Here is a 55876-nt window from a genome sequence, read left to right as displayed (position 1 = left end):
TTGCTTGGTGACAATAGCATTGTGGTCCCACCTGATCCCATCCCGAACTCAGAAGTGAAACGCAATCGCGCCGATGGTAGTGTGGGGTCTCCCCATGTGAGAGTAGGTCATCGCCAAGCGCCTAATTAAACAATGAAGCCAGCTGAATAAGCTGGCTTTTTTGTTTTTGAAATTTCAAATAGCCTGCTTTTTGTAACATAGCTATCCCATATTCAAAACATCTAAATGTTATTAGATGATTACAATCAATCACTGTCTTAATTTTTTAGGTAGTGCTCTCCAAAATACTCGTATTTATGTTAAGTCTTTTTGCTTAGTCGTAGGTTTACCGTTAGCATACAGGGCGTCTATTTCTTTATTTAAGATCATAAGCTACCAATGCTTCGCAAACTCTCACTCGCCGTATTAATTCCTGTGTGTATGCTGACACTTTATTTAGTGTTAGTGACGGCTGAGTATTTTTATGAGAGTGAACTGGTGCGTAAGGAGTTAGCTGATCGTCAAGTGAGTCAGATAAAACAGCAGCTTTTGCGTATGCAGGCTGTCGTTCAGTCAGCACAGGCACTGCAAGATATTGAGCGGATTGAGCAGGAAGTGTCTCTAGCAACCTTAGATATGAATGTGATGGTTTATATCTTGCTTGATGCGAACAGTCGGATCCGTTTTGCTAATCATACTGTTTGGCGCGATAGCAATGCGATAGAAGTGATTGATGGATATGATGTGCTTAGACATCATGTCGTAGTGCAATCAGGTCAGGCAAGTATTTCGGTCAATCCAGAAAGGTTATCAATTCAAGCTTATTATCCAGTTGACGCCCAGTATCCTGGGGCCACAGAGCTGCTTTATCTTGAATCTGATCTAGCCCCTTTGGTCGCGAGAGCATCAAGCGAGTTACAACAGCGATTTATGCGTGTGTGGGGGCTTGGGGCGTTGCTGCTTATTGGCTTTACATGCGTGTTATATTATCTGCTAATACGTCCACTGAAGCTGTTATGCAAATCGGCACAACATGTCGGCACATCGGCATTTTCTACTCAAGTACCTTGGAGTGCGTCCGAGATTTTATCCCTGCAAACAAACCTACAATTGGTTCATGATCGGTTAGCGCGAGCGGTTAAACAGCTTAATGATAGTGAACAGCGTTGGTTATTTGCCGTTGAAGGGTCGCGCAATGGTATTTGGGATTGGGATCTTCGTACTGGCGAAGTGTTTCTCTCCGACCGCTGGAAAGAAATGATAGGTTATCAACCCGATGAACTGGAAGGGGTATTCCAGACATGGGAAACACGTTTGCATCCCGAGGATAGACGGGCTGTATTGCATTGCTTACAGGAATATGTGAGCGGAAAAACAAAAGAGTTTGAGAGTGTTCATCGCTTACAGCACCGCGAAGGGCATTATGTCTGGGTATTTGACCGTGGCATGTTAGTCGACTGGGACCATCTTGGTAGACCGACTCGGATGATAGGCATTCATGTCGATGTATCAGAGAGTGAGAGAAACCATGCTGCGATTGCGGAGTTAGTGAAGCAATCGGCAGGTGGTCATCGGATGCTTCCTGAAGTATTTATGGCGCAATTGTCACATTACCTGACTCAACGTAATAGTTCTGGCCAGTGGGGAGCATTATTATTCGTTAATGTCGATACCTTAGGCGTTAGCGAGGCATTATCATCCCACGAACTTGAGCGTTTACTGTCGCAGTTAAGTGCAAGGCTCTCGAGTTATTTTACAGAGAACATTGTCGTTGCTCATATTGAACTTGGTCATTTTGCTCTTTTAATTAAGGAGTTGGCCGTTGATGCTGAGATTGCAGGGCGTCGTGCATTAGCTTTGGCAACCGAGTTAAGACAAATTACGATTCGCCCTTTCCATTATGGAGAGTCTCATTTTAGTTTGAGTGCCAACGTGGGTATTTGTTTATTAGATCCCGTCGATACTCTCACTCCAGAACTCGTGGTTCAGCGTGCGCAACTCGCAATGAAGTGTGCTCTGTCACTGGAGCATGAGGGATGCGCGTTTTATCATCCAGACTTAGCGTCTGCTGTTGATCCTGAATCGTCATTAATCAGTGCATTACAACATGCGATTACTGACAATCAACTCTCTTTGATGTTCCAGCCTGTTGTTGATAGGCAAGGCAAAATTGTTTCTGCAGAGGTTTTATCTCGCTGGTATTTAACCAATGGTGAAATTGTGCCTGTAGCGCAGTTTATTCGCTTAGCTGAGCATAATGGATTAATCGCCGCGCTTGATTTAAATGTTGCCGATCGAGTTTGTCTGTTAGTCAAACAGTTTAAGCAACAGGGCATCATTCTGCCGCGTATGACTTTGAATATAAGTACCTTATCTTTTTGCCAAGCTGATTTTGTAGATCAATTTATTACTTTAGTTCGTTCCTATGAGCTTGATGATAAGCAACTGGGGGTTGAACTTGCTGAGGGTATATTGCTTACCGCTAACGCTTTTGTTGAGCCACGTATCCGACAGTTAACAGAGGCTGGTATTGCGATTACATTAGATAACTTTGGTGCTGGTCAGTGCGCCTTAAGTTGCCTACACCACTACCCGCTTACAGAAGTTAAGTTAGATTTGCATTGTGCTGCAAGCTTGCTGGTTGATGCCAGTTGGAGCCAAGCGCTTATTCAATCGATACAATCTTTTAAACTGCCGATAGTGGCGAAAGGTGTCGAATCTGTACAGCAACAGCAGCTATTTACAGCCTTAGGATGTACGCACTTTCAAGGCTACAATATCGCTCGAGCCTTGAGTTTTAATGATTTTATACAGCTTGCTTGTCCACGTCCCTTGTTGCGTAGCGTTTAAAAAAGTCGAGTACGTAATTGAGTGCTTGATTGCGATAGCTATCTTTCTCCATAAAAATTTCATGGGCAGCACCTGCAATCACTTTTAGTTGGCAATTAGAACTCACCGCAAGATTTTGTGCGGCATTGTCGACAATTTTATCCTCACCAGCTTGTAGGATCAGAATGGGTGTGCGGATATGTGCCGTGGCCAAGACACAGGCATCGGCCGCATCTAAAGATTCAGTCAACCAGCGGTTAGTGGGTGAGCCTAACTGCAACTTTGGCGCCGCATCGTACAACTCTCGGTAGGCTTGATAACGACTCTGGCAATGGGTGAGATCATTTCCCTTAAAGGGAGCGGCCTTATAGTTTTGCCCGCTGAGAACATAGTTAGGCTCTCCACCGTTGAGGCTAGTATCAAGCTTACTGGCTAACCAACGGACAAATCCTTTGGGCATGGGTAACTTAATACCATACATGGGGGCTGAGAATGCCGCCGCGGTAAACACATCCGGATGTTGTTTGAGATACAAGGTACCGATGGCGCCGCCCATGGAATGTCCGAGCAAGAACAGTGGCGAAGTGGCATGTTTGAGTACAACGGTTTGCATAAATAGGGCAAAGTCGTCGATATAGTCATTAAACCGCCGCACGTGGCCTTGATGGGGGTTGGCCGTCATGCGGCTCGATAACCCTTGGCCGCGGTGATCGATGGCAAACACCGAATAGCCTTGCTGATACAGGTCAAATACCAATTCTTGATACTTTAAGTAGGATTCAACCCGGCCGCTGCTGATGACTATGCTGGCATGGGCCTTGGGATGCTTGACCATCATATAGGCCAAGGTTAATCCATCGGGGGGGTTGAGTGTGTCTTGGACAACGGTTTGCCAAAAGGCTTGCTGTTCAGAAGTATTTAAATCGTGTTCCGTTGAAAAAGCTACCTTGGAAAACTCTTCCCTTGGAAAGTTTAGGGGCGTTTGGCTCATACTCTGTCGCACATCTCGGGCAAAAAGGTTTGCTAGAGTGTATCAGAGAACTGGGGCGGGCAGGAAAGGGAGCAGGAAAATACCCGCTCCCTTGGATGAGCTTAAATCGCGGCTTTTTGCGTTTCGATAAAGTCGTTTATCTGCTGCTCCAGCACCGACATAGGCACAGAACCATTCTCTAATACGGCGTCGTGGAAGGCACGAATATCAAATTTATCGCCTAAGGCTTGCTCGGCTTTCGCGCGCAGGCGTTTAATGGTGAGCTCACCAATTTTGTAGGAGAGCGCTTGCCCTGGCCAAGTAATGTAACGATCAATCTCAGTAGTCACATTATGGAGCGACAACGCCGTGTTGCTCGCCATAAACTCGATGGCTTGCTCTCGACTCCAGCCTTGGGCGTGCATCCCCGTATCGACAACGAGGCGAGCTGCGCGCCACATCTCGTAAGTGAGGCGTCCAAAGTTACTGTAAGGGTCTTGATAGAATCCCGCTTCTAAGCCTAAGTACTCGCTATACAATCCCCAACCTTCACCAAAGGCCGAAATGTAGCTATAGCGACGAAAATCAGGCAACGAGCTCAGTTCGGAGTTAAGTGAAATCTGCAGATGATGTCCGGGCACAGCTTCGTGTAGCGTTAGCGCTTCGAGTTCATAGAGCGGGCGCTTATCTAAGGCGTAGGTATTAACCCAGTAGTAACCCGGCTCGTCATCACGATTAGAGCCTGAATAACGGCCTGAAGTGTATTTAGGGGCAATTTCGGCCGGCACTGGCGCGATACCGTAGGGTTTTCGCGGCAATTTACCAAAATATTTGGGCAACATGGCATCGGCTTTTTTGGCAATAAAGGCCGCCTCTTTCAGGAGCTGATCCGCACTGGTGGTATAAAACTGGGGATCGGTTCTTAAGAAATGTAAAAAGTCGGCAAAGCTGCCTTTAAAGCCAACAGACTTAATGACTTGCTCCATTTCCTGGCGGATACGCTTTACTTCTTTTAAACCGAGCTCGTGCACTTCGACCGAGGTCATATTTAAGGTCGTGTAGTAGCGAACGCGGTTCTCGTAGAAGGCATCACCATCGGGTAAGCTGTTGGCGGCAATATTTTCCCGAGTGTTGGGCATATACTCCTGAGTCATAAAATCATAAAAAGCCTGATAGGTCGGGATTACATTTTGTTCGACTAAGATTTTGCCTTCTTGGGTGAGCTGTGCTTTTTGCGCCTCGGTAAAGTGGCTTGGATATTGAGTAAATGGCTTGAAATAACTGCTTTTCTCTACCGGTAAGATGTAAGCACTAATGCTGTTTTCAAATCCCTTGAGCGTCGCCTTAGGCGGTGTAATACCTTCCTTTAAGCCTTGTTTTAACCAATGGGTTTGCTGGGCAAAATAGGTCGGTAGCGCCTTAAGCTTACCTAGGTAGTTTTGGTAATCCTCTAGGGTGTTGAATCGCCCTTGTGCAATGGAAGATATATAGGCGTGGAAGCCGCTCTCTGCGGTGATTGGCAGGTAGTAATCCTTGTATTTATAGAGATCAACCTCATTTTGGATCTGATCCTCGAGGATTTGGGCGTTGATTTTATCTTCTTTACTCAGCTTGCTGCGATTCAGTGCTTTCAATTGGGCCAGAATGGCAATTTGTCCTTGATTGAGCTTGGCTAAGGCTTCTGGTGACAGATCTTGTAGTTTACCCGCAGCACTTTTGTCCCCCATTCCATAGGCCATTTCTGGGCTGGCACTGAGTTGGAGTTGCCAACTTTGATCCACAATCGCTTGCAGTGCTGGTGCCATAGTTTTGGCTGGCGCCTGCGCTGTAGTGATGGTTGTCGGTGTATGTTCGATAGGAGTTTGAGCTGTGCTACAGGCAGTTAGGGCGCAAATCAGTAAGCTTGGGGTAAAGAGTTTATGCATGATTTATCTCGGATATTTTCGTTGTTATTGAAGTCATTATGCCTGAGGTTTACCCCAGATTCTTGTACGCATATTAAGCAGAATTGTGACTGAATGTGAATTTAAATCCTGCCCTTAGCTAAGTGCCACCAAAGAATGCGTGTTAAACTTAGTGTCCGCCCTAGACCAAATAACAAAAGCATTGGCTGGGTAGTTCACATAGGGGTTAATTATGATCAATACATCCATTCCATTGGTGGATTTGCATCGTCACTTAGATGGTAACGTGCGAGTGAACACCATTTGGGAACTCGGACACCAACATGGCATTGCTTTGCCTGCCGATTCTTTAGAGACTCTCGCGCCATTTGTACAAATTCAGGGGAAAGAAACCAGCTTAGTCGCCTTCTTAAAGAAGCTTGACTGGATGGTGGCCGTTCTCGCTGATTTAGATGCGGTAAAACGTGTCGCCTATGAAAACGTGGCCGATGCTGCGTTATCTGGCCTTGATTATGCGGAGCTGCGTTTTAGCCCATATTACATGGCGATGAACCATAAGCTACCGATTGAAGGTGTGGTTGAAGCGGTTATCGATGGGGTGAAAGCAGGCCTGAAAGATTACCAAGTTAAAATCAATCTTATCGGAATTATGTCGCGCTCTTTCGGCCAAGCCGCTTGTACTCAGGAGCTTGAAGGCTTACTCGCCCATAAACAACACTTAGTCGCGATGGATTTAGCCGGCGATGAGTTAGGTTTTCCTGGCGAGTTGTTTAACGAGCACTTTAAGCGAGTGCGAGACGCAGGCTTAGCCATTACCGCCCATGCGGGCGAAGCGGCGGGTTCACAAAGTATGTGGCAGGCGATTCAGGAGTTGGGTGCGACACGTATTGGCCATGGGGTGAATGCGATTCACGATCCTAAGCTGATGGAATACCTCGCTAAACATCGTATCGGTATCGAATCTTGCCCAACCAGCAATCTGCATACTTCGACTGTGTCTTCCTATGCTGAACATCCCTTCAGAACCTTTATGGATGCCGGTGTGTTGATAAGCCTGAACACCGATGATCCGGGTGTGAGTGCGATTGATATCAAGCATGAGTATCGCATTGCTAAGTCTGAACTGGGACTTAGCGATATTGAGCTGACTCAGGTGCAACGTAATGGGGTGGAAATGGCGTTTTTATCCGAGAGTGAGCGTAAGGCGCTGTATGCGGCTAAAGCTTAAGTAAGTAGCTCTATTTCCCAATAAAAAATCCGACATTCGAGTCGGATTTTTTTATTGGAAATGTGTCAGTGTTAGATCACACGGGAGAACTGTTGTTGACGCGCTTTTTGACGGTAGTAAAGGTCGAAGCACATACAGATATTGCGGATCAACAGGCGGCCTGTGGGGCTGATGGTGATCTTTCTGTCGGCGATTTCAACTAATTTATCGTCGATAAAGGTTTGCAGTAGTTTTAAGTCTTCGGCGAAGTATTCCTCAAACTTAATACCCAGTTTTTCGTCCATTTTCGCCATATCTAAATCGAAGTGGCAGATCAATTGTTTGATCACTACGCGGCGGATTTCGTCATCACGGTTCAGGCTACAACCTTTCCACAGCGCATGTCCGTCTTTGTCGATGGCTTCGTAGTAAGGACGAATGTCCTTCTGGTTTTGCGCATAACAATCGCCGATTTGGCTGATTGAAGACACGCCAAGGCCAAGCAGGTCGCATTCTTCTTGGGTGGTATAACCCTGGAAGTTGCGATGCAGTTTGCCTTCGCGTTGTAACTTAGCCAACTCATCGTCGGGCTTAGCGAAGTGGTCCATGCCAATGTACTGATAACCTGCGCCAGTTAAGGTCTCGATTGTTTGATGCAACATCTCGAGTTTCTGTTTCGGCGATGGTAAATGTTCATCTTTGATTTTACGCTGCGCGGCAAAACGCGCGGGTAAATGGGCATAGTTGAACACGGATAGACGATCGGGTGACAGGTCTAACACGCGCTGCATGGTAGCGGCGAATGTTTCGGGAGTCTGGTGTGGCAGACCGTAAATTAAGTCGATATTGGTTGAGACGAATCCCATGGCCTTGGCTTTGGCCATTAAATCGAAAATAAATTGCTCGTCCTGCTCGCGGTTAACTGCGACTTGTACTTCTTTATTGAAGTCCTGCACCCCGATAGAAATGCGGTTAAAGCCCGCTTCTTTTAAGGTATCGAGCATTGAAAGCTCAATTTCACGCGGGTCAACTTCGATAGAGAACTCACCTTCTGCGGCAAAGTTAAAGTTAGCCTTGATTAAGTCGGTTAACTTCAGAATTTGCTCAGGATTTAAGAAGGTTGGCGTGCCGCCGCCCCAGTGCATTTGGGTGACTGTGTAGTGCTTAAACAGCGGAGCGCGCTTGATAATTTCGTGGCTCAAATACTCAATGTATTGATCAGCCTTGTGGGCGTGGCGAGTGATGACTTTATTACAGCCACAGTAGTAGCAAAGTTTGGCGCAGAAGGGGATGTGAATATACAGCGACAGTTTGTCACTCTTACTGTTTTCAATCGCCGTTAACAGGTTTTGTTCAGTGAATGAATCATCGAACTCTAGCGCCGTTGGATAAGAAGTATAACGGGGACCGCTGTAGTTATATTTTTCGATCATCGACTGATCCCAGCTTATCTGAGTGGGCTGCTTCAAGGCGTGTCCTCCGAGGGTAAATTAGCAACAAACGAAGTATGCAAGGTTCTTAGGTAAATAACCTTGATCTAGGTTGTAAAAATGATGTCTGCCATTTTAGAAGTTACGCAATATCTATGAAAAAAGAGCGTGTGTCTGTCGTTTTTTGGAGGTTTTGTGCACAGGCTCACGGGAAGTCGCACTCTATGTGATGAACGGATTTAAATTGATCGCCTCGAAACCGATCCAAATTTGGCTTCGAGGCGGAGTAAGCGTTTTTAGTGCGGTGCTTTTAGCTGATAAGTCGACAACTTTTTAGCATCTTCGTTAATACCTTCGGCAAGCTCAGCTTCAGATTTCATTCGTGTAAAATCGAGTTTCATTCGATCTTGCTTTGGTAGAGCTTGGCGGGCTTCCATAATCGGATGATTTTTAATTAACTCAAAATGTTGGAAGAGTGCAGGAAACTCTGGTGCGACTCGCTCGCTGAGGGATAAAATCTCAAACAAACGCCCAATCCTGACCACGCCTTCGGAGATTTCACAGCGGTCTTCAATCATGGCTGTCGCAATATAGCGGATATCTTCGAGTACTTGTGCTCGTTTGGCATTAGCTGCCACTTCGCGCTCGGCAAAAAGCGCTTGTTGACGGTGTTTTTGTTGCTTGAGTTTGAGGAGTAAAAAAGTGGCGTAGCTACTGAGGGCAACAATAATGATAAAACCAAGAACGATAAGAGTGGTAGACACGAGAACTCCTTGTTCAGAAAGCATAAAAACAAAACATAATCGTTTTGTTTTTATGCATATTCTAAGATTTAAAACTTATCTTGATAATCTTTTAGCAGTTCGGCACCGGATTCAAAGCGATCGAACAGGTCGTCATCTGAATCAGCTTTAGATTTCGCTGGCACTTCATCTTCTAGCTCATCGCTAATACCCAGTTTAATCATCAGGGCTTCAATCTTATTCAGCTGCTGATCTAACCATTTTTGATCGGTATCATTTAAGTTGCGACCTTCTTCTAGCATATCGAGCAACTGATTTAGTCTTGGATCTTCTTCCAGCTTCAGTAATTTTTGCTCGTCAGTTAACTTTGGCTGCTTAACCTTTGGCGTGGCTGGCTTTTCTGTCGCGGTTGGCAACGTCAAAGCCACAGGTTTTTTACTGCCATGGCGAGGATCTTTGCTCTGTGCAGCCTTTTTCTGTGGTGCTTGAGCCTGGATCAGCGCTTCATTATGACGACTGCCAGACTTGTTACCCTTTTCTGCGCGCTTGCCAGTGACTTCAGCACGTTCCTGCTTTTTCACTCTTGGCTGTTGTTTGGGGCTATTCTCGCCGCCCTTGCGTGTTTTCTTGCTACGAGACATGATTTTCTCAATTATTTACATCGTATGGCCTAGCCGATACGGGATCGACTAAGAGCTAAATTCGGTCGGCTGTTATACCAGATTATGATGTTTTTTGCATCAAAACGAGGTCTTTCGCGGCAAATAATAGTTCAAAATCACTATTACTCGCTAGGTATTCAAAAGTTAGTCTTTGGTAAAAACTCACGTGAGTGAGATTGTTTTTATAATGCCACTTAGCAAAACCTTCTAAATCAATTAATAAAGGAGTACTAATTGCTAACCAGCCTCCTGGTTTAAGCAAGCGGGTCAGTAATCTCCATTCTTTGAAGGGATACTGAAAATGCTCAAATACTCGGTAGCAGCAAATAAAATCATACTCTTGCTTTAGAGGTTCATGGTCAGGAGCAAAGAAAGGGTCATATTGCTTGAAGGTGTGCCCCGCCGATTCAATGGTCGCCAGACTGGTTTGATCTAATACGCGTCCAAAATTTAAGCCCGTGAGGCTACCTTTTTGCTGCAGTTGTATTTGTGTCAGTAGCGGCAAAATAAATTGCGAGAGTTGGCGCTGTTTGGCGGCAATCCGCGAACGGCCATAGCGCTGTTTTTCTGCCGCAGGAGGAAGATGGCTATTTGCATCAGCAAAAGTGAGTCCGCATGTCTGGCAAATATAAAAACACCGTTTTTTGTCCTGTAGGAGCAACAGTGTTTGTGTGCTATGACAAAGGGGACATCTGCGCATTGAGTCAACTGATAAAAGATTAAGGCTTTGATTGTAACAATTATATTTGCAGAGTGCACTTTCTAGACAAAGTGCGTTTTGATTGAAAATCATAAAGAAAAAAGGCGGCAGTTAAACTGCCGCCTTACAAACAGTGCATTTTAACACCCTATTCTGATTCCAAGTATCCGTACTTGCTATGCGACTTTCCCGGTCGGTATCCTTCTTTTTTTTACTGCTTTCCCTGCGTGTTTTTGTTAGCGGTCTTCCAGACTCTTAATTCTTTCCTGTCGCCATCCTGACCACAGTTTCCGTAGATGGTCTCAAGACACATCTTTTATAGCAGCGTCATCAATGACGTTAAATCAACCATCCTTGTTACTTGAAGTACCTTCCAGTGATAACAAGCTTCCAGCCAGTGCATCCAAAGCGATTAGCTTCCTTTGCTACAGTTTACATCATGTAAAACTGTGTCCTGATGGGGCAAGTTACCCTGAATGTAAGGCGTTTTGCTTTCGCAAATTGGCGTTATCGGCCGTCCCTTACAAAAATGTACTGACCTGGATTTCAAAGCGAAATCACTGCTCTTGTTATTATTAGAGAGTGGTCTTAGTTATATTGTTGTTATTGAGAGTCTTTATTCTTATATCTTGAATGTTAATTATACCGAAATCTGTAAGTTATTATTAATTTATTTGTACAAACAGATGGGTTTATCTCGGTACGGGGCTTATTAAACCCAAATCTGTGATCCATGTCAAGCATGAATCTTTATCAGTTTACGTTAACGTAAACTAGGCGGTGTAAAAAAAGGGTGACAACACACCCTTCTTTACATCGCTAAACCTTATTTTAGGCTAGCAAGATATTTAGATAGTGCATCGATATCGCTGTCATTTAACTTCTTAGCGACATCTTGCATCATACCGTTTAGGTCATTGTGACGACCTGCATCACGGAACTTAGTCAGTTGGATCTTGATATAGTTAGCGTGTTGACCGGCTAATGCTGGGAAACCAGCTGATTCAGCCCCTTTACCATCTGGACCGTGACATGCCATACATGCAGTGATGCCGCGTGACACATCGCCACCTTTGTAAAGTTTTGCACCTAGCTCAGGAACATCTTTCACCTCAGCAACTTGGATTGCTTGAGTAGAGAAATATGCAGTAATGTCGAGAATATCTTGATCACTAAGAGGCATTGCCATACCACTCATGATAGGATCCATACGACCATCTTTACCGCCAGATTGTGCCGCACTACGGAAATCATGTAGTTGCTTTTGGAGGTATGTGGCGTGTTGGCCCGCAAGCTTAGGGTACATATCGATCATGCTGTTACCGTCCATACCGTGACAGGCAGAACAGACGATAATTTTAGTTTTTCCCGCTTCAGCATTACCTTCAGCAATCGCAGGTGAAGATATGGCGGCAACTACAACAGACAGCGCAAGAGCTAACTTTTTCATGGCGTTCCAACTTCTGGTTAAGATTATTATCCTGAGCTTACTAGGGTGACCCGCAAGCGTGGTAAAATATGTTTAATGTGATCGGGGTAATATTTTACACGAAAACGTGGAAAAGTAAGCAATTCTTCATAAATTATGGTATTGCGCAGTAAATATATTGGAGTAAATAGTGACTGAATCTCATATAGATTTTCGCAGGGCGAAGTTTTTAATCAGTGCACCAGACATTGCACATTTGGATCAATATCTGCCTGGCGATGTCGGTGTTGAGATTGCTTTTGCTGGTCGCTCAAATGCTGGAAAATCGAGTGCGCTCAATGCATTAACTGAGCAAAAAAACTTGGCTCGTACCAGTAAAACGCCTGGACGTACTCAACTGATTAACGTATTTGAGCTTGATGCACAGCGTAGATTAGTCGATTTACCGGGTTATGGTTTTGCCCAAGTGCCATTAGCCATGAAGATTAAATGGCAACAATCTCTAGGCGAGTATTTACAGAAGCGTGCTTGTTTAAGTGGTGTTGTGGTTTTAATGGATATCCGTCATCCCCTAAAAGATCTGGATATGCAGATGATTGAATGGGCGGTGGCGAGTGAAATTCCGGTACTCGCATTGCTGACTAAGTCTGATAAGCTGGCGCAAAGCGCGAAGATGAAAACCGTGAACGAAGTGCGTAAAGCGCTGGTTGAGTTTGGAGATTGGGTACAGGTTGAGCCTTTTTCTGCGCTCAAGGGCACGGGCAAACCTAAAGTGCTCAGTATCTTAAATGAATGGTGTCATCCGCAATGGTTGGCCGATGAGTTAGAAAACCAAGACGGCGCCGAGTAAGTCTTTTGCTTTATGGTCGGATGCCACAAGTGCATTCGGCCATCTTCCCCTGCGATATCTCGCTCTATCCCCTTATAAAACAATTGATTTTCAACTATCAACCCTCAAGTTTCAGGCAAAAAAATAGCCGATAACAATAGTCACCGGCCAAAGTTTTAGCTCTTTTGGGGAGAAGCTAAATTCAACAAGACTCAAGCACCATCAAATTACCTTCAATGGTTCTCAATGACGACAGCATACATCGAATTTATCTTTTATTAAAGTAAATACTCTAAAATTTACTCGCCTTTAGTTAATGGCTTAATTTATGACTAGCATTCAAAATGCGTTTGAGAACACTAAACACTATTTGGGATGACGGGTCATTGGCTGAAAAAAAGCAAAAAAAAGCCCCAGCAAACAAGTTGCTGGGGCGCCAGAATTTGGCTCGTCACTATAAGTGAAATAAAGGTCTGAAAGATAGAACATCTTAACCTCTGTACCCTACGCAGAGAATAATACGCTATTTATCTTTAAATGGAAAACAGTTTTTTTGAAAAAGTGATAATTGTGTGCGGTAGATCTCAAGTTTTAGGTGAAAAAATCAGCGACGTTTGATCTAAACTTTTCACAAAGAGTATCTAATCCACTGTTTTAGCTAAATAGACTGTATTTTTAGTACAGAATTGATCAATTCTTCAGGTTTAATGTTTTTACTCTATTTCGGGGATTGTTGTTGGTTGTATCCATCAGCGAACGATTGTTTAGGCTTGTGTGGAGTGTCTCGCGGATAGCAGGTTGTGCTTATGGCGGTGTTTAAGCATCGAGAATTGAGGGGGAGATTGCATTAGTGACGGGGTGCATTGTACGGAGAGTTAAATGCTGCTTCCCGCCCTTGAGGCGGTTTCGCCATCAAGGTATTCGGCTTAGCAAACGGCTGCACGTCATCTTGTTCTCAGCAGCGTCGAGTTTGCGGCACCGAAAAGTCGCACCAAATACAAAGGCCCATCCTGTAATGAATGAGCCTTAGTAAGTGTTAGCAATGAGGTTCGAAGCTAAAGTCTACAGTTTAAATGCTAGTGGGCTTGATCCCAGTTATCACCAATGCCCGCTTCGGCTAGGAGTTCTACATCCAGATTGGCCGCTTTTGCCATGAGTTCACATACCTTGAGCTTGAGTTTTTCAGCTTTATCGGCATCGACTTCGAACACTAATTCGTCGTGCACTTGCATGATCATGGCGATTTCACCTTGGGTATCAGTTTTTATCCAATCGGCAATGCTGATCATGGCTTTTTTAATGATATCCGCCGCGGTGCCTTGCATTGGGGCGTTAATCGCGGCTCTTTCTGCTGCTTGGCGGCGCATTGCATTACGGTCGCGAATTTCGGGTAAATACAAACGGCGACCAAATAGCGTAGAGACATAGCCTAGCTCTGCTGCACTGGCTCGTGTTTCTTCCATATACCTTAATACGCCAGGATAGCGGGCGAAGTAAGTATCTATATAGGTTTGTGCCTCGTTGCGGGGGATGTCGAGCTGACGCGCCAATCCAAAGGCGGACATACCATAGATAAGGCCAAAGTTAACGGCTTTGGCGCGGCGACGCTGCTCCGAGGTTACGCTGTCAAAGTCGGTGCCAAATACTTCGGCGGCGGTGGCTCTGTGAATGTCTTTGCCTTCGGCGAAGGCTTTGAGTAAGCCTGCATCTTGGGATAAATGCGCCATGATCCGCAATTCAATCTGCGAATAGTCGGCGGCTAAAATCTTACGTCCCTGCGGTGCAATAAAGGCTTGGCGAATACGACGACCTTCCTCGGTGCGGATAGGAATATTCTGTAGGTTAGGTTCGCTCGAGGATAAACGCCCCGTTGCGGCGTTGGCCTGATGGTAGCTTGTGTGTACCCGACCCGTTTTCGCGTTCACCATTAGAGGGAGCTTGTCGGTGTAAGTACTCTTTAACTTGGTTAGGCTTCTATGTTCAAGGATCACTTTAGGCAGAGGGAAATCTAGCGCCAACTCAACCAGTACTTCTTCCGCGGTAGAGGGTGCACCCTTAGGCGTCTTTTTGATAACCGGATAACCCAGCTTTTCAAAAAACAGCACTTGCAGTTGCTTTGGTGAACTTAAATTGAATTTTTCACCAGCAATATCATAAGCTTTAGTTTCTAACTCATCGATTTTACGAGCAAGTTCATCACTCTGTTGACCAAGCAACATACTATCGATAAACACACCTTGGCGTTCAATATCGGACAGAATTTGGATCAGCGGCAGTTCAATATCGGTAAAAACTGAGGCTAATTCAGCTTCTTTTTCGAGTCTTGGCCACAGGTGTTGATGTAGGCGTAGCGTAATATCGGCATCTTCCGCCGCATAGGGAGCTGCTGTTTCCAACGGAATTTGGTTAAAGGTTAGCTGTTTAGCACCTTTACCGGCGATATCTTCAAAGGCGATATTTTTATGGCCTAGGTATTTAAGCGCCAACCCATCCATATCATGGCGTGAGGCGATCGAGTTAAACACATAGGATTCGAGCATAGTGTCGAATACCACGCCTTGGAGTTTTATGCCTGCATTGGCTAATACGCTGATGTCATATTTCAGGTTTTGACCGACTTTTTTGATCTTGGCATCTTCGAGTAAGGGGCGAAGTTTTTCGAGTGCAGTCTGCTTATCTAATTGTTGAGGTGCGCCAACATAGTCGTGGGCTAAAGGCAGATAAGCGGCTTTTCCTGCTTCCACTGCGAAGGACATGCCAACAAGTTCAGCAACCATATAGTCGAGGCTGGTGGTCTCGGTATCCACGGCCATTAATGGCGCTTGTTTGAGTTTGGCAATCCATTCATCGAGCTGAGCTTCAGTCAGAATCGTATCGTATTGGGTTTCAATCGTGACGCTGGGCGCTGATTCTTCTTGGGTCTCTGTCGTTTCAGCTTTTACTGCGACCGTCGTTGGCGCCTTATTATCTAAGACTTCGGCAAGCCAGCGTTTAAACTCCATCTCGCCGTAGCATTTGATCAGTTCGTCTCGATCAGCAGGTTTGGCGGTGAGCTCATGCCAATCTTGTTCGAGTTCAACATCGGTTTTAATGGTGGCAAGCTCATAGGACAGCTTTAGCATGTCGGCATTGTCGATGATCTTCGCCGCCATGGTTTTTGCGCCCCTAAAGCCTAATTCGGTGACTTTTTCGGGCTCTGCAAGCAAATTGGCGACACTACCCGCCCCCGTGAGCATGGCTAATGCGGTTTTTTCGCCTACGCCGGGTAAACCGGGAATGTTATCTGCCTTGTCGCCCATCAACGCCAAGAAATCGATAATTCTATCTGGGCCAACACCATATTTAGCCGCAACTTCTTCAGGGCCCATGATGGTATCTGTCATGGTGTTGATCAGCGTGATATTTTCATCAACCAGCTGCGCCATGTCTTTATCACCAGTGCTGATGAGTACAGCGCGGTTTTCGCGGCTCGCTTGGCGAGCGATAGTGCCGATAACATCGTCCGCTTCTACACCTGGAATGGAGATTAAGGGCAGGCCTAAGGCACGAATAATACGGTGTAGTGGTTCAATTTGTGAGCGCAGGTCATCCGGCATGGGGGGACGATGCGCCTTGTATTCTTCATATAAGTCATTGCGGAAGGTTTTGCCTTTAGCGTCGAACACCACAGCGATATGGCTAGGTTGATAACGGCTTAATAAGCTGCGGAGCATATTCACTACCCCATAAACAGCACCAGTAGCTTCGCCCTTTGAGTTTGTCAGGTGAGGAGGCGCATAATAGGCGCGATATAAATAAGAAGATCCATCCACAAGGACAAGTGGGTTATTGGCTATGGTAGGCATAAGTAATTTTCGTTTATCGATGACTTAGATGGCGGTAAGCATGCCACAGATACGGTATTTCAGCCACGGCAAATTGACTCTCAGCCTGTGGATAACTCTGTGAGTGAAAAAGTCAACTGTGAATAATGGCGATGTTTACGGCTTGGTGCGATATTTTTAAGTTGTTGATTTTTATGGTTTTAAAATATTTGTGTGAGTTCAATACTGTTTCTTGAAAAATCTTCCTGATTTGTGGATTTTTTCTTGACTCCGTAAAATGCCTAAAGGCTGCGTTAATTTTCACCGACCCTTAGATTCGACGAACTAAGTTAGCATGATTTTTAAGCAGATCAACCATTTTGTTTACAGTTTGTTAAAACCAAATGACATAAGAAGGATATTTATAATGAAAAAAATCGCAGTATTGCTCAGTGGGTGCGGTGTTTTCGATGGAACAGAGATCCATGAATCGGTTTTAACGTTATTATCTCTGTCGAAAGCGGGTGCTCAATATCAATGTTTTGCTCCTGATATCAATCAGATGCATGTTGTTAATCACTTCACGGGCGAAGTGGACAAGACGGCGACACGAAATGTGCTGGTTGAATCGGCACGTATCGCCCGTGGCGAAGTAAAAGCAACCACCGAACTCGATATTACCGATTTCGATGCACTGGTTATCCCTGGCGGATTTGGGGCGGCGAAAAATCTGTGTAACTTCGCCACTAATGGCAGTGAGTGTGAAGTGAATCCACTCGTTACTGATTTTATTAATGAATTTATTCTAGCGAAAAAGCCTGTCGGCTTTATTTGTATCGCGCCAATGATGATCCCGCGTTTATATGGACACGGCGCTAAGGGCACTATCGGTAATGATGTGGATACGGTGGCAGCCTTTAATCTGATGGGCGGCAATCATCAGGCGGCGACTGTGCATGATATCGTGGTGGATGAGGATAATAAGATTGTTAGTACGCCCGCTTATATGTTGGCGGGGAATATTGCTGAGGCACACTCTGGCATCGAGAAGCTGGTCGCCAAAGTGCTAGAACTAGCCAAGTAATTACGCCTAAACACAGCAGGGTAAACTCTAAGGCTTACCCTGCATTTGTATCTGAATATGGAAGAAATCGCGGTGAGTTAGCGAGTAGCTTTACTGCGACTATCAAGCCAGCCTTGGGCGAGACCTATCAATAGCCCACCAATATGGGCGCCATTCGCAACTGAAACACCTAAGAAATCCGTAAAGCCTAACACCAGCCAAATCAACATAAATCCCATGTAGGAGGGCGGTAAACCTATTCCTGCTGCGGGTTTACGGATCCCCATGACCCAAGTGTAACCGGCGACGGCATACACTACGCCCGACAGCCCGCCAAAGTTGGGGCCGCTAACATAGTATTGGACGACATTGGGTAAAGTACCGGCGACCAGTAGCAGGATTAACAGTGGGGCTGTGCCTATGCGAGTCTCGATTTTGCCACCCAAATACCACCACCAGAGTAAGTTGAAGATGATATGCATGGCCGAAAAATGCATCAGGCTCGGGGTAAACACACGCCAGAATTGACTAACACTGGTGTCAGGCACCGCGCCAAAATAGGAGAGTGCTTCGTAAACGGGGCTGGCGAAGCCTAAATTCATCGCAGCATAAATCAGTACACAGAGGCCGAAGATGATAAGAGTAACTGGGCCTGCGCCTGTGATAAATTGGCTGAATAGCTGTAAAGAAGGAGCGCCATAGTCGAGCTTAGTATTGGTATCACCATGCTCCCACGAGGCTTGTAAGTATTTGTTATCGTAAGGATGAGCGATAAAGTGGGCAAATTCTTTACGGGCTTGCTCGGCATCCTGATCGCGGATAACCAGAATAGCGACTCCCTGCGGCAATGGCTGAATTTGGCAGTCTATCTGTTCACCTTTGAGGTAATCGACAAAGGCCTGCGCGGCTCTGCTGTTGGGGAGTCTGCCAATCTCAATCATGCATTGGCCTCATGCCAAGCGCTAAAGCCACCATCTAGGCTATAAACGTCATCAAACCCTTGCTCACACAGATATTGCGCGGCATTTTGGCTGCTGATGCCATGGTAGCAAACCACCACTAAAGGACTGTCCATATCCGCTTGGCTAATAAAGTGCGCTAGATTCTCGTTATTCAAATTAAATGCGCCATCAATGTGGCCGTTGTTAAAGCTATGACCATCGCGAATATCGACGATTTGCACTGGCTTTGACTCGGTCATTTGCACTAATTGATTCACGCTAAGGTGTTTAAAGGAAGACATAATAAAACCTGAAATAACTGAAAAGGGATGAGCGATGGGATAAGTGTGCAACATGGGGCTGCATGTGTACAGCCCCTTGATTGGCATAGCTAAGAGAATTAATCCCAGCTGAGGATGACTTTACCGGATTGGCCTGAGCCCATAGCGTCGAAGCCTTTTTGGAAATCATCAATCTTGTAGTGATGCGTGATGATAGGCGAAATATCTAAGCCAGATTGGATCAAGCTTGCCATCTTGTACCAGGTTTCGAACATTTCACGGCCGTATATGCCTTTGATGACCAGACCCTTGAAGATCACTTTGCTCCAATCAATCGCCATTTCGCCACCTGGAATACCGAGCATCGCGATTTTGCCGCCGTGGTTCATGGTATCTAACATGGCGTGGAAGGCAGAAGGTACGCCAGACATTTCTAGACCCACGTCAAACCCTTCGGTCATGCCGAGTTCTTTCATCACGTCTTTCAGGTTTTCCTGAGCCACGTTAACGGCGCGGCTAGCACCCATTTTACGGGCCAACTCTAAGCGGTATTCGTTAACGTCGGTAATGACCACATGGCGAGCACCAACGTGGCGACATACGGCCGCCGCCATAATACCTATAGGACCCGCGCCAGTGATTAACACGTCTTCGCCCACTAAATCGAATGACAGCGCAGTGTGCACTGCGTTACCGAATGGGTCGAAGATAGAGGCTAAATCGTCGCTGATATCATCGGGGATTTTGAAGGCGTTAAAGGCCGGGATAACCAAATATTCGGCAAATGAACCTTCGCGGTTTACACCCACACCTGAGGTGTTACGGCATAAATGGGTGCGACCAGCGCGGCAGTTACGGCAGTGGCCGCAGGTGATATGGCCTTCGCCAGAAACGCGGTCACCAATGTTAAAGCCACGAACTTCTTGTCCGATATCAACCACTTCACCCACATATTCGTGACCTACCACCATAGGTACAGGAATGGTTTTTTGTGACCATTCGTCCCAGTTGTAGATGTGCATGTCGGTGCCACAAATGGCGGTCTTTTTAATCTTGATCAGTAGATCGTTATGGCCCATTTCAGGTTTAGGCGCATCGACTAACCAAATGCCTTTTTCGGCTTTTAACTTGCTTAGTGCTTTCATTTTGTAGGGTCCTAAATAATCGCCATTTCTTTAGCAATACGGGTAAAGGCTTCAATTGCTTTGTCGAGTTGCTCACGGGTGTGGGCCGCCGACATTTGAGTACGGATACGGGCTTGTCCCTTTGGCACGACTGGGAATGAGAAGCCGATAACGTAAATATGTTCTGCTAATAAGCGGTTAGCGAAATCGCTCGCCAATTTGGCATCGCCAATCATCACTGGGATAATTGCGTGGTCGGCACCACCTAAGGTAAAGCCTGCCGCTGACATTTTCTCGCGGAAGTAACGGCTGTTTTCCCATACCGCTTCACGCAGTGCTTGGCCCGATTTGAGCATCTCTAATACATGGATAGAGGCAGTTACAATCGAAGGCGCCAATGAGTTAGAGAATAGGTAAGGGCGAGAGCGTTGACGTAACCAGTCGATGACTTCTTTTTTACCTGAAGTGAAACCGCCCGATGCACCGCCTAAGGCTTTGCCTAAGGTGCCAGTGATAATATCGACTCGACCCATCACACCGCAGTGTTCGTGTGAACCACGGCCGTTTTGGCCAACAAAGCCCACGGCGTGTGAGTCGTCAACCATCACTAATGCACCGTATTTATCGGCTAAGTCACACACACCTTGCAGGTTGGCGATGACGCCGTCCATTGAGAATACGCCGTCGGTGGCGATCAAAATATTGCGCGCGCCAGCTGCTTTTGCGGCGATCAGTTGCGTCTCTAAATCCGCCATATCGTTGTTAGCATAACGGAAACGTTTGGCCTTACATAAACGCACGCCATCGATAATAGAGGCATGGTTTAAGGCGTCGGAAATAATCGCATCTTCGGCATCTAACAGGGTTTCGAACAGGCCCGCGTTGGCGTCGAAGCAAGAAGAGTACAGAATCGTGTCTTCCATGCCGAGGAACTCACTCAGGCTGGCTTCGAGCTGTTTGTGGATGTCTTGGGTTCCACAAATAAAACGGACCGACGCCATACCAAAGCCATGACTGTCTAAGCCTTGTTGGGCGGCTTTTATGAGTTCAGGATGACTGGCTAGGCCTAGATAGTTGTTGGCACAAAAGTTAACAACTTCTTGGTTATTTACTTGAATGGCTGTTTGTTGCGGTGAGGCAATAACACGCTCGCTTTTATATAAACCTTCGGCTTTGATATCCGCAAGCTGTTGATTAATCTGTGCGTAGAATGAGGTAGAGGCCACCTGATATCTCCTTAGTTAACTTTATTCTGATTCTGGGAGTTGCGGCATTCTAACGCTAAACTCTATCGGCCTACAGCCTTTTTTTCATGCAGGTTAGCTAGATAAATTAGTTTAGGGCTAAAGGGGTTGTTACATTATAAAAACTAATGTGCAACATGGTCGGCATGTATGTCGCATCACCGCCAACGGCATGAATTGAGCCCGCATTTAGCACGTTCAACCTGTTGAGTTTAGCGCTAAATGCGACGGCGTCGGACGATTAAAGCGAATCTTGGGTCGCTAACTCGTGGTAGTGCTGCTCTAAACGACAGAAGGTCGCTTGGGAGGTTGGCGTGGCGTAGGCCTTAAAAATCATCAATACCCGCAGTACACCTTCGTACAGAATGCCTTTAGTGATGGTTGAAGTGCTGGACTGGGTAAGCTGATAACCAATCCAAAAACTCACAATCATCTTGATGGTGTCGGCAAGTGGGGTGATTTTATCGTTATCAATATTTAAAAAACCATCCTGCTTGAGTTTACCTAGCACGTGACTTGAACGGGTTAATACTTGCTGCTGGGCATGTAAATAACGGCTTTTTAATTCTTCATCACGGGCCAGAATATCGGCCAAGTTGGCGTACATAAAACGGAATTGCCACAGGGTGTAAAACATCGCATCAAAATAGCCGATCAGTTGTTCTACATTGACTTGCTCGCCCTCATAGGGTTGAAACCCCGATTCAAGGTGCGCCTCGTAGAGACTGAAGATCGACTGAATAATATCTTCCTTATTACGGAAGTGGTAATAAAGATTCCCGGGACTCATATTTAGGTGAGCGGCAATATGATTGGTGGTGATATTTCGTTCGCCATGCTCATTGAACAGCTCAAGGCTGGCGTAAATAATTTTGTCGCGGGTTTTCATATGTTTTCCAAGTGGCTAGTGAACGCTGCAAATTGACTAAAGAAGGCTAACCAACGACCGCTACACTGCTGGTAAATTATCCCTAATTTAAAACCCTATTGATTAAGCCCCAACGCACAAAAATTCAATAGGATTGGTATACGCAAACAACTTCGAGAGGCTTGAACTCGTATCTTGAGGTCGCTTGGGTATATTATGCTAACATTGCCGTTATCCAACAGGCAAAATCTCATCAGCACGATTTTATGAATCGATTTTTTTACAGTGTGTTGCTTTATCTTTTATCCCCTCTACTCATTGTCTATTTGGCTTTTAGATCCATTAAAAGTCCAGACTATCGTGGCCGTTGGGGCGAACGCTTCGGATTAGCCCAACTTAAACCGACGGATTTACTGATCCATTCGGTGTCGATGGGAGAAACGCTCGCGGCTATTCCCTTGATCCGTTTGATTATGCAAACGCACCCTGAGCTAAGCATTACGGTTACTACCACCAGTCCCACTGGCTCTGCTGAGGTGCGTAAAGCCCTTGGTGATCAAGTGCAGCACTGTTATTTGCCCTTCGATTTGCCCTGGTGCGTGAACCGCTTTCTGTGCCAGTTATCCCCTAAATGGTGCATCATAATGGAAACTGAGTTGTGGCCGAATCTGGTGGCACTGGCGGCTAAGCGCGGCGTGCGCTTGATGCTCGCCAATGCTAGGCTGTCGGCTAAATCGGCGGCGCAGTATGCCAAGCGTTCGCAATTAAGCCGCCCCATGTTGCAACGCTTAGATGTGATTGCGGTGCAGACCCAAGTCGAGGCGCAGCGGTTTATCGACCTTGGGGTGCCTGCTGAGAGAGTCACTGTTTGCGGCAGTTTGAAGTTTGATTTAACTATCACCCCTGAACGATTAACCCTAGCACGAGAGCTAAGGCAGACTTGGGGGAAAGAGGCGGCGCCCGTGTGGGTGGCTGGGAGTGTTCACCCCGGTGAGTTTGATGCCATGCTGAGCGCCCATAAGCAGCTGCTCGCTAAATGGCCTGAGGCGTTATTGGTGATTGCGCCGCGTCATCCCGAACAGTTTGCGGCGGTGGCCGATGTCGTTGCCAGCCAAGGTTTTGAATTTGTGCGCCGCAGTGAGGCTCAAGCGATTACCGCCACGACGCAGGTGCTGGTGGGCGATACCATGGGTGAATTGTTAACCTTCTATGGCGCTGCTGATCAAGCCTTTGTGGGCGGGACGTTAATTGAAAATGGTGGCCATAATCCCTTAGAACCCGTGGCCATGGGCGTGCCTGTGATGGTGGGGCCGAATCATTGGGACTTTGCCCAAATTACCCAAATGTTGGCAGATGCGGGTGGCCTGCGGATAGTGAGTTCAAGCCAAGAGTTGGGTGAGAATTTAATTCAGTATTTTGAACAACCTGCGTTGCGCCAACAAGCCGCTGAGGCAGGCCTTGCAGTAGTAGAGGCTAATCGTGGCGCCTTGCAGCGTCAGTTTGCTCTCGCAGAATCCTTACTCTCGCGCCAAACAGCCTAACGCCGTTTAGGTGATTAGGCTTTGGGGAGCACTGAGTGATAGCCCGCTAGCAGAGCTGTCCAGTCGGCGGGCGTGAAGGCGAGTGTAGGCTGTTTTCCTTGCTCTTTATTGAAGGAGCGTAGCAACCTATCAAGGTTCGCCTTCTGCCATTGGGCATGGGGCGTTTTGATTTCACCTCGGTCAAAATCAATTAGATAGAAACGTTCTTGTACGCCATCCGCTTGCTGTGGTTGCCACAAAATATTTTTCGCGTTTAAGTCGGCATGGTAAACGCCGCGGCGATGAAACTGGGCAATGGTCGCGCCAAGAGCTTGCCACTGCTCTGGAGCCATGGCGTCTTTCGTTAACTTAGCGACCAAGTCTTCGGCGCCATCGACCCGCTCAATAATAATGTCGGCACGGTAAAATAAGCCATCACGCACAACATTGGCGGCAATAGGTTTAGGCACCGCAAATTGCTCACGGTAAAGCAGGTCAAGCAGCCTTAATTCACCCATGGCGCGAGTGTTTTCAAGCCCGGTATAGAAGTAGGCATCCTTACTGAATTTCTCCATCAGGCCGCCGCGCCAGTAATGTCGCAGTACCCAATGACTGTGCTCAAATGCTACAAACCAAGTGGTATAGCGGCCCTTGGATGAACCCACAACTGCAGCTTTTTCGCGCCAAAAATCGACCGAGAACCAAGCCGGCGTGATGTCCTCTGGCGTATCTTGGCAAAGTGCCATATAGCCATTGGCAGTATTTATGATTTTGATTTGTGCGTTCATGGGAGATTTGTTGACTTAAGCGTGGCACCTGCGGCCATTCTACATTAAGATCCTCAGCTTGCGCCAAATAACCTTAAGGGCTATTCGCTTGAGTTTAGATATTAACACCATGAATTCTCTCTGCCTGTTGAGGCTATCGGCTATCGGTGACGTCTGTCATGCTGTGGCGATGGTGCAGGCCATTCAGCGCCAATATCCCCAGCTCAAAATCACTTGGGTGATAGGTAAACTTGAATATCAGTTGCTGAAGCACTTGCCCGGCATTGAGTTTGTGATTTTCGATAAATCCCAAGGCTGGCGTAGCTATTTTTATCTGCATAAGGCATTGAAAGGCCGCCGTTTTGATGTGCTGCTGCATATGCAAGTGGCGCTGCGTGCGACCTTGGCATCCCTCGCTATTTCGGCAAAGGTTCGGGTCGGATTCGACCGTGCCCGCGCCAAAGAAGGTCAATGGCTGGTCACCAATCATAGGGTCGAACCTTTAGCAGAGCCCCATGTGCTGGACGGCTTTATGGGATTCGCCAAGGCGATAGGCGTTAGCGATATCACCCCGCGTTGGAATATTCCAGTCCCTCAAGCGGATACTGAATTTGCCCAGCGCCAGATTGCCGATGGCGAGAAGGTATTAGTGATTTGTGCGGCCGCCAGCAAAGCAGAGCGTAATTGGCTGCCCGAGCGCTATGCCGCCGTGGCGCAACATGCGGTGAATAAGGGTTATCGAGTCATTCTCTGCGGTGGCCCAACGGCACTTGAAAAGACATTGGCTGAAGATATCGCCAATGCGTGCTCTGCCAAACTCGATAACTTAGTCGGTAAAACCAGTTTGACTCAATTACTGGCTCTGCTGAAACGCGCCAGCCTAGTGTTAGCGCCCGATACGGGCCCTGCACATATGGCGGTCACGCAAGGGACGCCAGTTATAGGTTTATATGCCCATTCCAACCCAGGCCGCACTGGGCCTTATTTATCGCAGCAATATGTGGTGAGCGCTTACCAAGAGGCCATCGCCTCACAGCAAAGCGGTGAGGTGAAATGGGGCACCCGTGCCAAGGGCGAGCACCTTATGGCGCTAATTAGTGTCGAAGCCGTGATAGAGAAATTTGATCAGGTTATTCAGCAGACACACAGTTAACCACTGTTAGCCTGTCACCCTGAGTTTTAGATTATCGTTTAGGAGAAAAATCATGCGGATAGCCATAGCCATCGACAGTTTAGCGGGTGGTGGAGCCGAGAAGGTCATGATTACCTTGGCAAAGCAGTTTATTAGCCTAGGGCATGAGCCGCATTTTTTGGTCATGGAAGATAATCGTTATTACGAAACGCCAGACAATTTACCTGTTCATCAATGCTTTGCCGACAAAGATAAAGATTATGATCACTTCGGGCGCCTAGGGGCATCGGTCGATAAGTTACGGGCAAAGATTGCCGAGATTGAGTCCCGAGTCGGTAAGTTCGATCTGTTTTTATCCAATCTTGATAAAACCAACTTGATGATGACCAAAACTGGGGTGACACCTCTCTATGTGATTGTGCATTCATCGGTTGAAGAAGAATTGAGTCGTCAGTTTAAGTTAGGCCCCTTCGCCTACTATAAGAAACTGCGGGCGAAAAAAGCGCTCAATGGCCAGCATTTGATCACTGTGTCCAACGGCATAGCCAAAGAGATCCAAGCTAAGGGACGATTGCAGCCGGCATCCATGCGAACTATCTACAATCCATTTGAATTTAATGAGATTGTTGCTCAATCGCAGCAAGATAATCCGCAAATCCCTCAGGGTGACTATCTGATCCACGTGGGACGTTTTGCTAAGCAGAAGCGCCACGATGTGCTGTTTGAAGCCCTTAAACAGACCCAAAATCAGCTACCCGTGGTGCTGTTATGCCATAACCACAAGAAGGCGATTAAAGCGGCGAAGAAATACGGCATCGAGAAGCGCTTAATCATTCCTGGATTCCAGAGTAATCCTTTTCCTTGGATCAAACGTGCGAAAGCACTGGTGCTGAGTTCCGATTTCGAAGGATTGCCGACGGTATTAATCGAATCCTTAGCCTGCGGCACGCCAGTGGTCAGTACCGATTGCCCACATGGGCCGAATGAGATTTTGACCGGCAATTTGGCTCCCTATCTTGTGCCCCGTCGTAGTCCTGCGGCCTTGGCCAAGATGATTGACGCCGTGGTCGCCCAGCCGCCATCCCTCGACAATGTGGAGATTTTAGCTAAGGTGGATGCGACTGCGATTGCCGAACAATATCTCGCGCTAGCGAAATAATTTACCCGAGGAGAAAGCGGTGGAAGCGCGTAAATCAAATAAAAGACGTTATTTGTTCTACATAGCACAGAACTATTCCTATGCGATGCTAAGGCCTCTGCAGCAAGTGATTCTGGCCCGTGGCGATGAGGCGTGTTGGTTCCTCGAAGGCCGTGAAGTCGACCCCAAATTCCTTAAAGCGGATGAAAAACGCTTACCCGATATCGATGCCGTTAAGGCATGGAAACCCGATGCCGTGTTCGTACCTGGTAACGTAGTGCCAAGTTTTATCCCTGGGGTAAAAGTGGGGGTGTTCCACGGTTTTAATGCGGGCAAAATGAATCATAAGGGGCGAGAAGATCACTTCGAAATCCGCGATTGCTTTGACCTGTATTGCACTCAAGGACCGGCGACAACGCTACCTTTCCTTGAGCTAGAGAAAAAAATCGGCACCTTTACTGTGGCCGAAACTGGCTGGCCAGCACTCGATCCTTTATTTATTGAAAATAAAGATAATCCTTACATTAAGCCCGATGATCCACGGCCAGTAGTGCTGTTTTGCTCGACATTCTCCCCCAGTTTGACCTGTGCGCCAGAGGTATTCGAGCAGATTAAAGCCCTGTCGCAAAAGAGCCAGTGGCGCTGGTTAGTACAATTCCATCCTAAGATGAAGCCAAGTATTGTTGAGCAATACAAGACTCTCGAAAATGAGAATCTCCAGTTTGTGGAAACCGACAACGTGATCCCGCTCTTGCAGGCGGGGGATGTGATGCTCTGCGATACTTCTTCGATTTTATTGATGTTTTTAATGCAGCGTAAGCCCGTGGTAACCTTTAAAAATCAATCACCGAAGGCGCATTTAATCGATATTAACCGAGTCGAAGAGATTGAACCTGCACTCACGAGAGCGCTGAGCCGCCCCGATGATTTGATGGCGCATATCCATGATTATTGCAATCAAATCCACCCCACGGGAGATGGTCTGTCTAGCCAGCGTGTACTCGCGGCAACCGATGCTCTGATCGATAAGGGAACCGCTTGGCTGAAACCTAAGCCATTGAACCTACTGCGACACTTTAAAATGCGCCGCAAGTTAGGCTATTGGAAATTGTTTGATTAATTGTCTTGAATTGTTGGTTTTTTGTTTGATTTTGCGGTGGGGTATAATAAATAACATGTATACCATGTCATTTATTATAAAGTTTATTTTTTTTATGCTATTTTACAGCGTTTGAATAATTGAGAGTACGTCCTTAGGATTGAAGTTAATATGGAAGTTTCAAATATACAGCCTGTAATTTCTGTTGTTATCCCTGTTTATAATGTTGAGAAGTTTTTAGAGAGATGTTTGGATAGTGTTATTTCTCAAACATTTAAAAACTTTGAAGTTATTTGTGTTAATGATGGTTCACCTGATAATTGTGATGTGATTTTAAATAGATATAAAAAATCTGATACAAGGGTTAGGGTTATAAATCAGGATAACCAAGGAGTATCAATCGCTCGTAACAATGGTTTAAACGTAGCGCGAGGTGATTATATTTACTTTATCGATCCAGATGATGCAATACAGCCACAAACATTAGAAATAGCACACCTTTTTGCAAAAAATAATCAAGCAGATTTAGTTGTTTGGCAAAGTGTGTATTCTGATGGGCTTGATAATCCGGATAAAACTTTTGAGATTGACAAAATAAAATTGAAATTAATCACAGAGCCTCTATACCATAAAAATAAAAAACCTTACAAAATTGGCTCAGTAGTATGGAATAAATTGTATAAGAAGGAGCTAATTAAAGGGCTTTGTTTTATTCCCGGGGTAAATTATGAAGATATATCTTACAGTTTCTCCGTTTTAGCAAGACGCCCCAAGACAATCATTATTCCTACCCCCCTATATCTATACACTAAGTATGAAAAATCGATAACGCAACAAAAACCAACGCCAAAGCTCATTCGTGATTATCACATAGTAATTGATTCGATCTATGATACTTACCAAAAAAATTTAGGAAGCAAGGAATTAAGGCATATAAAGAATACTATGATGCGACCACTTTTAAGCTACCAACTCAAAAAGTGTAAGCAAGCAGGATTGGATCAAAAAGTTAAAATGTTACGAGCTTTTGCTGAAGAGTTAAGAGATCTCGATAACAAGGGCCTGCTTACATGGCGTGGGCATAGTATTTTACGATACATTGCTTATAAAAAACTTATGAGAACTATTTAGTTTTTATGATAAAAACTCTCATTAGTTCGTAAATCCTGTAGTGTCTATTTATATTGGAATTCTTAGTTTGAATCCTTTCCCAGTGCAATATATTGTGCAGCTATATATTGGCTGTCTACGGCCTTTAATATGTCTAGATTGTCTAAAGCTGGTGGTGAGGTCAAGCATTCCAGTGCCTTTTGTGCCAACAGCGCAGGTTGGCGAACCGGGACGAGATATTGGGCTAAATGCCCTGTGAGAATTTCATTGGGACCGTGAGGGCAATCAGTGCTAACTACTGGTGTTTTGCAAATGAGCGATTCAACAATGACTAATCCGAATCCTTCAAAGTCAGAACTGAGCAACATTAACTCAGCCTTTGCCATCCATGGATAGGGGTTTTGTTGAAATCCCGGCGTAATAATTCTGTGCTCTACACCATATTTTTGGGCTAGTTTTCTCGCGCGTTCGGGTCTATTTGTGAGTAAGACTAATTTGGGAGCCTCAGGCATCAATTTTAATGCTTGAAAAAGAATATCATGACGCTTCTGGCGAGTGACTCTACCTACATGGATCATATAAGGTTCGTTGGGGATACCTACGATGACATCTTGAGCCTTATGTTTGATTTCTGCTAGTCGAAAAGGGTTGTATATGGTTTGCACGCTTTGGGGTTTTAGCCAAGAGGTGGCCCTTAGCTCATCGGCAATACCATTGGAAACCGTGATGATTTTTTTGCCAATCAGTGCTTTGGCCTTTTTCCAGCGACGCCAGAAATGCACTGGGCCACGCTTTAATTCCATCAAGAGTTCTTGCTTAAGGGCGCAGTGGCAAAAGTAGTAGCAGGGATCGAAATCGCAGCCGGAAACAACGACATCGCAGTCGGTGGAGTTACTTAAAAATAGCGAGAACTTACCCGATTGTTCCGCTTCGGCCACCTTCGCCTGCAGTCGTTGTCTTTGCTCCTGTAGGCTTGGCTTTTGGCCAGCTTCATAAAGATAATGAATCGTCACATTTTCTGGCGGCATAAAATCCCCCTCTTTATGGAACACAAAGAGGTGAACATCTTGCCCGGCTTCCTGCAGCACTTCGGCCTGTGAGAGTGCTACTTTTACTGTGCCGTTCGAGAAAAAGTTGTGGCAAAAAATGGCGATTTTTTTCATATAAGTGCTCTGATTACGTGGACTTAATCGGTTGTGGTGTGGTTTCAATCCATCGAGGTTGGACGAAAAGCCGCTGCCTACTTAAGCCAATATATAGCGAGTCGGCATTATATCAGTTCATGCCTTTACATGGGCTTAATCCGAGGAATTCTTGCCAGTATTTCAATTTTTAACGGGATTTTCAGCGGTTTTTATCGGGATGATTCACTCAAGTGGCTAAAACGAGTAGACTGGCGGCAATGATTTTTGGGTATCTATCTGAGTTGAGTCAGCAAAGTGCATACAAGAGCGATTTATCCTGGGACATTCGATCCCATTACCAATGGTCATGCCGATTTGATTGAGCGTGCGGCTAAGTTGTTTAAGCATGTGATTATTGGCATTGCGGCCAATCCATCTAAGCAGCCAAGGTTTACCCTTGAGGAGCGCGTTGAGCTGGTAAACCGCGTCACAGCCCATTTGGATAATGTGGAAGTGGTTGGTTTTTCGGGCCTGCTGGTGGATTTTGCCAAGGAACAGCGTGCGAGTGTGCTGGTGCGTGGTTTGCGGGCGGTTTCCGACTTTGAGTATGAGTTCCAATTGGCCAATATGAATCGTAGATTAAGCCCAGATCTTGAGAGCGTGTTTTTAACACCGGCCGAAGAAAATTCCTTTATTTCTTCCACCTTAGTGAAGGAAGTCGCGCTGCATGGCGGTGATGTGAGCCAGTTTGTTCACCCAGAGGTAGCAAGCGCGTTGACCGCCAAGCTTAACCTCGCAAAAGCCTGATAAGGCTGAGAATTTCTATAAAACCTTTGAGGCATCAGGCCTCGCGATGATAATGAAAAGGATGTTATGAAGGCTTTTTTGACCCCCTCTATCCTCGCTGCTAGCGTTGCATCTGGTTTACTGTTTTCTGCTTCCGTTGCTGCCGCCCCTTGGGTGGATGCCTCGGACATTTATTTAAGAGCCGATATTCAAGCACTGGCCGATGCGGGCGTGATCCGTGTGCCTGTGAATACCTTTCCATTGATGTGGTCGGGAATTGGTGGCGACTTGGCAAAAGTCGAACCCGAGCTATTGTCTCCCCGATTAGTACAAGCCTTTGCCCGAGTTAACTTTTACTATCAAAATGCCGTCGATAATCGCGGCAATGCTAGGGTTAAACTCTCGGGTGCGACCGATCCTGCTCGCTTCCAGCATTATGGCTCCGACTACCGTGAAAAGGGTGAGGCTAAAGCCTCCTACGAATACTTAGGCTCACGTGTGGCCTATAAAACCACAGTTGCTGAGACCTACGATCCGCAAGATAACAAAAACTTCCGTCTCGATGAGTCTTATTTTGCTGTAATCATGGGTAACTGGATTGCGACCTTAGGTACGGTTGAGCAATGGTGGGGGCCGGGATTTGACTCGGCGTTGCATCGCTCTAACAATGCGCGCCCTATGCAGTCACTGTCGCTCAGCCGTAATAATGCCGCCGCCTTCGAAACGCCATGGTTATCTTGGATTGGGCCTTGGACCTTCAAGACCGGTTTTAGCATGGCTGAAAAAGAGCGTGCCGTGCCTAAAATGGCTGAATGGGATATGCGTTTCACCGCCAAACCCCTTCAGCAGCTAGAAATAGGCTTATCTTGGTCAACACTATTTTGTGGTGAAGGGCAGAATTGCGACTTCGATTCTTGGTGGGACTCGGTGGCAAGCAATGCGGTGTGCATCGACGGTTCGGATTCTTGCTTGGCCGATCAACGCCGTGACGCGGGCCATAGAACCCAGAGCATCGATTTACGTTATGCCGACACTTGGCAGGATATTCCCGTTGGTTTGTACCTTGAGCATAGCTGTGAAAACGGTAGCGATTGCGGCTCACTCTGGGGGATAGATACCCATTTCGGCACATCGGGTAAGCAATTCAAGTTATTCATGGAATACTCGGATACCTTTGTCGAGTGTGATGGCAAGCCTAACTGCTTCTATGAAGATCCTGTTTACCTCAGTGGAGCGCGTTACTACGGCAGAGCTTTAGGTTCGACCTATGATAGCGATGCCCAAGTCTTTGTGTTTGGTTTGGTTGGTCAGTTCCATAACAGCCGTGGTTTTACTTCGCTACTGCGTTATGCCAAGTTGAATAAAGACGGCACCAATGTGGCGACCACATGGGCGCCACAGCCACCGAAGGAAGACTTGTTGATGCTGGAACTTTCTTACCGTATGCCGGTGTGGAAGGGCATGTGGAGTCTGGGCGGTACAGTATCGAGATCGGAATTTGATGTACAAGAAAACGATACTAATGCGACTTTCTTCAGCAGTTTTGAATACCGTTTTTAAGCGCTAATCCAATAAAGAGGCCTGCAAATCAGCAGGCCTTTTTGTTTTCTCAGAGAGCTGACTTCGCATAAAACGCGCGGTACCACTCGACAAATCTACCCACCCCAGTATTGATATCCACTTGGGGTTTATAACCCACCGCCTTAAACAGGTCTTCGGTATCTGCCCAGGTGGAATGCACATCACCGGGCTGCATGGGTAAGAATTGTTTATTAGCTTCAATGCCGAGTGCACTTTCGAGTGCGGTAATAAAATCCAGCAATTGCACTGGGCTGCCATTGCCGATATTGAATACGCGATAGGGTGCGCTGCTATTAGCCGGTGTACCGGTTTCTACACGCCAGTCCGGTGTTGGGCGAGGTGGTTTGTCTTGCACCCTGATGATGCCCTCAACGATATCGTCGATATAGGTGAAATCACGGCTGAGATCGCCATGGTTATACACATCAATCGTTTCACTGGCGAGTATCGCTTTAGTGAATTTAAACAAGGCCATATCGGGTCGTCCCCAGGGGCCATACACAGTAAAAAAGCGCAGGCCTGTGGTGGGTAACTGATAGAGATGCGAGTAAGTGTGCGACATTAACTCGTTGGCTTTCTTGGTCGCCGCGTACAGGGATATCGGATGATCGACACTGTCCTCGGTCGAAAATGGCATCTTTTGATTCAAGCCATACACAGAGGATGAAGAGGCATAGACTAGATGCTCAATCTTATGGTGGCGACAGCCCTCTAAAATGGTGAGATGCCCAACTAAATTGCTATCGGCATAGGCGAGGGGGTTATCGAGGGAGTAGCGCACCCCTGCCTGCGCGGCGAGATGGATAACCCGTTGAAAACCTTGTTCTGCAAACAATGCCGCTATGCCGTCTCTGTCGGCTAAGTCCAGTTTAATAAAACGGAAATTGCTTAAGGCCTCGAGCGGTGCCAGTCGGGCTAGCTTTAGCCCAACATCATAATAGTCATTGAGGTTATCGATACCGACAACTTCATGGCCCTGTGCGCAGAGGCGCTCACTGACTTTAGCGCCGATAAATCCGGCGGCGCCTGTGACCAAGTATTTCATAGTAAACCTTTATATTTTGGACGCTTAGTCGTGATGGAACAGATCCCGGGTGTACACCTTAGCGGCGACATCTTCGAGTTCATTGGCCATACGGTTAGAAATAATCACATCGCACATGGCTTTAAATTCGAGTAAATCGCGGATCACTTTCGAGTTAAAAAACTCGTCTTCCTTGAGTACGGGCTCATAGACCACGACTTCGATGCCCTTGGCCTTTATACGTTTCATTACACCTTGTACCGCCGAGGCGCGGAAGTTGTCTGAGTCGGATTTCATGATTAAGCGATAGATACCCACTCGCTTCGGTTGCTTACTGATAATAGCGTTGGCGATAAAATCTTTGCGGGTCGTGTTGGAATCGACAATGGCGCTGATGAGATTGTTAGGCACATCGTTATAGTTGGCCAGCAATTGCTTAGTGTCCTTGGGCAGGCAGTAACCGCCATAACCGAAGGAAGGATTGTTATAGTAATCGCCGATGCGCGGATCTAAACATACGCCTTCGATAATCTGGCGGGTGTTGAGCCCTCGGCTCTCCGCATAGGTGTCCAACTCATTAAAGTAGGCGACGCGCATGGCTAAAAAAGTGTTGGCAAACAACTTAATCGCCTCAGCCTCAGTGCTGTCTGTGAGTAAAATTGGAATATCTTGCTTAATGGCGGCGCGGGCAAGCAGATCGGCAAAGGCTTGGGCACGCTCGGAACGTTCACCCACTATGATGCGCGAGGGGTGGAGGTTATCGTAAAGCGCCTTACCTTCACGCAAAAACTCCGGCGAAAATAAGATATTGTCACTGTTGAGTTTGTTTCTCAGCCCTTCGGTAAAACCCACTGGCACAGTCGATTTGATGACTATGGTGGTATCTGGATTCAGGGCGAGTACTTCCTTCGCGACCCGTTCTACCGACTGAGTATTAAAGTAGTTGGTTTGTGGGTCGTAATCCGTAGGAGTCGCTATGATGACAAAATCGGCTTCTTTAACGGCGTTTTTGTCGGTCGTGGCACAGAGATTTAAGGTTTTATGCTGCAGATATTCTTCAATCAGACTGTCGGCGACCGTTGGTTTACGCGCATTAACTAACGCGATGCGCTCGGGCATCAAATCAATCGCTACTACATGGTTTTGCTGGGCGAGTAAAACCGCGTTCGACAGGCCAACATAGCCCATTCCAACTACAACTATGTTCATAGGTTTTATACAGTTTGGCATTTTGTTACCAAACTAGCATTTTCTGCGGAGATAAAACATGTCATTTCGATGAAATTCACAGTTCCAAATTAAGTGCTCTTTTCTCGATTTTCACCCGTATACAATGCTGGGCCTGCATACTGTTTAATTCATAACATCCTATCGATACAGATTTTTGTTTGCCACAATCCTATGTTACCGTACTCATGGTTATTAAGCTTGGAGCCTTAATGTGATTTCAGTCGTGATCCCCGCAAAAGATGAAGTGGGCAATATTGGCCCATTAATGAAAGAAATATGCCAAGCCCTGCAAGGGGTGACTGAGTTTGAAATTCTTGTTGTCGACGACGGTAGTCAGGACGACACTTTTGGTGAGGTGATGCACACCGCCGAGGTGATGCAATGCGATGCCAAAGCCATTCGTCACGAGCGCAGTACGGGTCAGAGTACCGCTATCTCCACTGGCGTTTTACATGCTCGTGGTAAATATATTGTCACCTTAGATGCCGATGGGCAAAACGACCCTGCGGATATTCCTGCCATGTTGGCCCAATTGCCGCAAATTCATGCCGAACACTTTTGTATTGCCGGTTATCGCAAAAACCGCAAGGACACGGCATGGAAGCGCTTCCAGTCCCGCTTTGCCAATAAAGTGCGTGATGCACTGTTACACGATGGCGTACCCGATACCGGATGCGGCCTAAAACTCTTCCCCCGTGAAACCTTTCTACGTATGCCTTACTTCGACCATATGCACAGATATATCCCAGCACTGGTGCGCCGCATGGGGGGCGAAGTATTTATTTCTGTGGTTAATCATAGGGATCGCCAAGTAGGCGTGTCTAAATATACCGCTTGGAATCGGGTCTGGGTCGGGATTGTCGACATCATGGGCGTCATGTGGCTCGGTCGCAGGGCGAAAATCGCTAAGGTCGCCCGTAGCGAAACCAGCTGGCACGATTAAGATGAAGCGACTCTATAAGGCGATTTTTATCGTCTTTATTTTGCTGGTGTTAATGTTTGCGGCCCAGCAAGGGTTATTCGAACATGTGACCGATAGCAATTGGGTGGCACACTTTATTGCCGCTCAAGGGGTCTATGCGCTGGCGGTATTGCTGATGGTGGGTGCCTTGTTTACCGCTGTCGGAGGGCCGAGGCAGGTGATCGCCTTTGTATTTGGCTTTGCCCTCGGCGGTATCTATGGCGGTCTATTTTCCACCTTAGCGGCATTGCTGGGTTGTGTGCTGGCGTTTTATACCGCGAGATTAACCATTCGAAGCAGCCTGCAACGACGTTTTGGCAATCGTTTACAAAAGTTTGAGGCGCTGATCCTTCATCGGACTTGGTTAAAAGTCTTAATGATCCGTCTGTTGCCCGTGGGGAGCAATCTGCTGACGAATCTGTTTGCAGGGGCGACACATATTCCTGCAGGGGGATTTATGTTTGGCAGCGTGCTGGGTTATTTGCCGCAGATGCTGATATTCAGTTTTGCGGGCGCGGGCATTGGCTTGTCTGATCATAACCAACTAGGGATCAGTATCGGGCTGTTTATTATCTCGAGTCTTATCGGCGCTTACCTTTATCGTTCGAGCCTGCGCAAGCAGGTGGATGAATTGGAAAACTAAATAGGGATTAGGAATGGATGCATTGAATCGTCGTTTCAATAGCGAAGATTATTACCAAGTACTCTGGCCGCTAATGTTGATGAGTTTGTTGATCTTACTGGTTGGCATAGGTTTTCGCTCTCCTTGGCCCGCCGACGAGCCACGGTTTGTTGAGGTCGCGCGGGAAATGGTTGCCTCGGGTCAATGGTTATTCCCTACCCGGGGCGGGGAATATTATCCCGATAAGCCGCCAGTGTTTATGTGGGCCATCGCCCTGTTTTATCAACTCACGGGGTCGTTAAAACTCTCCTTCTTACTCCCTAATGCCCTCTGTGGTTTGCTGACGGTATTCCTTGTCTATGATCTGGGCGCCAGATTGTGGAATGTGCGGGTTGGCCGCAACGCTGCACTGTTGCTCCTCATCGTGCCGCAGTTTTTGATGCAGGCGAAAAATGCCCAGATAGATGCCATGGTGATGTGCTGGATAACCGTGGGATGTTACGGATTAATCAGGCATTTTATGCTTGGGCCTAAGTGGCATTGGTATTTTATTGGCTGGGCATTTATGGGGCTTGGGGTGATCACTAAAGGGGTTGGTTTCTTACCCCTATTGTTGCTCATTCCAATTGGGATTTACGCCTTTAAAGATAGGACCCGTTTTGAGGGGCGTTTAACTTGGCTGTGCCTAGCGGGGCCGTTGGCCATGTTGGCCGTGATTGCCTGTTGGTTAGTGCCTATGGTGATGACGGTTCAAGCCCATGGCACGCCCGAGATGGTGGCCTATCAAAATAACATTTTGTTTAAGCAAACGGGCGAGCGTTACGTCAATGCTTGGCACCATATCAAGCCTTGGTATTTCTTCGTGCTGAGCGTGATCCCTTGGATGTGGTTCCCGATTTCGTTGCTGGTGGTCGCCTATTGGAAACAGTGGCTGCAAAAGGTGAAGGCCGATCCCACCATCGTGATTCTGCTGATTTGGGTCGGGCTCGTGGTGCTGTTTTTCAGTATCAGCCCGGGCAAGCGCAACGTGTATATTCTGCCCGCATTACCTATGCTGGCCCTCGCGGCGTCGGCGGTATTAACGGGTGTTTCACCTAAAGCTTGGTTTGAAAAACTAGTCACTGGTGTGCTGTGGTTCTTGGGCTCGCTCGTGTTAGTGGCCGGCGTGCTGGCATTTATCCATCACCCTGCACTTGTCAAAGCGCTGGCGGATTATACCGATGATCTCACTAGCATTAGTTACTTATTTATTTTGCTCGGGGTGCTTTGGTGTGCCTTGCTGTGGCTGGCGCGTCGTCAGTTTGCACTGGTGAAAGTGGGGTTAGTTTCAGCCTTGGGCTGGGTGCTGGTGAGCACTTGGGGTTACGCTATGCTTGATGAAATGCGCACCCCCAGAAGCCTGATGCTACATACCGCCGAAGTGATAGGTGAGGATGCCGAGCTTGGGTTAGTAAACTTTAAAGAGCAATTTATTCTGTTCTCGCCCATGAGTGTGACGCATTTTAGTTATCTCGCGCCAGTAGAAGAGCAGGAGCGTAACGCGTGGCAATGGATGCTGGAGAACAAACAGCGTTATGTGCTAGCACCTAGCGGTGCCGAGCTGAGTTGTTTCGATATTAAAGGCGGTAAGAGTATGGGGATTGCCCACCGTGACGAGTGGATTTTGTTATCCGCTGCGGAACTTAAGCCTCAGTGCCAAGCGCCAGAGCGTGAGTACCGTTACTTTACCGATCATCCTGGCCGTTGGTTAAAAGAGTAATCAAACACCATATCGAAGAAGCTAAAAATGCCTGCAATAGCAGGCATTTTTATGAGCGAGATTAACGCGTCTGGCAGATGCCGCAAAACACTGTGGTGCGCTGACCAAGGCGGATTTCGCTGAGTAGATTGCCGCACTGAGTGCAGGTTTCGCCGCCGCGGCCGTAAACATGCAGCTTTTGGGCGAAATAGCCGGGTTTACCCTCGGCATTGGTGAAGTCCTTAAGCGTAGTGCCACCCTGCTTGATGGCGTGGGCGAGGATTTGTTTGACCTCGACAACCAGTACCGTTAAGCGTTCAATATCTATCTTGCCCGCTTCCGCCTCGGGGTGTATTCCGGCGGCAAACAGGGCTTCGTTGGCGTAAATATTTCCCACACCCACCACAATATGGTTATCCATCAGGCAGAGTTTGATGGCCTTTTTCTTGCCCGCCAGCGCGGCAGCTAATTGATTGACGTTAAAGGCATCGGTCAGAGGTTCTGGCCCGAGTTTTTCTAGCAGTGGATGGGCTTCCTCTGGCAATTGGCACCATAACCAGGCGCCGAAACGTCTCGGATCGTTAAAGCGCAGAATACGGCCATTGGCGAGGACAAGATCGATATGGTCGTGCTTCTCCACTGGCGTGTCATGGGGCAGGATCCTTAGGCTGCCCGACATCCCCAAATGCACTATGCTGGTGCCGGCATCGGTATCGATTAACAGATATTTAGCGCGGCGGCGCACTTGGCGTATGGTTTGGCCGATGATCTGTTTGGCAAGTTCGGGAACGGGCCAACGCAGTGAGGCGTTACGGACTACTAGGTCAACCACGGTTTGTTCGACAAGATATGGGGCTATGCCCTGACGGGTGACTTCGACTTCTGGTAATTCCGGCATGATTGAGTTCTTTTAGGTAATAGATTAGCTGGTGGATTTGGCATCGAGGATCGGTTGTAAATCGGCCCTTAGGCTGGGGGGCACTAAGTACCAGTTGCTCGCGGGAGATTTAAGGACGCCTTCATCGGGGAAATAAATCCAGCGCTGTGATTGGCGAATATCGGTAATTTGGATCACCAGTTCCTGAGGTTTGCCAGTGGGTTGTGGCGCGTCATTCAAGGGCGAGACCCTTAAGCCTTGCCAAGCCTTTGCCCATTGCTCACAGTTGAGTACTTGTGGATCGCATTCCCAGCTTGAAGTTTGTTTGTGCAGCCAAATACCATCCAACTGCAACTGAGCCAGCGGGGCATTATCATCAAATAGCCGTTGCGCATCACTGGGCACATTTTGGGTTTTCTTATCCATAAACGTGAGCACGCTAATGATAAACACGCAGGCAAGAATAATGATGTTATTCCACTGTTTACGAGTAAGCGCCATAGGAAGAGTGACACAAAAAATAGGACTAATGCCATGAGTGTATCACGGCAAAATTGAGATGCTAGCCCTGAGGTGAGGAGGTTAACCGCCGGTGGCGTTCATAAAACGCAGAATTTGTACTTCGTTATTATCGAATACATGCCGCTGAGGTTTGCGCTTAATGCCTTGGAGAATGGCAGTTTTTAGCCGTTCAATATCGCCGGGGAACTCTCTTATAATGCTTTTTAAATCAACGGAGTGCTCATTACCCAGACAGAGCAATAGCTGCCCCTCTACGGTCACGCGCACCCGATTACATTCGTGGCAAAAGTTGTGGCTATGGGGTGAGATAAAGCCGATGTGAATTGGACTATCGACCATCTTGTAGTAACGCGCGGGTCCGCCTGTGCGTTTATTGGAGAGTTGTAGTGGATAATGCTCGCTAATCATGGCCTTAACTTCATCACTGCTGCAATGGCGCATGCGTTTGCGTTCATCCATTTCACCCAGCGGCATTTCTTCAATAAAGGCGATATCGAGCTTGCGGTCGCGGCAAAAGTTAACCAGATCGATGACTTCATGATCGTTTTGCTGTTTGAGGATCACGGCATTGATTTTTATGCGCGTAAAGCCTGCGGCAATGGCCGCATCAATGCCTTCGATAACGCGTACTAATTTGCCGTTGCGTGTCAGTTGGGTAAAGAGTTCGGGGTTAAGGGTATCTAGGCTGATGTTTAAACGCTTAAGACCCGCATCAAACATAGGTTTGGCAAACTTACTGAGCCTAGAACCGTTGGTGGTCATCGATAAATCTTTGAGCCCTGGAAGCTTGCCCAGTAAGTGCACCAGTTGATCACAATCGCTACGCACTAGCGGTTCGCCGCCAGTGAGGCGAATTTTGGTCACCCCCAGTTCAGTAAAGGCTTGGGCAATCCAAGCCAACTCTTCGAGGTGCAGTACATGGTCCTTGGGCAAGAAGCAGGGATCTTCGGTCATGCAGTAGACACAACGGAAGTCGCAGCGATCTGTCACTGAGAGTCGTAAATATTCGACCTGACGGCCAAAGGCATCCACGAGTTGGCTCATAGGGACTCAGTGGCTCTTATAGAAGATCGGCAAAAGGCTGAATAAACACGGTTTCACCCGCATTCACCGCTTCAGCATCATCTCCAATGATGATAAGGCAATTGCCTTTGACCATAGAGCTGAGCATGCCCGAACCTTGGTTACCTGTGCTGGTGACGTGCAGCCTGCCATCATTACCGAGGCGATAAATTCCGCGGATAAACTCAGTGCGGCCCGTGCGGCTACGCAGGGTTTCATCGGTAATCGCCGGGAATAACGGCGCCTGCCAGTTTGTTTCACCGCCGAGTTTACGCAGCGCAGGTTGCACAAATTGCAGGAACGACACCATCACAGCCACCGGATTGCCGGGTAAGCCGAAGAATAGACTATCGCCGACCTTACCAAAGGCGAGTGGGCGACCGGGGCGCATATTGATCCGCCAGAAGTCGATATTGCCAAGGCGTGTCAGCACTGCCTTGATGTAGTCGGCGTCGCCAACGGAAACACCGCCTGAGCTGATCACCACATCGGCCTGCGCCGCGGCTTTGGTTAAGGTCGCTTCGAGTGCGCTTTCGGAATCTTCAATAATACCTAAGTCAATGACGTCACAACCTAAACGTTTTGCCATTGCCTTGATGGTGTAACGGTTCGAGTCATAGATACAGTTTGGATTTAGTGCTTCGCCGGGTTGGCTGACTTCATCACCTGTTGAGAACACGGCCACGGTCGGGCGACGATAAACCGTTACTCGGTCAAGGCCGAGGGAGGCTAATAAGCCCTGTTCGGCGGCGCTTAGGCGTGTGGCTTGGGTGAGGGCAACTTGGCCTTGGCCTATGTCTTCACCTGCAAGGCGAACGTGTTGGCCCTGTTGAATGCGGCCATCGAAACTGACCTTGGCATTAGCCTCGTTAGCCAGCTCTCGAGGTTGAACTGTATCTGCGCCTGCGGGTACGGGCGCGCCCGTCATAATGCGCACGGTTTCACCCGCTTTGAGTGTGCCCGAATATTGATGTCCGGCTAATACTTCACCGACTAAGTTGAAGCTCGCTGGCAGCGGATCTTGATAGGCGAAGGCATAACCATCCATCGCCGAGTTGGTTTGCTGCGGGACATCCACGGGCGAAATGCTGTCGCGGGCGAGCACGCGGTTATCTAATGCATCTAAACCTATGTCTTCCACCTCAGTCACGGGGACGACATGGGATAAAATCTGCGCCAAGCCTTGGCTCACGCTGAGGTTTTTATCGCTGCCCAAGGTGCAGGCATCGACAGTCGCGATCGGTAATGCGGGGTTGGGTGCTTGCCAGCTATTGGCGTATTCCATAACAAAGTCAGCAATTTGCGCGACATTGTTAAGGTCGAGTCTTCTTAGCTCACTCGGCAGTTCTGTGTCATCACAGCAAGCGATGGCGAGAATGTTGTCGTCTTGGGTATAGATAAACGGCTTACCGTGGGCGGCGCGGTGCAGCTCAATTTTCGGTAATGTGAGTTTTTTAAAGCCTTCGACTAAGACGATATCGACTTTATCGGCTTCAATTTGCTTGAGTAGGTGGACTAACTCTGGGTCGCCATCGCGGGCATCTTCGGTCATTAGCGCCCAACGCACATGGGAGGCGACTAGCATTTGCCGCGCGCCGGCTTTGCGCATCTCGTAGCTATCTTTACCGGGAATATCGACATCGAAATTGTGGTGAGCATGTTTGATCACCGCCAGACGCAGGCCGCGCTGATTTAATTCGGGGATCAATTGCTTGAGTAGGGTGGTTTTCCCCGTGCCGCTATAGGCACAAAATCCGAGAACGGGAATAGATAGCGGATTGACGAAGGGAGTACTCATTTGCACCTCTAATCTAGGAAATTTGAAGCCTTAGCTTTGGTTTATCTCTGCTGCCAGTCGTTGTTTTTGTTCTGGCGTGTTCACATTGACGAAGGCATTGGGTTGATCGGCAAAGGCCGCCACGGCAAAGCGATGTTTGGCATACCAAAAATCAATTTTACGCTCACCCGCTTCGAGAAAGGCGGTCATCGACTCGCGCAGGCTCGGCTTTAATAACATCACCACCGGCTGCTCACGTTCCCCATCGCTGGCCACGGCAAGTTCAGCATCGTTTGCCTCAATGGCGGTTAATAAGCGGGCGACTAAATCCCGCGGCAGCAGTGGACAATCGCAGGGCACCACGAGCAGATAGTCTGCTTGAGTGTGACCCATAGCGGTGATCATGCCCGCCAAGGGGCCGAGAAACCCAGTATGCTCATCACTCAACACCGTAAAACCGAACTCAGCATAGCGTGTTTGGTTACGATTTGCGTTGATCAGGATCTCCTTAACCTGAGGTTTTATCCGTTCGATAGTGTGTTCTATCATGGCCTTGCCGTTTAGCTCGACGAGGCCTTTATCGTCCCCGCCCATACGGCGTGCCATACCACCGGCAAGAATAACCGCATCAATTTGCAACGACATATAAAGATCCCTGTGTGGAGTTTGTGTGCGTTTGCTGATGGGAGGTTATCACCTGTTGGTCAGCAATGTGCCACTGCTGCTCGCAAATGGCGGTGAGCGCACAGTTTTGGTGGCTGCTTAGCAGCATTCCCGTCCCTTGCTGTTTGAGCTGTTGGATCATTTGCAGCACTAAGGCTTGGGAGTCCTTATCCATATTGGAGGTCGGCTCATCGAGCATCAGTAACTTTGGCTGCAATATCCAAGCGCGGGCGATAGCGAGGCGTTGTCTTTCGCCGCCGGATAAATTGCTGGCTCTGGCTTGCAATAGCGAGCCTAGTTGAGCCATCTCAATTGCTTGACCAATTCTACGTTTGGCTTCGGTTTTTGAGGCAGCAAAAGGTAAACCGTAAGTCAGATTGTAATTGACTGTGCCATCGAATAGATAGGGGTGCTGGTGGAGATAAATGGCCTTTCCAAGCAAAGGGTTACGTTTCCACCATCCATCTTTTTTAAAGCCGCTCAACTCAATGTTACCCTGAGATGGCGTCTGTAGACCCGCGAGGATCTTCATTAGGGTCGACTTGCCCGAGCCGTTGTCACCCTGCAAATAAATAACGTTCCCTTGGCATAACTCGAGGCTATGGGCTTTGAATAATAAGCGCGGGCCAAAGGACATTTCCAAGTCGCGGGCGATCAGTTTGGCTTGGGTCATAAGTTAATGGCTCCTTGGCGTTTCTTTGCCGCGTAAACTACCTAAGGCAAAGTTGAGGATCAAGGCCAAGATTAGCAGCACTAACCCGAGGGCGATAGCTTGGGCGAAATCGCCTTTACTGGTTTCCAGTGCGATAGCCGTCGGGATATTACGTGTTACGTTTAAGATGTTGCCGCCGACCATCATAGAGCAGCCGACTTCGGTGAGAATACGGCTAAAGGCTGCGACAATCGCCAGCAATAATGGCATACGCAGTTCACGGCACACTGTCCAGACCGCGCTAAACCAAGAGGCACCTAAGGTACGTGAGGTTTCCCATGCCCGGCGATCGACACTGGTGAAGGCCGCTTGACTCATGGCAATCATCACGGGGGCACAAATCATCATTTGGCCGAGGATCATCCCCTCTTGAGTGAACAACCACTTTAAATCCCCAAGCGGGCCGTTGCGGGTCAAGATGAGATACACCAGCAGGCCGATAACGACCGTAGGGATCGATTGCAATGTTTGTACTAAGTTAGTGACAAACCACTTTCCGGGGAAATGGGCAAACGCCAACACAAAACCGAGCACCATAGAGGGGACTAAGGTGATGAGCAGCGCCGCGAAAGAAACCGAAAACGAGACAGAGATGATGGACCAAACGTCGGGGTCCAATGAAAACAGCAGGCTTAACGCCTGCTGTAACAGTGCTAGCCAGCCTTCGCTCATTCGCTATAGGTTGCCTTGAACAGTTGCTCGCCTTCAACTTTGAAGTTGTTGATCATGGCTTGACCTTCTTTGCTGATCAGCCAGTCACTGAAGGCTTTGGCGCCTTTGTGGTTCAGATCTGGGTATTTAGCTGGGTTGATCAGAATCACTTGGTATGGGTTCGCTAGGGTTTTACCGCCATCGAAATCCACGCCTAAGTCCAGCTTAGTTTTGTACGCCACGAAAGTACCACGGTCAGACAGCGTATAACCTTGTAATTCGTTTGCCATCAGCAGGGTTTTACCCATGCCTTGACCGACTGAAGTGTAACCTTTGAAGTCAGGAGTCACGCCTGCGGCTTTCCATACTTCTAACTCTTTGATGTGGGTGCCAGAGTTATCACCACGAGAGACGAAAGGTAAGCCAGATTTCGCGATTTTAGCGAAGGCTTCTTCGGCAGTTTTGCTTTCACGTAGTTTTGCAGGGTCGTTTTTAGGACCTAACACCACGAAATCGTTTTCCATAATGCCACGTGGCTCAACACCAAAACCGTCGGCAACAAATTTTGCTTCAGCACTTGGGGCGTGGGTCATGACTAAATCCACATCGCCTTGCTCGCCCAGTTTCAGGGCTTTACCGGTACCCGTTGCGATAACTTGTACTTTGTAGCCTGATTCACTTTCAAACTTAGGCAGTAATTCTTTTAACAGACCTGAGTTTTCAGTACTGGTGGTGGTGGCTAACTTGATCACTTCAGCCGATTGAGCGGGTAACACAGTGAGCATGCTGGCTGCAACAACCAGGCCCAGTAATGACTTCATATGAGATTTCACGTTTAGCATGGATACTCCTTGGCGAAAAATAGGGTTCCGACTCAATTGCCTACTGAGTGGGAGGTTCCGTAAATTGTAATGCGTTCGATTGAAAGCAAATAGGATGCCAAACCAATAATGACGCATTTACGTTCACAGCTTGATCTAAATTGTGACTTCGATCTCAGGCTCAGCAAATAGTTTGCAGACAAATTGTCTCAGCGCATGCTTCTTATGGTTCATAGTGACCTATTTGTCTAGTTTCAATGCTAGAATTGGTCGCAATTGAGTCAAAATGTCCAGAAGTGAGCACTATGAGCCAGATAGATAATAACCTCAAGCCCCTTCCTTCCGCTGTTTCAGTCCTGATCGTCGATGACGAGCCGGGGATGCGTAGCTTTTTGAATAAGGCACTTTCGAAGAAATTCGCCTTAGTTGAAACCGCGGGCAGTATTGAAGATGCTGAGCAGTTACGTAGTCGCTGCCATTTCGACTTGCTGATTGTCGATATCCGCTTACCCGGTCGCTCGGGTATCGAGTGGCACGAAGCCTTAGACGAGCAAGGTCGACGTTCCGATGTAATCTTTATGACCGGCTATGCGGATTTAGAGGTGGCGATTAAAGCGCTGCGAGCAGGTGCCTCAGATTTCATTATGAAGCCGTTCCACCTCGAGCAGATGATGTCGGCGGTTGACCGTTGTATTGAACGCCGTTTGCTGCGCCGTGAAAACTTAATGTTGCGTCGCGAAGTCTCTATCGGCTATTCCTCTACCATCATAGGGAGTAGTGACGCCATGAAGTCGGTGAAGCAAGTGATTGAGCGCGTGGCACCGACCAATGCCGTGGTGTTAATTCAAGGCGAATCGGGCACGGGTAAAGAGTTAGTTGCGCGCCAATTACATTTACTCAGCGGTCGCCAAGGGCCCTTCGTGCCAGTTAACTGTGGCTCGATAGCCCCCGAACTGCTTGAGAGTGAACTCTTTGGTCATACGGCTGGCGCGTTTACTGGTGCTAAAGGTAACCGTGAAGGCCTATTTAGTTTTGCCTCCGGCGGTACGATTTTCCTCGATGAAATTGGCGAGATGCCGCTCAAAATGCAAACAGCGTTGTTAAGGGTGCTGGAGCAGAAGGCGATTCGCCCGGTGGGCAGTGAGAAGGAAGTCAATATTGATGTCCGGGTGATTGCGGCAACTAACCGCACTCTGATGGATGAAGTCGAAGCGGGGAACTTCCGTCGCGATCTCTATTATCGATTGAATGTGCTGGATATTTTTATTCCGCCACTGCGTGAGCGTCCGGAGGATGTGGTCGAATTGACCCACCATTTTACCCGTCAATTGGCTGCAGAGTTGGGCGTGCGTGAAGTGGTGTGGAGCCATGAGGATATGGTGAAACTGCAACAACATGAATGGCCGGGTAATATCCGTGAACTGCGCAATATGATTGAGCGTTGTATTCTGCTTGGTAAACCACCGGCGGAATACTGGAAACAGCAGGTGAAAACTGAATCGTCTGCTTTGCAGGGGTATCCTTTGGATTGGCCATTAAAAGAAGTGGAAAAACATCATGTGACGAGTGTGGTGGATCTGCATTCTGGCAATAAATCTGCTGCGGCTCGGGACTTAGGGGTTTCCCGTAAGACCTTAGATCGCAAATATAAAGAGTGGTTTGGCGTTAGCGACGAGCAGGAGTTTTAAGTGTCTTTTTTTACTCACTTTTTTGGGGTTAGTTGGCAACAAATGCAGGCCAAAGTGCGTTATCGCATTTTGATCCTGACCTTATTGCCGATTTTGCTCACGTTAGTGAGTCTAGTGTTTATCACGATTTACTGGAATATCAGTTATACGGGTAAGCAACTGTTTATGAAGGTCAAAGCCGATTTGGCTGTGGCTGAAAACACGCTACAACAGGTACAAGTTCGCCAAGAAAAACAGCTAGAAAGGGTAATGACGTCATGGACATTCCAGAATGATTTTAGGCCGATCCTCAGTGGTGCATTAGATCATAGGACGAGCATAGATAGTTTTCTTGATGAGCAAAAGCAGCAACTCGATTTAGACTTTTTGCGGCTGGTCAGTGTCGCTGAAGCGGCGGCTGATCCTGACTTACGACAGATTTTACCGAAAATGGGTGGAATGTTGCCTTATTCGGGACTGATGGTGTTATCTCGTGAACGTTTGGCGCGGATTGACCCTGATTTAGCGCAAAGAGCGAGTATTCCACTGTTAGCGACCTTGCGGGCACAAAGTCCCAATAAGCAAGTAGAGGACCGTGGTTTACTCAGCCGTAGCTTGTTGCCGATCCCCGATACTGAAGGCAAAGTGGCATGGTATCTCGACGGCGGGGTGTTATTTAACCGTGACACCCGCATCGTTGATCATATCCGCGATCTTGTCTACGACAAGGGCACCTTGCCCGAACGTTCAATTGGTACTGTGACGATTTTTCTCGATAATATTCGGGTATCGACTAACGTTCCTTTGCATTTTTTTCCACAGCCGAATGAATCCCAAGGGCGTGCACTGGGGAGTTTGGTCTCGGAGGAAGTGCGAGAAAAAGTGTTAAATCACGGAGAGTTATGGGTCGATAGGGCGTTTGTGTACAATGATTGGTTTATTTCTGCCTATGCGCCGTTAGAAGATGTCCGTGGACAACGAATTGGGATGATTTACACCGGTTTTTCGGAGTCACCTTTTATTCATAACTACCTGCTTAATATCATTGAGTTAGGTACCATTCTGATGTTAGTGCTGCTTATTTCTGGATTGCTGGTTTACCGCGGTGCCTACAGTTTATTGCAGCCGATTGAGCGGATTCACCATGTGGTGCAAGCCGTGCAGTCTGGGCGCAATGTGCGTATTGGTGCCTTGGGGTTAGATAGGGATAACGAGTTGTCGAATCTTGCCGAGCAGTTCGACCGTATGCTCGACCTATTGCAGCGGCGCAACGCGCAAATTCAGGCCGCTGCCGAACAGCTCGAAATGAAGGTCGAAGAGCGTACTCGTAGCCTGCAAGATAAGACCTTAGAGCTACAGCGTAACGTCGCTCTACTCAATGAGACACGCCAGCAGTTAGTGACCAATGAAAAGTTGACCGCTCTAGGAGAGTTAACCGCTGGTATTGCACACGAAATCAATAATCCGACCGCTGTTATCCTCGGCAATATGGAGTTACTGCGCTATGAGCTGGGTGATAATGCCGACGTCGTAAAAGAAGAAATTGATCTAGTTATTCAGCAGGTTGGTCGTATAAGCACTATTATCCGTAGCCTACTGCAATATAGTCGCCCGGGAGAGTTTAACGCTCCCTTAGAGATGCATCCTATCACGCCGATCATTGAGGAAATGCTGGTATTAGTGCGGCATTCAATTCAAAAGCAAGAAGTTGTGCTGATAACGGAACTGAACGCCAGTTGCCCTGTTCAGGTCAATCGCCCGCAGTTACTGCAAGTACTGATTAACCTTGTGGTGAACGCAGCCCATGCGATGGATGGTAAGGGACGCATTTGGGTTCGCACTTATGATTGGGTGCAGCAAGATATGCCGATTGGCGTCAAAATCGAGGTTGAAGACGAAGGGTCTGGGATTGAGCCTGAGCAATTGGGGCGGATTTTTGATCCTTTCTATACCACGCGTAAAGATGGCACTGGTCTTGGGCTGTCGCTCAGCTACGGTATTATTAAGCGCATCGGTGGCACCATAGAGGTGAGCTCTGTATTAGGTAAAGGCTCAATCTTCACCATTGGCTTGTATCACGAGGCTAAGGAAGATCAACAAAACAACCTTTACGATGGCTTACATTTTTCGGGACATAATGCTGAAATCTAAATTCTGCGCGAGTTAAGTATAAGGTTAGAAGAGCTTTATTTATTGAATAACAAGCAAAAAAAAGCCGGATGATGAATCCGGCCACAAAAGAGTGTGTGAGCAATGTCGTGCTTGCAAACTCAGGAGCACTTTAACAACGTCAGATTACCAGTCATCGGTGTTAAAGATGAGTTTTGGAACGCAAGTTAACGATAATCATTCTCAATTGTGTTTGCAAGCTATTTATTGCAAAAAATGCATATTTTTATCTATGGTATGTTTATGCCGCCACAATAGACTTGCTTAAATGTAATTTATGGTTGATCAAACTCTGAGGATCGGCATTTAGCTCGGTAATTAAATATTGGTTTCTAATCAACAGATTGAGCATTGCAGGGAAACGATTCATGGTTTTAACCTGGATATGGTTATAGCCTTGGAGGCTGGCCCATTTCTCTTGGTATTCCAGTAGGCTTTGTGCTAATCCTAAACGTCTAAAGTCTGTCGCAACGCCACCTAACCAACTGTAAAAAATCCCTTTTTCCTGTTCATATCCCAGCTTGAACCCCGCCAGTTCGCCTTCCACATAGGCTAGGAGAACCAAGCAAGTCTTGCCTGAAAGCCGTGCCGTTAAGGTGTCTGGCGTCAATGGACGGTCGAGCTCAGGAATTTGCTTACTTAGTTCGATGAGTTGTATGGCTAACTCGGGAGTCAGAGTTGTGATTGCTTTGATTTCAATTGAATACATAATTTTCTCTCACAAAAATCAGCCCCAATAGCGTATCAAACGCATTGGGGCCGAATAAAAACTGTTCAAATTATAACAGGTCTGGCCAGTTGAGTTAATCAGGAAAATGATTTTTGTGGGCTGGTTTGCAATATCTTGTCTTGTAACACTTTCAGTAGCACACCGTAGGCGGGTAAGAATAGCCCTAGGCTAACAAGCAATTTAAAGCTGTAATCGACAGTGGCAATTTCAGGCCAGTTGGCGGCCATAAAGCTGTCTGTTGAAGCATAAAAAGCGATGCTGAAGAACACTAAGGTATCGACTAAATTACCAACAATCGTCGATGCCGCAGGCGCGACCCACCATGAACGGCTCTGGCGCAGACGGGCGAATACAGTGATATCCATCAGCTGACCAATCAAATAAGCCGCAAAGCTGGCAAACGCAATACGAAACACAAAGGTGTTCCATTGGCTTAAGGAGTCCATCCCTTGGAAGCTACCCTGATGGAATACGACTCCCATAACATAGGAAATCATCAGTGCGGGCACCATGGCCTTGAGGATGATGCTTCGAGCGGGTGTTTGTCCAAAAATGCGCACCGTTAGATCGGTTGCAAGGTAAACAAAAGGAAAACTAAACGCGCCCCAAGTGGTGTGATAACCAAACAATTGAAACGGCAGTTGTACCAAGTAGTTGCTTAGGCAAATAATCAGTATGTGAAATCCCACTAATAGCAGGAGTGCGCGGCGAAGCTGCGCAGGGGTTAACATTAACATATGTGGCCTTTTTAGTTGTGTAGGGCGGGGTGAGGGAACCCGCTAAATCGTCTGCTGTTATTTTATCCCGTTCCAGCGTGCTGAAATCGGGCCGCCATTATAGTGACCATGTTTGAAGATGCAAGCTTACGGTTTATATTTCAAGCAATTTAGCCGCGAATACAGCGCAAACCTAAGGCATAGGGATCGAAATTGTCCTACACTTTTAAGAAATGTTAGGAGAAACCGATGAGATTATTTTTTGCCGCCTTGTGTGTTAGCTTATTGAGTTTCTGTGCTTTCGCGACTCCCAATAAGCCGGTCGTGGTGCATCTTGTCACAGCCTCTTGGGAAGGTTTTGCTAATCCTGATGAGACGGGTTACTACTTTGATCTCCTCAGGCGTGTCTTTCCATCACCGGAATGGCAGGTCGATGTGCAGTTTATGCCTTTTGCTCGTACCTTATATCTGATTGAAAGCGGACGGGTTGATATGGTTCTCAGCGTGTACAAAGGCGATGTGAAAAATAGCCTACTGAGTGAAAATGCCGTTGAGCTTGATTCAATTGATGCCGCAGTAACGCCTCAAATTGCAGCAACTTGGGCAGGGATGGAGAGTTTATCCCATAAGCGAGTCCAAGCCATGCTGGCTTATCGTTACAATATGCTGACCTCCATACCGATGTTTTACGAAGAAAGTAGCGACATGTTGAGTATGCTCAATAGTGTAAATGCGGGACGAATCGATGCCGTACTGGATTACAAAAAGAATATGGAGGCGCTCATTCCTAAACTGAGGGCACCACAAACGTTTGTGATTATCCAAGGCGTGTTAAATGCAGAAACTTTTTTTGCCTTTGCCAATACCGAAAAAGGACAAATGCTAAAGCAACATTTTGATATTGAACATAAAAAAATCATTGACTCCGGTGAGCAGGATAGGCTTTACACCGAGACCAAAGCAAAGGGGTTTTAATGTTTTGGCATCAGTGTTAAATGTTTATAGCTCAATCAGAATCGACATTATCGTTGCAAGTTTATTCTCTAGCTCTTGCCACTCAGCCTCGGGATCTGAACCTGCAATAATGCCCGCACCCGCAAACAGATTAATTTTACCTGGCTCAATCAATGCACTGCGGATGGCGACTGAAAACTCACTCTCATCTTGATTAAAATATCCGCAAGCGCCAGCGTACCAGCCTCGCATATAGCCTTCCCGCTGGCGAATGAACTTCATTGCAGATTCTCTAGGGAGGCCTCCCACCGCGGGTGTAGGATGCAGTGCTTGTAACAGCTGAAAATCGTTTACGCCGGGCTTTAACTCGGCACGAATAGCGCGGTGCAGATGCTGAATATGATTTAGCTTAAAGATTGTGGCCGCTTCTTCTGCACCGACATATTGACTCAAAGGCGTGAGCATATTGACTATGTGACGGCGAACAAGCTGATTTTCAACACTATTTTTATTGTCTTCCAGCAGCGCATTGGCTAGCGCCACATCTTCTTCTTTATTTAATCCGCGAACTGTCGTGCCCGCTAATGCCTCGGTAAACAATTGTTGCCGACGACGACGAAATAAGCGCTCTGGGGAGCAGGAGATATAAGTACGCTCAGGGCTAAATTGGAATCCAAATTGAAAGCTGTTGGGGTTACGGCCTTGCCAGCAGGCTAATACCATCCAAGGATCAACTTGCTCGTTAACCTTAAGCTCTGTCAAACGTGAGAGAACGACCTTGGGCGTATCTTTATTAAATTCAGGCTCAACGACTTGTTCGACTAAGGTTTTCCAACGAGGAAAGTCCGGAATATCTTGGCGGCTCTCTAGGGTGAGTTTATTGGGTGGCGCCAAGGGGCGTGCTGGCATAACCGCTTCAATAGCGGCAATCGCAAGGTCGATCTCATCGATAGGATTGTTATCGGCAAAATTAAGATTTACCCGCAAACTAAACTGATCTGCACTGCGTCTAAACTCAATTCTGGGTAGTACAAATCGGCTATTACCAAACTCAGGCCAAGATTCAATGCTGCGGTCAAAGGCTACACCGCCATAGTATCGAATGTCTGGATTGCTAGATAAAACACGTTGCCGTTCGTAAACACTGGCCAGCTCGTTATCCTGGACGCCAGTTTCAAATTTTATGTCTTTACAAGCACCTATAGCTGTAACTTCTTCAATTTTGTCACGCCCATGCCAGTAGATGCGTGGATATTGAGTTTGTGATGCCAACCATGAAATCAAAGGAATAGAGACAGTCGTTAAAGATAGCTGCACTATCGGCTCCGACGCTGGAACCTGTTTCATTTGAATGAGTTTGTCGATGAGAGACTTAAGGTCTTCAGACAGGGCATGAGCAGGCAAGTAAAACTCCAAAGATAACGGAATGAAGGTAGTGGCTGAAGTTCCGGTTCTCAGCGGTGAATATGAACTAGATTAATGCATTCTTTTTAAAGTCATTTACACCAAGTTGATTAGAGCGTGTAAATAAGAATCTTTCGCTCAAATTAAAGGCCGAGGCCGTCAGTGTCAAGAAGCAAGCCATGAGTGTGTGACTTTTACCATAGTCTCATTTTAAGACGCAAAAAAATGTGACCAAGATGGGTCTTTTTGTCGATACCGTTGCCAGTGTTGGACATTTTGTCTCTTTGTGACTAAAGGCGTGTTCCATTTGCCGTAATTAGTCGATCTGGGTTGGTTTTTAATTTTTTTTTGGTTGAGACGGAATTATCTAAGACCACAATAGGGGGCACATCTTAAATTTCCTGTATGACAACAATAATATGATTACCAGACAAACGATTTTTAGAGTGTCGTCCTTAGCGTTAGCGATTGGGCTCAGTTTAACTGCTCACGCCGATGAAATCGCCCGCGATCCCCTGCTAAATGTGAATGAAGTGATTGTAGTCCATGGCGAAGGCGCCGATGCGGAGCAATTGGCGACCACTCATTGGAGCATCAATGAGGCCGAAATCCGTGCTTTGGGTGCGCAGACATTAGACCAAGTGCTGAAGAATGTGCCCGGGGTTTATATCCGTGTGGGTGGTGATGGCACCCCTAGGGTCGATATACGTGGTTTTAAGACCCGCCATGTCACTCTGTTGGTAAACGGCGTGCCCATGAGCAGTGCCGACGATGGGCAGTTCGACCCAAGCGTGATCCCAACCAGCCAAATTGCCTCGGTTGAAGTGTCGGTCGGCCCGACTTCAGTGCTGTACGGCCCAAGCGGTGCCGGCGGGGTGATCAATATTATTACTAAGCAAGGCAGTACTGCGCCCGCCTTGTCTGGACGTGTAGAAGCGGGTAAAGACAATACCTTTAATGGCGACATCAGCGCCGCAGGTTCGGGTGATGATTGGCAGGGATTAGTGAGTGTTAGCCGTCAACAGACTGATGGTTTCCCGATGTCGAACGATTTCGAGCCGACCAAATATCAAGACGGTGAACTGCGTGCCAACTCAGATAAAGAAGTCACCAACGTTTATGCCCAAGGTAGTTACTGGTTATCGGATAAGACCCAACTGATTGCCAACGCGGCACTGCGTAATGGCGAATGGGGCAAACCTGCCCGTGATGGAACTGGCAGTGGCAAACTTAAGTATGAGCGCACCGACGATTACGATTCACATACCTTCCAGCTCGGCTTAGCCCATCAGTTCGACGATACTTTTACCCTGCGTGGTTTTGGGTATCACAATCAAAGCGATACCTTAGAAGCCGCTTATGCCGATGAAACTTATTTGGCATTAACGCAAACTCAAGACGGTCGCTCCGTGGTTCAAGGGGTCAATTTACAGCTGATCACTGATTTTCATAAGGCCGGGCTGTTAACCACCTCTGTGATTGCTGAAGAGCAGAGCTGGAAGTCTGTAGTGGACACATACTCCAGCAATACTGGTAGTGGTACGGGGAATAACTCGGGCACTGGTTCAGGTTCCGGCAGCGGCTCTGGTAGCGGTGGCGGAACAGGTTCTGGCGGTGGCACTGGCAGCGGTGGCGGAACAGGTTCTGGCGGTGGTACTGGCAGCGGTGGCGGAACAGGTTCCGGCGGTGGTACTGGCAGCGGTGGTGGAACAGGCTCTGGTGGTGGCACTGGTAGCGGTGGCGGAACAGGTTCTGGCAGTGGCACTGGTAGTGGTGGCGGAACAGGTTCCGGCGGTGCTGAAAATCTAAACGATTCCGCATGGTTATATACCGCTGCGGCCGAATATCAGTATCAATCTGAGCACAACTATGGCGTTACCTTAGGTGGAGCTTTCCATTCACTCGATGCCTCTGATGGCACGGATGATAATTACTCGGCAATGGCATCTAGCTACTGGCAAGTGGTACCCGATTCACGTTTAAGCCTAAGTGTGGCGCGTAAAGTCCGTTTCCCTTCCATGGTGAACTTGTATTCGCAATCATCGGGTAACCGTGATTTAGAAGCAGAAGAGTCTAAGCATGTTGAGTTGGGTCTAGAACAAAACTTACCCGCCAGCACCGACTTCTCGCTCTACGGTTATTACACGGATGCGAAGAACTACATTGCCAAAGATACTGCGGGTTTCTACCAAAATATGGGGCGCTATGAGTTCAAAGGGATTGATTTTCAAATTAATAACCATGTGATTGAACATTTGGATCTGAGCTTCTCCTACAGCTACTTAGATTCAAAAGAAATGGAAGGCGACGATACCTTAGATGCGCTGCAATACCGTCCTCGTCACCAACTGCGCTGGCAAATGAGCTATGAATTCCCATTCGAGACACAAGTCCACCTCAATGTGGAACGTATCCTCGATCAGGTTTATGCGACTCAGGTGAAGGTAAACGGACAAAACCAGTATCAACAGCAATCGTTGGATAATTACACCTTAGTGGATATCAACTTAGTGCAGCCGCTGATCACCGATAAGTTAGACGTGTATCTGCGTGCCACTAACCTATTGGATGAGAACTACTACCAGAGTGAAGCCCTGCCTCAGGCTGGCCGTCAGTTCTTCGTGGGTGTGAACTGGCAGATTTAAGATGAAATTACTCGAGCTCGACGGTGTCAGCTTTAACTATGGCAGCCAGCTAGCCCCGGTTTTACAGGAGCTTAAGCTCTCGATTGGCGCAGGCCAATGCCATTGTGTGAGTGGGCCCACGGGCTCGGGTAAATCAAGTCTATTAAATCTACTGGCGGGCGTACAGAATCGCCCGCATGAGGGCGATATTTGGCGTCACCCCGAGTTGGTTACTGGCTTAGTGATGCAGGATCCGCAAACCCAGCTACTAAGGCAAACAGTGGGCGCCGAAGTCGCCTTCGCCTTAGAGAATCTCGGCATCCCCGCCGAGAATATGTTACCTAAAGTGCAGTTAGCGCTGCGACGCGTCGGGCTGTTTTTACGGCTCGACACCTCAGTCAGCACCCTTTCCCTCGGTCAAAAATACCGTTTGATGATTGCCGCACAGTTGGTGTGTGAGCCGCATTTACTCTTGCTCGATGAGCCATGGGCGCAGCTCGATGACCATGGCGTGAGTGAGCTGTTAGCGGTATTACGTAATCTAATTGCCGAAGGCATGGCACTGAAGAATCCCCTGATGATTTACAAATAAATCATCAAATTAGGGTGGAAGCGCATCTTGTTGCATGATCAAATGGTTTCGCTAAAAACTACACTTGGACAACAAGATGCGCGAAGCCAATATCCTA

General features: G+C 47.4%; 46 protein-coding genes, 1 rRNA gene and 1 pseudogene. 20 read left to right on the top strand and 28 right to left on the bottom strand.

Annotation, left to right across the window (positions count from 1 at the left end):
• The first annotated feature begins 3 nt into the window (after positions 1-3).
• Both rrf and AEA42_RS15530 read left to right on the top strand, forming a co-directional pair.
• Positions 4-119 (top strand): 5S ribosomal RNA (gene rrf, locus AEA42_RS15535).
• Positions 120-378: 259 nt separating this feature from the next.
• A complete protein-coding gene (locus AEA42_RS15530) occupies positions 379-2829 on the top strand; it encodes an EAL domain-containing protein (RefSeq protein ID WP_037429862.1) in 2451 nt (816 codons plus the stop codon).
• On the opposite strand, the gene AEA42_RS15525 is transcribed toward AEA42_RS15530, so the two are convergent.
• Together AEA42_RS15525 and AEA42_RS15520 are read right to left on the bottom strand one after the other, a co-directional pair.
• Positions 2786-3799 carry an alpha/beta fold hydrolase gene (locus AEA42_RS15525; protein WP_055648206.1) on the bottom strand — a complete coding sequence of 338 codons (1014 nt, stop codon included), beginning with the start codon at positions 3797-3799 and terminating at the stop codon, positions 2786-2788. The two genes, AEA42_RS15530 and AEA42_RS15525, sit on opposite strands and share 44 nt — an antisense overlap.
• A gap of 101 nt (positions 3800-3900) precedes the next feature.
• Positions 3901-5703, bottom strand: coding sequence for a DUF885 domain-containing protein (locus tag AEA42_RS15520; RefSeq protein ID WP_055648205.1), 1803 nt, complete (start codon positions 5701-5703; stop codon positions 3901-3903).
• Positions 5704-5914: 211 nt separating this feature from the next.
• On the opposite strand from AEA42_RS15520, the gene add reads away from it, so the two are divergent.
• Entirely contained in the window at positions 5915-6910 is a 996-nt protein-coding gene (gene add, locus AEA42_RS15515; protein WP_055648204.1) for an adenosine deaminase, read from the top strand.
• Positions 6911-6981: 71 nt separating this feature from the next.
• Here the strand turns inward: add and hemN are convergent, their stop codons facing one another.
• The 5 genes from hemN to AEA42_RS15485 all read right to left on the bottom strand — a co-directional run bounded on the left by hemN (position 6982) and on the right by AEA42_RS15485 (position 11874).
• The gene (gene hemN / locus AEA42_RS15510; RefSeq protein WP_082389665.1) at positions 6982-8358 is read right to left on the bottom strand and encodes an oxygen-independent coproporphyrinogen III oxidase; all 1377 of its coding nucleotides are present in this window, start codon (positions 8356-8358) and stop codon (positions 6982-6984) included.
• 257 nt (positions 8359-8615) lie between these two features.
• Positions 8616-9083, bottom strand: a complete 468-nt coding sequence (locus AEA42_RS15505; RefSeq protein ID WP_037429860.1) for a DUF2489 domain-containing protein — start codon at positions 9081-9083, stop codon at positions 8616-8618.
• Positions 9084-9151: 68 nt separating this feature from the next.
• On the bottom strand, positions 9152-9703 hold the full coding sequence (gene yihI / locus AEA42_RS15500) for a Der GTPase-activating protein YihI (RefSeq protein ID WP_055648202.1): 552 nt from the start codon (positions 9701-9703) through the stop codon (positions 9152-9154).
• Between the two features lie 82 nt (positions 9704-9785).
• On the bottom strand, positions 9786-10424 hold the full coding sequence (locus tag AEA42_RS15495; protein ID WP_037429866.1) for a class I SAM-dependent methyltransferase: 639 nt from the start codon (positions 10422-10424) through the stop codon (positions 9786-9788).
• An 826-nt stretch (positions 10425-11250) separates the two neighbouring features.
• Positions 11251-11874 carry a c-type cytochrome gene (locus AEA42_RS15485; RefSeq protein ID WP_037424071.1) on the bottom strand — a complete coding sequence of 208 codons (624 nt, stop codon included), beginning with the start codon at positions 11872-11874 and terminating at the stop codon, positions 11251-11253.
• Positions 11875-12043: 169 nt separating this feature from the next.
• Here AEA42_RS15485 and yihA point away from each other — a divergent pair, with 169 nt between their 5' ends.
• Complete coding sequence (yihA, locus tag AEA42_RS15480) at positions 12044-12703, top strand: ribosome biogenesis GTP-binding protein YihA/YsxC (protein WP_037424068.1); 660 nt, start codon at positions 12044-12046, stop codon at positions 12701-12703.
• A gap of 1055 nt (positions 12704-13758) precedes the next feature.
• On the opposite strand, the gene polA is transcribed toward yihA, so the two are convergent.
• Positions 13759-16527, bottom strand: coding sequence for a DNA polymerase I (gene polA / locus AEA42_RS15475; RefSeq protein ID WP_055648201.1), 2769 nt, complete (start codon positions 16525-16527; stop codon positions 13759-13761).
• A gap of 385 nt (positions 16528-16912) precedes the next feature.
• On the opposite strand from polA, the gene elbB reads away from it, so the two are divergent.
• A complete protein-coding gene (gene elbB, locus AEA42_RS15470; RefSeq protein ID WP_055648200.1) occupies positions 16913-17569 on the top strand; it encodes an isoprenoid biosynthesis glyoxalase ElbB in 657 nt (218 codons plus the stop codon).
• Between the two features lie 77 nt (positions 17570-17646).
• Here the strand turns inward: elbB and glpG are convergent, their stop codons facing one another.
• The 5 genes from glpG to AEA42_RS15445 all read right to left on the bottom strand — a co-directional run bounded on the left by glpG (position 17647) and on the right by AEA42_RS15445 (position 22027).
• Positions 17647-18489, bottom strand: a complete 843-nt coding sequence (glpG, locus tag AEA42_RS15465; protein ID WP_055648199.1) for a rhomboid family intramembrane serine protease GlpG — start codon at positions 18487-18489, stop codon at positions 17647-17649.
• Positions 18486-18791 carry a thiosulfate sulfurtransferase GlpE gene (gene glpE, locus AEA42_RS15460; protein ID WP_037429864.1) on the bottom strand — a complete coding sequence of 102 codons (306 nt, stop codon included), beginning with the start codon at positions 18789-18791 and terminating at the stop codon, positions 18486-18488. Before glpE ends, glpG begins: the two co-directional genes overlap by 4 nt.
• Positions 18792-18889: 98 nt before the next feature.
• Positions 18890-19915: an L-threonine 3-dehydrogenase gene (gene tdh, locus AEA42_RS15455; RefSeq protein ID WP_055648198.1), complete on the bottom strand. Its 1026-nt coding sequence runs from the start codon at positions 19913-19915 to the stop codon at positions 18890-18892.
• Positions 19916-19926: 11 nt separating this feature from the next.
• Positions 19927-21120 carry a glycine C-acetyltransferase gene (locus tag AEA42_RS15450; protein ID WP_055648197.1) on the bottom strand — a complete coding sequence of 398 codons (1194 nt, stop codon included), beginning with the start codon at positions 21118-21120 and terminating at the stop codon, positions 19927-19929.
• A 259-nt stretch (positions 21121-21379) separates the two neighbouring features.
• A complete protein-coding gene (locus AEA42_RS15445) occupies positions 21380-22027 on the bottom strand; it encodes a TetR/AcrR family transcriptional regulator (RefSeq protein ID WP_037424052.1) in 648 nt (215 codons plus the stop codon).
• Between the two features lie 245 nt (positions 22028-22272).
• On the opposite strand from AEA42_RS15445, the gene waaA reads away from it, so the two are divergent.
• The gene (gene waaA / locus AEA42_RS15440; protein ID WP_055648208.1) at positions 22273-23547 is read left to right on the top strand and encodes a lipid IV(A) 3-deoxy-D-manno-octulosonic acid transferase; all 1275 of its coding nucleotides are present in this window, start codon (positions 22273-22275) and stop codon (positions 23545-23547) included.
• 14 nt (positions 23548-23561) lie between these two features.
• Here the strand turns inward: waaA and AEA42_RS15435 are convergent, their stop codons facing one another.
• On the bottom strand, positions 23562-24314 hold the full coding sequence (locus tag AEA42_RS15435) for a 3-deoxy-D-manno-octulosonic acid kinase (RefSeq protein ID WP_055648196.1): 753 nt from the start codon (positions 24312-24314) through the stop codon (positions 23562-23564).
• A gap of 88 nt (positions 24315-24402) precedes the next feature.
• Here AEA42_RS15435 and AEA42_RS15430 point away from each other — a divergent pair, with 88 nt between their 5' ends.
• The 4 genes from AEA42_RS15430 to AEA42_RS15415 all read left to right on the top strand — a co-directional run bounded on the left by AEA42_RS15430 (position 24403) and on the right by AEA42_RS15415 (position 28793).
• The gene (locus tag AEA42_RS15430; protein ID WP_055648195.1) at positions 24403-25446 is read left to right on the top strand and encodes a glycosyltransferase family 9 protein; all 1044 of its coding nucleotides are present in this window, start codon (positions 24403-24405) and stop codon (positions 25444-25446) included.
• A gap of 52 nt (positions 25447-25498) precedes the next feature.
• Positions 25499-26584, top strand: coding sequence for a glycosyltransferase (locus tag AEA42_RS15425; RefSeq protein WP_055648194.1), 1086 nt, complete (start codon positions 25499-25501; stop codon positions 26582-26584).
• Between the two features lie 19 nt (positions 26585-26603).
• Positions 26604-27683, top strand: a complete 1080-nt coding sequence (locus tag AEA42_RS15420; protein ID WP_055648193.1) for a CDP-glycerol glycerophosphotransferase family protein — start codon at positions 26604-26606, stop codon at positions 27681-27683.
• A 150-nt stretch (positions 27684-27833) separates the two neighbouring features.
• Entirely contained in the window at positions 27834-28793 is a 960-nt protein-coding gene (locus AEA42_RS15415; protein WP_055648192.1) for a glycosyltransferase, read from the top strand.
• A gap of 62 nt (positions 28794-28855) precedes the next feature.
• On the opposite strand, the gene AEA42_RS15410 is transcribed toward AEA42_RS15415, so the two are convergent.
• Positions 28856-29935 carry a glycosyltransferase gene (locus tag AEA42_RS15410; RefSeq protein WP_055648191.1) on the bottom strand — a complete coding sequence of 360 codons (1080 nt, stop codon included), beginning with the start codon at positions 29933-29935 and terminating at the stop codon, positions 28856-28858.
• Positions 29936-30211: 276 nt separating this feature from the next.
• Here AEA42_RS15410 and coaD point away from each other — a divergent pair, with 276 nt between their 5' ends.
• On the top strand, positions 30212-30703 hold the full coding sequence (coaD, locus tag AEA42_RS15405; RefSeq protein ID WP_011718800.1) for a pantetheine-phosphate adenylyltransferase: 492 nt from the start codon (positions 30212-30214) through the stop codon (positions 30701-30703).
• A gap of 66 nt (positions 30704-30769) precedes the next feature.
• Positions 30770-32242, top strand: a complete 1473-nt coding sequence (locus AEA42_RS15400) for a capsule assembly Wzi family protein (protein ID WP_055648190.1) — start codon at positions 30770-30772, stop codon at positions 32240-32242.
• Positions 32243-32291: 49 nt separating this feature from the next.
• Here the strand turns inward: AEA42_RS15400 and AEA42_RS15395 are convergent, their stop codons facing one another.
• Both AEA42_RS15395 and AEA42_RS15390 read right to left on the bottom strand, forming a co-directional pair.
• Entirely contained in the window at positions 32292-33308 is a 1017-nt protein-coding gene (locus AEA42_RS15395; RefSeq protein ID WP_055648189.1) for an NAD-dependent epimerase, read from the bottom strand.
• 24 nt (positions 33309-33332) lie between these two features.
• A complete protein-coding gene (locus AEA42_RS15390) occupies positions 33333-34496 on the bottom strand; it encodes a nucleotide sugar dehydrogenase (RefSeq protein ID WP_055648188.1) in 1164 nt (387 codons plus the stop codon).
• Positions 34497-34728: 232 nt separating this feature from the next.
• Between AEA42_RS15390 and AEA42_RS15385 the strand changes: the two genes are divergently transcribed.
• From AEA42_RS15385 to AEA42_RS15375, 3 genes are read left to right on the top strand one after another with little or no spacing between them, the layout of a single operon-like run.
• Positions 34729-35460 carry a glycosyltransferase family 2 protein gene (locus tag AEA42_RS15385; RefSeq protein WP_011718796.1) on the top strand — a complete coding sequence of 244 codons (732 nt, stop codon included), beginning with the start codon at positions 34729-34731 and terminating at the stop codon, positions 35458-35460.
• Position 35461: 1 nt separating this feature from the next.
• Positions 35462-36121, top strand: a complete 660-nt coding sequence (locus AEA42_RS15380) for a VTT domain-containing protein (protein ID WP_055648187.1) — start codon at positions 35462-35464, stop codon at positions 36119-36121.
• 13 nt (positions 36122-36134) lie between these two features.
• Positions 36135-37859, top strand: a complete 1725-nt coding sequence (locus AEA42_RS15375; protein ID WP_055648186.1) for a glycosyltransferase family 39 protein — start codon at positions 36135-36137, stop codon at positions 37857-37859.
• A 61-nt stretch (positions 37860-37920) separates the two neighbouring features.
• On the opposite strand, the gene mutM is transcribed toward AEA42_RS15375, so the two are convergent.
• The 8 genes from mutM to AEA42_RS15335 form a co-directional block, all read right to left on the bottom strand.
• Positions 37921-38736 carry a bifunctional DNA-formamidopyrimidine glycosylase/DNA-(apurinic or apyrimidinic site) lyase gene (gene mutM, locus AEA42_RS15370; RefSeq protein ID WP_055648185.1) on the bottom strand — a complete coding sequence of 272 codons (816 nt, stop codon included), beginning with the start codon at positions 38734-38736 and terminating at the stop codon, positions 37921-37923.
• A 24-nt stretch (positions 38737-38760) separates the two neighbouring features.
• Positions 38761-39216, bottom strand: coding sequence for a hypothetical protein (locus AEA42_RS15365; RefSeq protein WP_055648184.1), 456 nt, complete (start codon positions 39214-39216; stop codon positions 38761-38763).
• Positions 39217-39297: 81 nt separating this feature from the next.
• Positions 39298-40281 (bottom strand): GTP 3',8-cyclase MoaA, encoded by a 984-nt coding sequence (gene moaA / locus AEA42_RS15360; protein WP_055648183.1) that lies wholly within the window; start codon positions 40279-40281, stop codon positions 39298-39300.
• Positions 40282-40297: 16 nt separating this feature from the next.
• Entirely contained in the window at positions 40298-42097 is a 1800-nt protein-coding gene (locus AEA42_RS15355) for a bifunctional molybdopterin-guanine dinucleotide biosynthesis adaptor protein MobB/molybdopterin molybdotransferase MoeA (protein WP_055648182.1), read from the bottom strand.
• A 30-nt stretch (positions 42098-42127) separates the two neighbouring features.
• A complete protein-coding gene (gene mobA / locus AEA42_RS15350) occupies positions 42128-42721 on the bottom strand; it encodes a molybdenum cofactor guanylyltransferase MobA (protein WP_037428332.1) in 594 nt (197 codons plus the stop codon).
• Positions 42705-43412, bottom strand: coding sequence for an energy-coupling factor ABC transporter ATP-binding protein (locus AEA42_RS15345; RefSeq protein ID WP_037428334.1), 708 nt, complete (start codon positions 43410-43412; stop codon positions 42705-42707). The genes mobA and AEA42_RS15345 overlap by 17 nt, the downstream gene beginning before the upstream one ends.
• Before the next feature lie 3 nt (positions 43413-43415).
• Positions 43416-44123 carry an ABC transporter permease gene (locus tag AEA42_RS15340; RefSeq protein WP_011624596.1) on the bottom strand — a complete coding sequence of 236 codons (708 nt, stop codon included), beginning with the start codon at positions 44121-44123 and terminating at the stop codon, positions 43416-43418.
• Positions 44120-44944, bottom strand: a complete 825-nt coding sequence (locus AEA42_RS15335; protein WP_011624595.1) for a substrate-binding domain-containing protein — start codon at positions 44942-44944, stop codon at positions 44120-44122. The genes AEA42_RS15340 and AEA42_RS15335 overlap by 4 nt, the downstream gene beginning before the upstream one ends.
• A gap of 284 nt (positions 44945-45228) precedes the next feature.
• On the opposite strand from AEA42_RS15335, the gene AEA42_RS15330 reads away from it, so the two are divergent.
• The gene (locus tag AEA42_RS15330; RefSeq protein WP_055648207.1) at positions 45229-46611 is read left to right on the top strand and encodes a sigma-54 dependent transcriptional regulator; all 1383 of its coding nucleotides are present in this window, start codon (positions 45229-45231) and stop codon (positions 46609-46611) included.
• The gene (locus AEA42_RS15325) at positions 46612-48741 is read left to right on the top strand and encodes a cache domain-containing protein (protein WP_037423992.1); all 2130 of its coding nucleotides are present in this window, start codon (positions 46612-46614) and stop codon (positions 48739-48741) included.
• A 259-nt stretch (positions 48742-49000) separates the two neighbouring features.
• Here AEA42_RS15325 and AEA42_RS15320 read toward each other — a convergent pair whose 3' ends face one another.
• Together AEA42_RS15320 and AEA42_RS15315 are read right to left on the bottom strand one after the other, a co-directional pair.
• Positions 49001-49468, bottom strand: coding sequence for a GNAT family N-acetyltransferase (locus AEA42_RS15320; RefSeq protein ID WP_055648181.1), 468 nt, complete (start codon positions 49466-49468; stop codon positions 49001-49003).
• 98 nt (positions 49469-49566) lie between these two features.
• A complete protein-coding gene (locus tag AEA42_RS15315) occupies positions 49567-50226 on the bottom strand; it encodes a 7-cyano-7-deazaguanine/7-aminomethyl-7-deazaguanine transporter (RefSeq protein ID WP_037423985.1) in 660 nt (219 codons plus the stop codon).
• Between the two features lie 228 nt (positions 50227-50454).
• On the opposite strand from AEA42_RS15315, the gene AEA42_RS15310 reads away from it, so the two are divergent.
• Entirely contained in the window at positions 50455-51180 is a 726-nt protein-coding gene (locus tag AEA42_RS15310) for a transporter substrate-binding domain-containing protein (protein ID WP_055648180.1), read from the top strand.
• 24 nt (positions 51181-51204) lie between these two features.
• Here the strand turns inward: AEA42_RS15310 and AEA42_RS15305 are convergent, their stop codons facing one another.
• Complete coding sequence (locus tag AEA42_RS15305; RefSeq protein ID WP_055648179.1) at positions 51205-52563, bottom strand: isochorismate synthase; 1359 nt, start codon at positions 52561-52563, stop codon at positions 51205-51207.
• A 419-nt stretch (positions 52564-52982) separates the two neighbouring features.
• On the opposite strand from AEA42_RS15305, the gene AEA42_RS15300 reads away from it, so the two are divergent.
• Together AEA42_RS15300 and AEA42_RS15295 are read left to right on the top strand one after the other, a co-directional pair.
• Positions 52983-55208 (top strand): TonB-dependent receptor plug domain-containing protein, encoded by a 2226-nt coding sequence (locus AEA42_RS15300; protein WP_055648178.1) that lies wholly within the window; start codon positions 52983-52985, stop codon positions 55206-55208.
• Between the two features lies 1 nt (position 55209).
• Positions 55210-55752 (top strand): annotated as a pseudogene (locus AEA42_RS15295) (ABC transporter ATP-binding protein); the annotation flags it as partial.
• Between the last annotated feature and the right edge of the window lie 124 nt (positions 55753-55876).

Source organism: Shewanella sp. Sh95 (assembly GCF_001308045.1).
GTDB lineage: Bacteria > Pseudomonadota > Gammaproteobacteria > Enterobacterales > Shewanellaceae > Shewanella > Shewanella xiamenensis.
This window is presented reverse-complemented; position numbering and strand designations above follow the sequence as displayed.

Coding starts and splice junctions, on each gene's coding strand:
- AEA42_RS15355 (WP_055648182.1), bottom strand. CDS start 42,097: ATGAGTACTCCCTTCGTCAATCCGCTATCTATTCCCGTTCTCGGATTT.
- yihI (WP_055648202.1), bottom strand. CDS start 9,703: ATGTCTCGTAGCAAGAAAACACGCAAGGGCGGCGAGAATAGCCCCAAA.
- AEA42_RS15400 (WP_055648190.1), top strand. CDS start 30,770: ATGAAGGCTTTTTTGACCCCCTCTATCCTCGCTGCTAGCGTTGCATCT.
- AEA42_RS15520 (WP_055648205.1), bottom strand. CDS start 5,703: ATGCATAAACTCTTTACCCCAAGCTTACTGATTTGCGCCCTAACTGCC.
- AEA42_RS15485 (WP_037424071.1), bottom strand. CDS start 11,874: ATGAAAAAGTTAGCTCTTGCGCTGTCTGTTGTAGTTGCCGCCATATCT.
- AEA42_RS15330 (WP_055648207.1), top strand. CDS start 45,229: ATGAGCCAGATAGATAATAACCTCAAGCCCCTTCCTTCCGCTGTTTCA.
- mobA (WP_037428332.1), bottom strand. CDS start 42,721: ATGTCGTTGCAAATTGATGCGGTTATTCTTGCCGGTGGTATGGCACGC.
- elbB (WP_055648200.1), top strand. CDS start 16,913: ATGAAAAAAATCGCAGTATTGCTCAGTGGGTGCGGTGTTTTCGATGGA.
- AEA42_RS15310 (WP_055648180.1), top strand. CDS start 50,455: ATGAGATTATTTTTTGCCGCCTTGTGTGTTAGCTTATTGAGTTTCTGT.
- AEA42_RS15380 (WP_055648187.1), top strand. CDS start 35,462: ATGAAGCGACTCTATAAGGCGATTTTTATCGTCTTTATTTTGCTGGTG.
- AEA42_RS15410 (WP_055648191.1), bottom strand. CDS start 29,935: ATGAAAAAAATCGCCATTTTTTGCCACAACTTTTTCTCGAACGGCACA.
- AEA42_RS15340 (WP_011624596.1), bottom strand. CDS start 44,123: ATGAGCGAAGGCTGGCTAGCACTGTTACAGCAGGCGTTAAGCCTGCTG.
- AEA42_RS15435 (WP_055648196.1), bottom strand. CDS start 24,314: ATGAACGCACAAATCAAAATCATAAATACTGCCAATGGCTATATGGCA.
- moaA (WP_055648183.1), bottom strand. CDS start 40,281: ATGAGCCAACTCGTGGATGCCTTTGGCCGTCAGGTCGAATATTTACGA.
- AEA42_RS15335 (WP_011624595.1), bottom strand. CDS start 44,944: ATGCTAAACGTGAAATCTCATATGAAGTCATTACTGGGCCTGGTTGTT.
- AEA42_RS15395 (WP_055648189.1), bottom strand. CDS start 33,308: ATGAAATACTTGGTCACAGGCGCCGCCGGATTTATCGGCGCTAAAGTC.
- tdh (WP_055648198.1), bottom strand. CDS start 19,915: ATGAAAGCACTAAGCAAGTTAAAAGCCGAAAAAGGCATTTGGTTAGTC.
- glpG (WP_055648199.1), bottom strand. CDS start 18,489: ATGATTGAGATTGGCAGACTCCCCAACAGCAGAGCCGCGCAGGCCTTT.
- AEA42_RS15445 (WP_037424052.1), bottom strand. CDS start 22,027: ATGAAAACCCGCGACAAAATTATTTACGCCAGCCTTGAGCTGTTCAAT.
- AEA42_RS15425 (WP_055648194.1), top strand. CDS start 25,499: ATGCGGATAGCCATAGCCATCGACAGTTTAGCGGGTGGTGGAGCCGAG.
- AEA42_RS15495 (WP_037429866.1), bottom strand. CDS start 10,424: ATGCGCAGATGTCCCCTTTGTCATAGCACACAAACACTGTTGCTCCTA.
- AEA42_RS15320 (WP_055648181.1), bottom strand. CDS start 49,468: ATGTATTCAATTGAAATCAAAGCAATCACAACTCTGACTCCCGAGTTA.
- AEA42_RS15415 (WP_055648192.1), top strand. CDS start 27,834: ATGGAAGTTTCAAATATACAGCCTGTAATTTCTGTTGTTATCCCTGTT.
- AEA42_RS15530 (WP_037429862.1), top strand. CDS start 379: ATGCTTCGCAAACTCTCACTCGCCGTATTAATTCCTGTGTGTATGCTG.
- waaA (WP_055648208.1), top strand. CDS start 22,273: ATGAATCGATTTTTTTACAGTGTGTTGCTTTATCTTTTATCCCCTCTA.
- mutM (WP_055648185.1), bottom strand. CDS start 38,736: ATGCCGGAATTACCAGAAGTCGAAGTCACCCGTCAGGGCATAGCCCCA.
- AEA42_RS15525 (WP_055648206.1), bottom strand. CDS start 3,799: ATGAGCCAAACGCCCCTAAACTTTCCAAGGGAAGAGTTTTCCAAGGTA.
- AEA42_RS15375 (WP_055648186.1), top strand. CDS start 36,135: ATGGATGCATTGAATCGTCGTTTCAATAGCGAAGATTATTACCAAGTA.
- AEA42_RS15300 (WP_055648178.1), top strand. CDS start 52,983: ATGATTACCAGACAAACGATTTTTAGAGTGTCGTCCTTAGCGTTAGCG.
- glpE (WP_037429864.1), bottom strand. CDS start 18,791: ATGTCTTCCTTTAAACACCTTAGCGTGAATCAATTAGTGCAAATGACC.
- AEA42_RS15390 (WP_055648188.1), bottom strand. CDS start 34,496: ATGAACATAGTTGTAGTTGGAATGGGCTATGTTGGCCTGTCGAACGCG.
- AEA42_RS15315 (WP_037423985.1), bottom strand. CDS start 50,226: ATGTTAATGTTAACCCCTGCGCAGCTTCGCCGCGCACTCCTGCTATTA.
- AEA42_RS15365 (WP_055648184.1), bottom strand. CDS start 39,216: ATGGCGCTTACTCGTAAACAGTGGAATAACATCATTATTCTTGCCTGC.
- add (WP_055648204.1), top strand. CDS start 5,915: ATGATCAATACATCCATTCCATTGGTGGATTTGCATCGTCACTTAGAT.
- polA (WP_055648201.1), bottom strand. CDS start 16,527: ATGCCTACCATAGCCAATAACCCACTTGTCCTTGTGGATGGATCTTCT.
- AEA42_RS15345 (WP_037428334.1), bottom strand. CDS start 43,412: ATGACCCAAGCCAAACTGATCGCCCGCGACTTGGAAATGTCCTTTGGC.